This window comes from Anaerostipes butyraticus, assembly GCF_016586355.1.
In the GTDB taxonomy this organism is placed as follows: domain Bacteria; phylum Bacillota; class Clostridia; order Lachnospirales; family Lachnospiraceae; genus Anaerostipes; species Anaerostipes butyraticus.
Window position 1 is genome coordinate 1 of record NZ_BLYI01000070.1, and the last position, 56,624, is coordinate 56,624.

The 56,624-nt window shown below is 43.0% G+C and carries 61 protein-coding genes and 1 pseudogene (1 of these 62 running past the window's edge); 14 read left to right on the forward strand and 48 right to left on the reverse strand.

From position 1 onward, the window contains the following. Positions 1-267 (forward strand): annotated as a pseudogene (locus JMF81_RS15035) (IS110 family transposase); the annotation flags it as partial. A gap of 155 nt (positions 268-422) precedes the next feature. Here JMF81_RS15035 and JMF81_RS15040 read toward each other — a convergent pair. Then, complete coding sequence (locus JMF81_RS15040) at positions 423-2,042, reverse strand: aryl-sulfate sulfotransferase (RefSeq protein WP_243282707.1); 1,620 nt, start codon at positions 2,040-2,042, stop codon at positions 423-425. A 280-nt stretch (positions 2,043-2,322) separates the two neighbouring features. Between JMF81_RS15040 and JMF81_RS15045 the strand changes: the two genes are divergently transcribed. After that, positions 2,323-4,020 carry an ABC-ATPase domain-containing protein gene (locus JMF81_RS15045; protein ID WP_201312244.1) on the forward strand — a complete coding sequence of 566 codons (1,698 nt, stop codon included), beginning with the start codon at positions 2,323-2,325 and terminating at the stop codon, positions 4,018-4,020. 64 nt (positions 4,021-4,084) lie between these two features. Here JMF81_RS15045 and JMF81_RS15050 read toward each other — a convergent pair whose 3' ends face one another. After that, on the reverse strand, positions 4,085-4,948 hold the full coding sequence (locus JMF81_RS15050; protein ID WP_201312245.1) for a LysR family transcriptional regulator: 864 nt from the start codon (positions 4,946-4,948) through the stop codon (positions 4,085-4,087). Positions 4,949-5,055: 107 nt separating this feature from the next. On the opposite strand from JMF81_RS15050, the gene JMF81_RS15055 reads away from it, so the two are divergent. Then, on the forward strand, positions 5,056-5,706 hold the full coding sequence (locus JMF81_RS15055; protein ID WP_201312246.1) for a YczE/YyaS/YitT family protein: 651 nt from the start codon (positions 5,056-5,058) through the stop codon (positions 5,704-5,706). A gap of 19 nt (positions 5,707-5,725) precedes the next feature. On the opposite strand, the gene JMF81_RS15060 is transcribed toward JMF81_RS15055, so the two are convergent. Genes JMF81_RS15060 through JMF81_RS15075 form a run of 4 tightly spaced genes read right to left on the reverse strand, consistent with a single transcriptional unit; the run spans position 5,726 to position 13,461 of the window. Continuing rightward, entirely contained in the window at positions 5,726-10,150 is a 4,425-nt protein-coding gene (locus JMF81_RS15060) for a coiled-coil domain-containing protein (protein WP_201312247.1), read from the reverse strand. Between the two features lie 2 nt (positions 10,151-10,152). Beyond that, the gene (locus tag JMF81_RS15065) at positions 10,153-10,839 is read right to left on the reverse strand and encodes a DUF6063 family protein (RefSeq protein WP_201312248.1); all 687 of its coding nucleotides are present in this window, start codon (positions 10,837-10,839) and stop codon (positions 10,153-10,155) included. Beyond that, positions 10,808-12,454: a hypothetical protein gene (locus JMF81_RS15070; protein ID WP_201312249.1), complete on the reverse strand. Its 1,647-nt coding sequence runs from the start codon at positions 12,452-12,454 to the stop codon at positions 10,808-10,810. The genes JMF81_RS15065 and JMF81_RS15070 overlap by 32 nt, the downstream gene beginning before the upstream one ends. After that, positions 12,448-13,461, reverse strand: a complete 1,014-nt coding sequence (locus JMF81_RS15075) for a Wadjet anti-phage system protein JetD domain-containing protein (RefSeq protein WP_201312250.1) — start codon at positions 13,459-13,461, stop codon at positions 12,448-12,450. Before JMF81_RS15075 ends, JMF81_RS15070 begins: the two co-directional genes overlap by 7 nt. 292 nt (positions 13,462-13,753) lie before the next feature. Between JMF81_RS15075 and JMF81_RS15080 the strand changes: the two genes are divergently transcribed. Then, the gene (locus JMF81_RS15080; protein ID WP_201312251.1) at positions 13,754-15,502 is read left to right on the forward strand and encodes an ABC transporter ATP-binding protein; all 1,749 of its coding nucleotides are present in this window, start codon (positions 13,754-13,756) and stop codon (positions 15,500-15,502) included. A gap of 18 nt (positions 15,503-15,520) precedes the next feature. On the opposite strand, the gene JMF81_RS15085 is transcribed toward JMF81_RS15080, so the two are convergent. The 4 genes from JMF81_RS15085 to JMF81_RS15100 all read right to left on the reverse strand — a co-directional run bounded on the left by JMF81_RS15085 (position 15,521) and on the right by JMF81_RS15100 (position 20,513). Then, positions 15,521-17,191 carry a glycoside hydrolase family 13 protein gene (locus tag JMF81_RS15085; protein ID WP_201312252.1) on the reverse strand — a complete coding sequence of 557 codons (1,671 nt, stop codon included), beginning with the start codon at positions 17,189-17,191 and terminating at the stop codon, positions 15,521-15,523. Between the two features lie 151 nt (positions 17,192-17,342). After that, positions 17,343-18,197 (reverse strand): polysaccharide deacetylase family protein, encoded by an 855-nt coding sequence (locus tag JMF81_RS15090; protein ID WP_201312253.1) that lies wholly within the window; start codon positions 18,195-18,197, stop codon positions 17,343-17,345. A 25-nt stretch (positions 18,198-18,222) separates the two neighbouring features. Then, positions 18,223-19,875, reverse strand: coding sequence for an adenine deaminase (ade, locus tag JMF81_RS15095; protein ID WP_201312254.1), 1,653 nt, complete (start codon positions 19,873-19,875; stop codon positions 18,223-18,225). Continuing rightward, the gene (locus JMF81_RS15100; protein WP_201312255.1) at positions 19,857-20,513 is read right to left on the reverse strand and encodes a hypothetical protein; all 657 of its coding nucleotides are present in this window, start codon (positions 20,511-20,513) and stop codon (positions 19,857-19,859) included. Before JMF81_RS15100 ends, ade begins: the two co-directional genes overlap by 19 nt. A gap of 48 nt (positions 20,514-20,561) precedes the next feature. On the opposite strand from JMF81_RS15100, the gene JMF81_RS15105 reads away from it, so the two are divergent. Continuing rightward, positions 20,562-21,032, forward strand: a complete 471-nt coding sequence (locus JMF81_RS15105; protein ID WP_201312256.1) for a tryptophan-rich sensory protein — start codon at positions 20,562-20,564, stop codon at positions 21,030-21,032. Here JMF81_RS15105 and yaaA read toward each other — a convergent pair. Next, the gene (gene yaaA / locus JMF81_RS15110; RefSeq protein ID WP_201312257.1) at positions 21,029-21,766 is read right to left on the reverse strand and encodes a peroxide stress protein YaaA; all 738 of its coding nucleotides are present in this window, start codon (positions 21,764-21,766) and stop codon (positions 21,029-21,031) included. The two genes, JMF81_RS15105 and yaaA, sit on opposite strands and share 4 nt — an antisense overlap. An 81-nt stretch (positions 21,767-21,847) precedes the next feature. On the opposite strand from yaaA, the gene JMF81_RS15115 reads away from it, so the two are divergent. Continuing rightward, the gene (locus JMF81_RS15115; RefSeq protein ID WP_201312258.1) at positions 21,848-22,489 is read left to right on the forward strand and encodes a TIGR01906 family membrane protein; all 642 of its coding nucleotides are present in this window, start codon (positions 21,848-21,850) and stop codon (positions 22,487-22,489) included. Here JMF81_RS15115 and JMF81_RS15120 read toward each other — a convergent pair whose 3' ends face one another. The 4 genes from JMF81_RS15120 to JMF81_RS15135 form a co-directional block, all read right to left on the reverse strand. Next, positions 22,490-23,455 (reverse strand): D-2-hydroxyacid dehydrogenase, encoded by a 966-nt coding sequence (locus JMF81_RS15120; RefSeq protein ID WP_201312259.1) that lies wholly within the window; start codon positions 23,453-23,455, stop codon positions 22,490-22,492. Positions 23,456-23,540: 85 nt separating this feature from the next. Then, the gene (crcB, locus tag JMF81_RS15125; RefSeq protein ID WP_201312260.1) at positions 23,541-23,912 is read right to left on the reverse strand and encodes a fluoride efflux transporter CrcB; all 372 of its coding nucleotides are present in this window, start codon (positions 23,910-23,912) and stop codon (positions 23,541-23,543) included. A 63-nt stretch (positions 23,913-23,975) separates the two neighbouring features. Continuing rightward, positions 23,976-24,803, reverse strand: a complete 828-nt coding sequence (gene rhaD / locus JMF81_RS15130; protein ID WP_201312261.1) for a rhamnulose-1-phosphate aldolase — start codon at positions 24,801-24,803, stop codon at positions 23,976-23,978. Next, positions 24,794-25,831, reverse strand: a complete 1,038-nt coding sequence (locus JMF81_RS15135; protein WP_201312262.1) for a 2-hydroxyacid dehydrogenase — start codon at positions 25,829-25,831, stop codon at positions 24,794-24,796. The genes rhaD and JMF81_RS15135 overlap by 10 nt, the downstream gene beginning before the upstream one ends. A 175-nt stretch (positions 25,832-26,006) precedes the next feature. Between JMF81_RS15135 and JMF81_RS15140 the strand changes: the two genes are divergently transcribed. Further along, entirely contained in the window at positions 26,007-26,771 is a 765-nt protein-coding gene (locus JMF81_RS15140; protein ID WP_201312263.1) for a DeoR/GlpR family DNA-binding transcription regulator, read from the forward strand. A 62-nt stretch (positions 26,772-26,833) separates the two neighbouring features. Here the strand turns inward: JMF81_RS15140 and JMF81_RS15145 are convergent, their stop codons facing one another. The 7 genes from JMF81_RS15145 to JMF81_RS15175 form a co-directional block, all read right to left on the reverse strand. After that, positions 26,834-27,742 carry a LysR family transcriptional regulator gene (locus tag JMF81_RS15145; protein ID WP_201312264.1) on the reverse strand — a complete coding sequence of 303 codons (909 nt, stop codon included), beginning with the start codon at positions 27,740-27,742 and terminating at the stop codon, positions 26,834-26,836. A 138-nt stretch (positions 27,743-27,880) separates the two neighbouring features. Beyond that, on the reverse strand, positions 27,881-28,885 hold the full coding sequence (locus JMF81_RS15150; RefSeq protein WP_201312265.1) for a DnaJ C-terminal domain-containing protein: 1,005 nt from the start codon (positions 28,883-28,885) through the stop codon (positions 27,881-27,883). A gap of 75 nt (positions 28,886-28,960) precedes the next feature. After that, positions 28,961-29,395 (reverse strand): Hsp20/alpha crystallin family protein, encoded by a 435-nt coding sequence (locus tag JMF81_RS15155; RefSeq protein ID WP_201312266.1) that lies wholly within the window; start codon positions 29,393-29,395, stop codon positions 28,961-28,963. Between the two features lie 398 nt (positions 29,396-29,793). Further along, positions 29,794-30,270 carry a helix-turn-helix domain-containing protein gene (locus JMF81_RS15160; RefSeq protein WP_201312267.1) on the reverse strand — a complete coding sequence of 159 codons (477 nt, stop codon included), beginning with the start codon at positions 30,268-30,270 and terminating at the stop codon, positions 29,794-29,796. A 129-nt stretch (positions 30,271-30,399) separates the two neighbouring features. After that, on the reverse strand, positions 30,400-30,630 hold the full coding sequence (locus JMF81_RS15165) for a PF20097 family protein (RefSeq protein ID WP_201312268.1): 231 nt from the start codon (positions 30,628-30,630) through the stop codon (positions 30,400-30,402). Positions 30,631-30,692: 62 nt separating this feature from the next. Then, on the reverse strand, positions 30,693-31,127 hold the full coding sequence (locus tag JMF81_RS15170; RefSeq protein WP_201312269.1) for a helix-turn-helix domain-containing protein: 435 nt from the start codon (positions 31,125-31,127) through the stop codon (positions 30,693-30,695). 541 nt (positions 31,128-31,668) lie between these two features. Continuing rightward, positions 31,669-31,974, reverse strand: a complete 306-nt coding sequence (locus JMF81_RS15175; protein WP_308805598.1) for a helix-turn-helix domain-containing protein — start codon at positions 31,972-31,974, stop codon at positions 31,669-31,671. Positions 31,975-32,412: 438 nt separating this feature from the next. Between JMF81_RS15175 and JMF81_RS15180 the strand changes: the two genes are divergently transcribed. Then, positions 32,413-33,438 carry an Abi family protein gene (locus tag JMF81_RS15180; RefSeq protein ID WP_201312271.1) on the forward strand — a complete coding sequence of 342 codons (1,026 nt, stop codon included), beginning with the start codon at positions 32,413-32,415 and terminating at the stop codon, positions 33,436-33,438. A 570-nt stretch (positions 33,439-34,008) separates the two neighbouring features. On the opposite strand, the gene JMF81_RS15185 is transcribed toward JMF81_RS15180, so the two are convergent. The 12 genes from JMF81_RS15185 to JMF81_RS15240 all read right to left on the reverse strand — a co-directional run bounded on the left by JMF81_RS15185 (position 34,009) and on the right by JMF81_RS15240 (position 40,833). After that, positions 34,009-34,185 carry a hypothetical protein gene (locus JMF81_RS15185; RefSeq protein WP_201312272.1) on the reverse strand — a complete coding sequence of 59 codons (177 nt, stop codon included), beginning with the start codon at positions 34,183-34,185 and terminating at the stop codon, positions 34,009-34,011. A gap of 88 nt (positions 34,186-34,273) precedes the next feature. Next, positions 34,274-34,852 carry a class I SAM-dependent methyltransferase gene (locus tag JMF81_RS15190; protein WP_201312273.1) on the reverse strand — a complete coding sequence of 193 codons (579 nt, stop codon included), beginning with the start codon at positions 34,850-34,852 and terminating at the stop codon, positions 34,274-34,276. 300 nt (positions 34,853-35,152) lie between these two features. Further along, positions 35,153-35,518 (reverse strand): hypothetical protein, encoded by a 366-nt coding sequence (locus JMF81_RS15195; protein ID WP_201312274.1) that lies wholly within the window; start codon positions 35,516-35,518, stop codon positions 35,153-35,155. After that, a complete protein-coding gene (locus JMF81_RS15200; protein ID WP_201312275.1) occupies positions 35,467-35,856 on the reverse strand; it encodes a hypothetical protein in 390 nt (129 codons plus the stop codon). The genes JMF81_RS15195 and JMF81_RS15200 overlap by 52 nt, the downstream gene beginning before the upstream one ends. Before the next feature lie 153 nt (positions 35,857-36,009). Then, positions 36,010-36,171 carry a hypothetical protein gene (locus tag JMF81_RS15205; protein ID WP_201312276.1) on the reverse strand — a complete coding sequence of 54 codons (162 nt, stop codon included), beginning with the start codon at positions 36,169-36,171 and terminating at the stop codon, positions 36,010-36,012. Between the two features lie 421 nt (positions 36,172-36,592). Then, positions 36,593-36,892 (reverse strand): hypothetical protein, encoded by a 300-nt coding sequence (locus JMF81_RS15210; RefSeq protein ID WP_201312277.1) that lies wholly within the window; start codon positions 36,890-36,892, stop codon positions 36,593-36,595. Between the two features lie 13 nt (positions 36,893-36,905). Beyond that, positions 36,906-37,544, reverse strand: coding sequence for an ATP-binding protein (locus JMF81_RS15215; RefSeq protein WP_243282709.1), 639 nt, complete (start codon positions 37,542-37,544; stop codon positions 36,906-36,908). Between the two features lie 109 nt (positions 37,545-37,653). After that, positions 37,654-38,562, reverse strand: a complete 909-nt coding sequence (locus JMF81_RS15220) for an IS3 family transposase (protein ID WP_201312278.1) — start codon at positions 38,560-38,562, stop codon at positions 37,654-37,656. After that, positions 38,559-38,891, reverse strand: a complete 333-nt coding sequence (locus JMF81_RS15225) for a transposase (RefSeq protein ID WP_087179774.1) — start codon at positions 38,889-38,891, stop codon at positions 38,559-38,561. Before JMF81_RS15225 ends, JMF81_RS15220 begins: the two co-directional genes overlap by 4 nt. A gap of 55 nt (positions 38,892-38,946) precedes the next feature. Continuing rightward, on the reverse strand, positions 38,947-39,129 hold the full coding sequence (locus JMF81_RS15230) for a hypothetical protein (RefSeq protein ID WP_201312279.1): 183 nt from the start codon (positions 39,127-39,129) through the stop codon (positions 38,947-38,949). Positions 39,130-39,344: 215 nt separating this feature from the next. Further along, complete coding sequence (locus tag JMF81_RS15235) at positions 39,345-39,824, reverse strand: hypothetical protein (RefSeq protein WP_201312280.1); 480 nt, start codon at positions 39,822-39,824, stop codon at positions 39,345-39,347. Positions 39,825-39,915: 91 nt separating this feature from the next. Next, on the reverse strand, positions 39,916-40,833 hold the full coding sequence (locus JMF81_RS15240; protein ID WP_201312281.1) for a LysR family transcriptional regulator: 918 nt from the start codon (positions 40,831-40,833) through the stop codon (positions 39,916-39,918). A gap of 291 nt (positions 40,834-41,124) precedes the next feature. Between JMF81_RS15240 and JMF81_RS15245 the strand changes: the two genes are divergently transcribed. The 3 genes from JMF81_RS15245 to JMF81_RS15255 all read left to right on the forward strand — a co-directional run bounded on the left by JMF81_RS15245 (position 41,125) and on the right by JMF81_RS15255 (position 42,773). Beyond that, the gene (locus tag JMF81_RS15245) at positions 41,125-41,565 is read left to right on the forward strand and encodes an Rrf2 family transcriptional regulator (protein WP_201312282.1); all 441 of its coding nucleotides are present in this window, start codon (positions 41,125-41,127) and stop codon (positions 41,563-41,565) included. Positions 41,566-41,748: 183 nt separating this feature from the next. Further along, the gene (locus tag JMF81_RS15250) at positions 41,749-42,144 is read left to right on the forward strand and encodes a pyridoxamine 5'-phosphate oxidase family protein (RefSeq protein ID WP_201312283.1); all 396 of its coding nucleotides are present in this window, start codon (positions 41,749-41,751) and stop codon (positions 42,142-42,144) included. A gap of 23 nt (positions 42,145-42,167) precedes the next feature. Next, positions 42,168-42,773, forward strand: coding sequence for a 4Fe-4S binding protein (locus JMF81_RS15255; protein WP_201312284.1), 606 nt, complete (start codon positions 42,168-42,170; stop codon positions 42,771-42,773). A 102-nt stretch (positions 42,774-42,875) separates the two neighbouring features. On the opposite strand, the gene JMF81_RS15260 is transcribed toward JMF81_RS15255, so the two are convergent. Next, a complete protein-coding gene (locus JMF81_RS15260) occupies positions 42,876-43,031 on the reverse strand; it encodes a hypothetical protein (protein WP_201312285.1) in 156 nt (51 codons plus the stop codon). A gap of 240 nt (positions 43,032-43,271) precedes the next feature. Here JMF81_RS15260 and JMF81_RS15265 point away from each other — a divergent pair, with 240 nt between their 5' ends. Next, positions 43,272-43,889 carry a flavodoxin family protein gene (locus tag JMF81_RS15265; protein ID WP_201312286.1) on the forward strand — a complete coding sequence of 206 codons (618 nt, stop codon included), beginning with the start codon at positions 43,272-43,274 and terminating at the stop codon, positions 43,887-43,889. 117 nt (positions 43,890-44,006) lie between these two features. Here the strand turns inward: JMF81_RS15265 and JMF81_RS15270 are convergent, their stop codons facing one another. Further along, positions 44,007-45,185 (reverse strand): phosphopentomutase, encoded by a 1,179-nt coding sequence (locus JMF81_RS15270; RefSeq protein WP_201312287.1) that lies wholly within the window; start codon positions 45,183-45,185, stop codon positions 44,007-44,009. Between the two features lie 77 nt (positions 45,186-45,262). Continuing rightward, positions 45,263-45,976, reverse strand: a complete 714-nt coding sequence (locus JMF81_RS15275; protein WP_201312288.1) for a hypothetical protein — start codon at positions 45,974-45,976, stop codon at positions 45,263-45,265. A 134-nt stretch (positions 45,977-46,110) separates the two neighbouring features. On the opposite strand from JMF81_RS15275, the gene JMF81_RS15280 reads away from it, so the two are divergent. Next, positions 46,111-46,902 (forward strand): Cof-type HAD-IIB family hydrolase, encoded by a 792-nt coding sequence (locus JMF81_RS15280; protein ID WP_201312289.1) that lies wholly within the window; start codon positions 46,111-46,113, stop codon positions 46,900-46,902. A gap of 40 nt (positions 46,903-46,942) precedes the next feature. Here JMF81_RS15280 and JMF81_RS15285 read toward each other — a convergent pair whose 3' ends face one another. The 4 genes from JMF81_RS15285 to JMF81_RS15300 form a co-directional block, all read right to left on the reverse strand. Further along, the gene (locus JMF81_RS15285; protein WP_201312290.1) at positions 46,943-47,224 is read right to left on the reverse strand and encodes a hypothetical protein; all 282 of its coding nucleotides are present in this window, start codon (positions 47,222-47,224) and stop codon (positions 46,943-46,945) included. 278 nt (positions 47,225-47,502) lie between these two features. Then, positions 47,503-47,772, reverse strand: coding sequence for a helix-turn-helix domain-containing protein (locus tag JMF81_RS15290; RefSeq protein ID WP_201312291.1), 270 nt, complete (start codon positions 47,770-47,772; stop codon positions 47,503-47,505). A gap of 19 nt (positions 47,773-47,791) precedes the next feature. Beyond that, positions 47,792-48,451, reverse strand: a complete 660-nt coding sequence (locus JMF81_RS15295; protein ID WP_201312292.1) for a GOLPH3/VPS74 family protein — start codon at positions 48,449-48,451, stop codon at positions 47,792-47,794. A gap of 125 nt (positions 48,452-48,576) precedes the next feature. Continuing rightward, positions 48,577-49,524 carry a 2-hydroxyacid dehydrogenase gene (locus JMF81_RS15300; protein ID WP_201312293.1) on the reverse strand — a complete coding sequence of 316 codons (948 nt, stop codon included), beginning with the start codon at positions 49,522-49,524 and terminating at the stop codon, positions 48,577-48,579. Between the two features lie 198 nt (positions 49,525-49,722). Between JMF81_RS15300 and JMF81_RS15305 the strand changes: the two genes are divergently transcribed. Beyond that, a complete protein-coding gene (locus JMF81_RS15305) occupies positions 49,723-50,838 on the forward strand; it encodes a 5-methyltetrahydropteroyltriglutamate--homocysteine S-methyltransferase (RefSeq protein ID WP_201312294.1) in 1,116 nt (371 codons plus the stop codon). A gap of 173 nt (positions 50,839-51,011) precedes the next feature. Here JMF81_RS15305 and JMF81_RS15310 read toward each other — a convergent pair whose 3' ends face one another. From JMF81_RS15310 to JMF81_RS15340, 7 genes are all read right to left on the reverse strand, one after another. Then, entirely contained in the window at positions 51,012-52,052 is a 1,041-nt protein-coding gene (locus JMF81_RS15310; protein ID WP_201312295.1) for an aldo/keto reductase, read from the reverse strand. 15 nt (positions 52,053-52,067) lie between these two features. After that, positions 52,068-52,436: a MerR family transcriptional regulator gene (locus JMF81_RS15315; protein ID WP_201312296.1), complete on the reverse strand. Its 369-nt coding sequence runs from the start codon at positions 52,434-52,436 to the stop codon at positions 52,068-52,070. 103 nt (positions 52,437-52,539) lie between these two features. Continuing rightward, entirely contained in the window at positions 52,540-53,406 is an 867-nt protein-coding gene (locus JMF81_RS15320; protein ID WP_201312297.1) for a LysR family transcriptional regulator, read from the reverse strand. 127 nt (positions 53,407-53,533) lie between these two features. After that, the gene (locus JMF81_RS15325) at positions 53,534-53,674 is read right to left on the reverse strand and encodes a hypothetical protein (protein ID WP_201312298.1); all 141 of its coding nucleotides are present in this window, start codon (positions 53,672-53,674) and stop codon (positions 53,534-53,536) included. Between the two features lie 111 nt (positions 53,675-53,785). Continuing rightward, positions 53,786-54,277 carry a PTS sugar transporter subunit IIA gene (locus tag JMF81_RS15330; protein WP_201312299.1) on the reverse strand — a complete coding sequence of 164 codons (492 nt, stop codon included), beginning with the start codon at positions 54,275-54,277 and terminating at the stop codon, positions 53,786-53,788. Positions 54,278-54,289: 12 nt separating this feature from the next. Beyond that, positions 54,290-55,759: a family 1 glycosylhydrolase gene (locus JMF81_RS15335; RefSeq protein WP_201312300.1), complete on the reverse strand. Its 1,470-nt coding sequence runs from the start codon at positions 55,757-55,759 to the stop codon at positions 54,290-54,292. Between the two features lie 25 nt (positions 55,760-55,784). Continuing rightward, a protein-coding gene (locus JMF81_RS15340; RefSeq protein ID WP_201312301.1) for a PTS transporter subunit EIIC crosses the window boundary here: on the reverse strand, positions 55,785-56,624 show its 3' portion. Its footprint extends 513 nt past the window's final position; the window shows 840 of its 1,353 coding nt (coding positions 514-1,353); the start codon falls outside the window, past its right edge; it ends in the stop codon at positions 55,785-55,787.

Here is a 56,624-nt window from a genome sequence, read left to right on the forward strand (position 1 = left end):
GTCAGTGCACACAGTGCGGTAAAGAATAAAAGATCCTACTTCTATGCACAGTTCATGAGAATCAGCGCACATCGTGGGAAAAAGCGGGCCTATGTCGCAGTCGCTCATTCAATGCTGATCGCCATTTATCATATCCTCAAGGATGGGATGGCCTTTCAAGATCTTGGAGCTGATTACTATAATCAGTTCAATAAGGAACGTAAGATCCATGCATATCTCAAAAAGCTAAAAGCGCTTGGCTGGGAACCTCCTGTCGTTGCCTCATAAGATTTCCAGTTAAGTTTAAAAAGACATTAAAATTTATCAGGGAATAGTCTGCGCTTTTTTGGCTACCTGAAAGTTAATGTTTCACAGTAATAAAAAAACGCCCCGGAAACTTATCCTGTTTCCGAAGCGCTGCACTGTGTATTCAAGTTTTCAGCTTATGAGAAATAAAAGCCTTCAAAGTCATATTTATACACTCGATAAATAAACTTTTCAATATCCAGGCTGAAACTCTTTATTAATTTATGGGAGCTGTCATATTCTCCAAACACTCCTGCTATGCCGCTGTCCATTACCGTGTTGTCTCCAATGTCCTGAGCGCTGCTGACATAGCCGGAATATGGAACCGCAAAGGAATCTTCCAGCTGGAACGTACCTTTATTTTCATCTACAAGATACCGGTAATAGTAAGAGTTATCTCCTCCTTTTCCTGCATCATTGGTCAGTCCGATGGAAGACCATGAGAAATCAGGCTGTGATTCACTGAATCCAATATTATTGTTAAACATATACAGGTAATACTGCCCGTCTTCCAGGCTGTCATCTTCCACATAGGTGACAGAATGCTGTCCTCCCTGAAGTGTGAAGTCTCCATTCTGGGTCAGAAGCAGGGATTCATATCCGGTGCCGTCCCAGAACTCTTCTGAGCCGATCATATACTCAATGGACGGATCATCATACAAATCATCAATCTTCATAATGGTAGATGTTTCCCTGGAACTTATAATGATCTGGCCGTCTCCCAGCCACTGCAGAGTATTAATATGCATCCAGTCCAGATCTCCGTCAGAGGCGTCTTCGCAGGTCTTTTTATAATCTCCGAGAAAATCCGCCAGATCCAGGACTTTCGTCACTTTTCCGGACTCCTTGTTGATCAGGATGATCATATCTTCCACACTGCTGCTGTTTGTATCACTGGCCAGGATCAGGATATTTCCGTCATCATCAAACACATAATCATGGTGAAGATTATATTCTCCCGTATCATAAACTTTCGTCACCTGTCCCAGCCGGTTCACTCTGGCTATCTTCGTCTGGGAAATGCTGTAGTACATGCCGTCATCGTCAAATAAAAGTCTGTGGCTGCGGTACCCGATGATCGGCACCTCGCCTCTCAGCACTCCGTTGTTGTCATAGTAATACATAAAATCCAGATTCTCACTGTCGTTTCCCATCATCACATACAGGCCGTCGGCCAGCTGCTGGGAAGATGTTCCTTCTGTTGCATCCACAGTCGTATCTTCATTGCCGAGAAGGCTTCCCATGGTATATGTGGTTTCTTTCTCCGTCGTCTTTCCGTCCTTCGTTTTGATCGTAAAGGTTATGGTATTTTCCGTATCAGGAATCAGTCCCAGCACCTGAAATTCATGCTCGGTCTGATATTCTTCTCCCTGGTAAGCATCCGCTGAAAAATCATCAATTCCGTCCTCCTCTGCATGAACTGTGTAGGAAACAGATGCCGCTTCATCGGTTGTAAAGTATACATAAAGAGATTGTGTATTTGTGCCGTACAGATTATATTTTATCAGCATATTGTCTTCGGTATAATCCCCGGATTCTTTTTCCTCTTCGATCTCCTGTTCTATTTCTGACTGATTTTCTTCATTATAGGTGGCTTTGATATCTTCAAGAATTTCTTTCTGATCGGAACTGAGGATCGTTTTCCCTACATCCATATCTACGGTGGCTGTTGTCGAATCTTTTGATCCATCATCCGCCTTGCTTTCTTTATACTGCCGGTATCCGGCCGCCGCTGCTGTAATCCCTGCCGCAGCCACGATTACACATATGGCAATGATAATTTTTCAGTGCCTTTTCTTTTTCCTGAACTGAATGGTGATCTCCTCCTTCTCTTTTTCCACAACGATTTTGTATCTCATATTTTATCGAAGAAATATGTGTGTCCTATGTCCAAAATATGTTACTTTTGTGTAAAAAATATGAAGAAATTATGACATTTATACCAGATACTGCAATCTGACTTTTCTTTACAAAGAATTGATTTTGTGTTATGAAGAAGGATGAAACACATTTTATGGAAAGGAGTTCCTTAATTATATGAAACCTTCATTTGTTTTAAGAAATACACTAAGATCCGTGGATCATAAAGGATATCCGGCTTATAAAGGCCTTCGGGGGACCTATCAGTTCTCCTCTTATCTTCTGAACATTCACCATGTTCAGGGAGATCCGTTTGCTTCCCCTTCCAGCTTAAGTCTCTTTATTTCCGGCAAAGACGCCGGATTTCCTCAGGAATTATATGATACGCCATGGCGCCGGACGGCTTTTCAGGATCATCTGCTCCGCCTTTTTGGAAAGCAGCTGAACCGGCTCAGCTTTCAGGCTAAAGGCTCCGGAAAAAGCGGTCTTCTTGCAACCAGCAGCTGCGGCCAGGAAATCCTTGAACGGTCCGCTCTCCAGGTAAATCCGAAAAACGGTGATATTACTGCATGTTTTGAAGCCGGATTCCCCGCCAGAGGCCGCACCATTGACGCCAGATCCCTGGAAAAAATGCTGTTTGACCTGGTTCCAAAAGCTGCCGAAGCTTCTCTTTTTTATAAAGCAGTCTGTCAGGAAGATCTGATTCGTGACATTCATCTTTCTGATGATCAGCAGTATATCAGAGAACAGCTGCCATCTCTCGGACTTTGTGCTTTTGTGGCCAACGGATCCATCCTGCCAAGAGAAAGCGGTGTGTCCCAGAAGCCAATGAAAGATTCTGTGCCGTTTGTTTCCCCTGAAACTTATCAGATCACCTTGACCCCTCCCCACTGCGGTTCCATTACCGGAATGGGAATTCCTAAAGGCATTACCCTGATTGTCGGCGGCGGCTATCACGGAAAATCTACCCTGTTAAAGGCGCTCGAATTAGGAATATACAATCATATCGCAGGAGACGGCCGGGAATATGTGATCACTGATGACACTGCGGTAAAACTGCGGGCCGAAGATGGAAGAAGCATCCGCAGGACAGATATCTCTCTTTTCATCAATGACCTTCCAAATGGAAAAGATACCACTTCTTTTTCTACAGAAGACGCCAGCGGAAGCACCTCTCAGGCTGCTAATACGATTGAGGCCATCGAATCTGGAACATCTCTGTTTCTGATCGATGAAGATACCAGCGCCACCAATTTTATGATTCGGGATGAACTGATGCAGAGAGTTGTCAGCCGCCACCAGGAACCGATCACTCCTCTGATTGAGCGGATCCGGTATCTCTATGACTCACACGGGATTTCATCTGTACTGGTGGCCGGAAGTTCAGGATCCTTTTTTCACACGGCAGACCATATCATTCAGATGGAAAACTATCGTCCAAAAGATATTACTGAAGCCGCAAAAACTGCGGCCAAAGATTTCCCTGCGGTTTCCATTCCAAAGGAAGCGCCGCATTTTCCAGATTTTGTTCGCTGTTTCTCTCCCAATAAACGTCTCCTTGGAGACCGCCGCGTGAAGATCAAAGTCTTTGGAAAAGATTCTGTCTCCATCAACAAAGAGACCATCGATCTAAGATATGTGGAACAGCTGGCTGATTCAGAGCAGACCGCCTCTCTTGGATATGCTTTCCTCTATGCCCAGCTTCACATTATGAACGGAAAAAAAACACTGGGGCAGGTGGCAGACGAGATCATGGAACAGATCCGCCGCCATGGATTGATTTTCATTTCCGGAAGCAGCTATCCAAGAACCGGCCTCGCCATGCCAAGAAAGCAGGAAATCCTTGCCTGTATCAACCGGTATCGAAAACTTTAAAAAGCCAGGATGCTGCCCCACTGAATCACGAGTGCGGCAGCATCCTTTTGCAAATCATTGTTTTTTATAATGACCGGATATAGTTTAAAAACATTTTCTCTGCCGGATCCAAAGGCTGTTTCCTTGGGTAGATCAGGGAAATCGGCGAGCGGATATCATCCGCCAGCTGAATCATCCGGATTCCCTGACAGGACAGGGAGACTTCTTCAAACACCTTTGTGAAGTTTATCGTGATTCCCACATGTTCTTTCACAAAACTCATGATCGTGTTGGCCTGAGGAAATTCATACTGGATGTCCGGCACAAATCCCGCCTTACAGCAGCTGTCATAAAAAAACTCATAGCTTCCGCTTTCTTTCAGCGGAAAGATGAAGGTCTCCCCTTCCAGCTCCTTCAACTGGATTTCTTTTCTGTCCGCCAGCGGATGATCCTCATATACCACCGCACAGAGCCGGTCCTCATACAGGGGATGAAACCGGAATTTTTTCCTGTCCTTTATGAGCGATTCCCTTAAAATCATAAAGTCATAAGAATCCGCATCTTCAAGAATGTCTCTGCCCTTTTTCTCATCCACAATCAGCTGAATGTCCGGATGTTTTTCATGAAAGTCTGCCATGATCCGGGCGAAGTGATAAGGAGCCAGCACCGGCATGCTGCCGATGCGGATTTCCCTTTTCTTCCTGATCTGGCGGAGCATTTCTTCATACAGATCTGTTATTTCCTGGGCATATCGGTAAAATTCTTCCCCTTCCTTCGTTAGTTCAAATTTTCTTGTATTCCTTCGAATCAGAGTCACACCCAGCTCATTTTCCAGCTTTTTAATCTGCTTTGACAGCGCTCCCTGTGTCATATTGCAGACATATCCTGCTTCTGTAAAATTTTTCTGTCTGCATAATTCCATATAGTAATATAACTGCTGTATTTGCATTTTAATATATTCCTTTCTGGAATATATTATAGACAAAGTGGAATTGACTGTAAAGGCTTTTCCTCCCTATACTAAAGCCAGAAACAAATCAACGGGAGGAGCTATCTATGAAACAAAAAAATTTTTTCTATCATCGAATGATTTTTTATATATCCGGACTTTTAATTATGTCTGTAGGATCCAATCTGTTTTTAAAAGCAGCCCTTGGTGTTGCGCCAAGCTGTACGGTCGCACTGACTCTGACATACCTGTTTCCATTTCACAGTTATGCCTCTTTTAACTTTTTGATCAACACGGCATTCCTCGTGGGGGAAGTGTTTGTCCTGCGGCAGTTTCGAAAAAGTCAGATCATACAGCTGGCTCTGACCTTCCTCTATTCCGTATTTATCGAATGTACCTCATGGGGACTGTTTTTCATCCAGCCGGAAGGACTCCTGCAGAAAATTTCTCTTGCATTTCTGGCATGCGTGATCTTGTCCATCGGTGTTGCCTTTACGATCAATTCCGGATTTGCCGTTATGCCGATGGAAGGTCTTGTCAAAAGCATCGCAGACAAGACACACCACAGTTTTGGCGTAATCCGCGTCCTGCTGGAACTTTCCCTGACTGCCGGTTCTGCTGTTGTTGCATTCACCTTTCTTCACAACCTGTCACCAATCGGCATCGGCACAGTTCTGACCGCTTTCTTAAGCGGAAATATCACCAATCTTTTTTCCTTTCTTTTCGGGAAAAAAATGCAGGCCTTCCTGGGAGTCTGATCTCCAAGAAGGCCTTTTTCTAAAGCTGATCCATCCAGTCCCAGATTTCCGCCTGGCTGCCCGCTTCATAAAATTCCATATGCTCCAGCTTCTCATTCTCGGATAATCCCGGCTGGTTCACCCGCATATCCCCGATTTTTAAGACTTCTTTGTCACTGTACATTCTCTTCCGTATGCTCAGCTGATAAATCAGGCTGAACCGGTTGGTAATGGAACTCTGACTTAAGTCAGACAGACAGATCAGCTGAATGGAAAATGTATCTGCAATATCCATAACTGCCCGAAGAAGATGTTCGGATGACGTCCTGGCAAATGGATTGTCCATAATCAGAACTTTGGATTCTTCCACCGGCTCCTCACCGGCAGATCTTCTTCCCGCCGCTCTTATGTAAGTGATCAGAATTGATACCATAGTAAAGAATACGACAAACTTTTCGCCCCCTGAATTCTGAGACATGGCATCTTCCCAGCGCTTCATCCCACTGTTCTTCTCATTCAGGTCAATCTTATAGACATAAACCGGTATCTTACTGGTTCCGATCACCTGATTCAGAAGTTCCCGGCCGGAAGTCAGCGCCGCAAGACGTTCCCTGACTTTCTTTTCTTCTCTATCCTCTGCTTCTTTGTTATATTTCATAATGATTTCCAGACAGGAATCCAGATAGTCTTCCATCCGCTCCCTTGCGCCGGAATCCAGCTGTTTTGGAATGTCAATCCTCAGCATCTGCACCGGTCTGTTTTTTCCGGTCAGCCGTATCCTGGATTTCTGCACAATGAACTTAATCTCTTCATAAAGCATAACCGCATAACTCATACATTGATCGGCGACCTGCTGCTTCGTATGATAAATATTTTCCAGCTGGGTCTCATAATAATCCAGCAGTTTTTTCAGACTTTCTCTTTTTAACTGGTATTCTTCTATATATGGACGCAGTGTTTCCTGATCAAGATCTTCCGATTCAAACGCAAGATGTTCCAGCGTATCCAGAATATCTGAAATACATTTGTCTTTTCCGTAAAATTCTGAGCGGATTTCCTGATACAGCTTCCGGCAGTTCTGTCGTTTTTCCTGACTTTGTTTTCTTGCCTGCTGCATCTGACTTCGCAGTTCCCGGAACTGACGGTTCAGATCCTGCTCCAATGCAACTGCTTCTCCTTCTCCCGGAAGAATTTCCGCAAAATCTCCGATCCTCTTCATAAGATTCTCAGCATCATTTTTCTGACGTGTAATCTGAATCTGCCGTTTCCTGCATTCTTCTCTCTCTTTTTCCAGACATCCTATGCGCTGTTCATAATCCTGCAGAATTTCTTCTTTTCCCAAAGGTTCTGAAAGTCCTGTATCTTCCAGCGCTTTTTTCGCGTGAGACGCATTGGACTCTGCTTTCCCCTTTGCCTCTTTTATCTGCTCCACCTCCCGGCTGAGACGGCTGGTCTCCATTTCCAGCCGGTTCCCATCCTTTTTCAGCTGTTTGAGTTCTTCCGGATCATAGGAAAGATTCTGATAATCTTCCGGCTCCAGTCCGATTTCCTCCAGTTCAGCCGATGTCTCCCGAATCTGATGTTCCTTTTCTTCCAGCTGGCGTTTCCGGGAAGCCTCCCCTTCCGTCTGCTCTCGAACCAGGGTATCATACTCTTTCTCCATCTGCTGCAGACTGATTTCAATAAATTCCCCTTCCTGGGCAAACTCATATTTTGCCGCCTGTCTGGCAGCCTCATCCTTCTGAAGCCTGATCCCCTGAAGTTTCTGTGTCAGACTGGAGGCTGTCTCTTCCGCGGCTTCCTGATTTTCCTGAAGGCGGTCTGCCTGTTCCTGCGCCTTTTTAAGACTCTGGAGTATTTCTTCTAATTTCCGGCGCATTTCCTGATAGTTCTGATCTTCTTTCAAAAATTCCTCCAGCCGTGTTTCTCTGCCGGCAGCTTCCTGCCATGCCTTTTCCAGCTTCGGAATCCGATCCCTTAAAATTTCCAGCCGGTTTCTTATATCTTTTTGTCTTTCCTGGAAAACTTTTCTGCGCTCTTCTAACTCTGCCTTCTGCCGTTTCAGGTCTTCCATCTGTTTTTCCATGGATTCCCTGTCTCCTGCCTCATAGCCAAAAGACTGCAGAATGCTTTTTCCCTGATACAGCCGGTCCTGTTCCTGCTCCCAGTGGAGGCTCCGCTCCCGGCATTCTTCCAGCTGCCTTTTCTTTCGGCGGATATAACAGTCTCTCTGCTCCTGATCAAACAGTTCTCTTTCACAGACGGCCAGGAATCCGGGACTTTTTTCATATCGATAGACCGGTCCTCCTTCCGGCAGGCTCTCCGCCAGTTCCCGATAAGTAAAAACAGGAATCAGCTGACGCAGCATGCACCCTTTATAGGAAACTTCATTTATTTTTTTCAGTTCCTCCGTTGGAACAATGATTCCAAAGGCCAGAAGCGGGTTGCCGTCCAGTACTTTCATCCGCCGTTCCTGTTCCAGATTCTGAAGATAATCTTCGCCGGTTTCATAGGTAATGTCTGCATCTTCCAGGCGCTGCAGGACAGATTTCGGAAGATAGACATTATGATGTTCCATTCCGTCCAGCAAATCTTCCATCTGGCGTTCCTCCGCCTGTTCCCGGGCAATCCGTTTTCTCTGTTCCTGAATCTTATCCTCTATGATTTTTTGAGCGGTTTCTTTATCATACAGTAAATCCGCTTCCATATCATAAAGATCAAGCACTGCCAGACATTCTTTTTCTGCCTTTAAAAATTCTGCCATCCACTGTTCCTGCTCTGTGTGTTTATACTCCAGCGCATTGAATTCCCGGTCTGTCTCCATCCGGCCCTCTGCCTGTTCCTCTTCCTGCCGGTACAAAAGATCCTGCTCTTCCCGTGCTTCCCCGCACGCTTTCTCTGCTTCGTTCCGCTCTGTCTGCAGCCTGTTTTGAGCGTCTCTGACTTCCTCCGGTTCCAGATATCCCAGAAGATTTCTCAGCAGAGAAACGCCCGTCTTCTCAAGGATCTCCGGCTCTTCCTTCTGAAAATCCCTGATCTTTCCTTCCAGCATTCCTTTGGTCTGATGAAGATTTCGGATGTTTTCTTCCAATCTGCTTTTTTCCTGTTTATCCTGCTGCCGCCTTTCCTGAAGCGCATCCTGCTGCTCCTTATATGCTGCTTCTTTTTCCAGGGCCTCATTCAGACGTTTCCCCCAGCTTTGTTTCAGAGAATAGGCAAGATCCCGGATACGCCGTGACGTTTCATTTTCTTTCTGATCCTTTGCAATCTGTCGTTTCAGAGCATCTGCTGCTCCCTGAAGAATTTCTATTTTCTCCCAGAGCCTTGCTGCCCTCTGACATTCCTGAAGCCAGGCATTTTCCTTTTTTGACTCTTCCACACTCTTTCGTGCCATCATGGTCTGCTCCTCTTTTTCACAGATCATTTTCAGTTCTGCCTGACTGTGATACCACTGTTCAGAAGCCTGTTCCTGAAGAATATGACGCCTTTTTTGTTCCTGCTGCTCCATCTGCCGCGCTGTCTCTTCCTGCTGTTCTTCCAGCTGTTCCTGCAGCTGTTCCAACGCCCGGTACATTCCCTGGAATCTGCCTTCCGCGTGCCGGCACTGATGCAGCGTCTCCTCCAGCTGCCTTAGTGCTTCTTCCATTTTCTCATGGGAGCCTTCATACTTTTCCATCCTTTCTTTCGCCCGGATATAGTCTTCCTTGCGCATGGTCTCTTCTGCCAGGCTTTTCAGCAGATCCTGGATTCCTGTCTGGTCTGTATCCCCGGCGAGATGGACTTTTTCTATATTTTTGATAATCCACTCATTTAAAATGCTGTCAGAAGTGCTGCAGCGTTCAAAAAGTTCTGTGATTCCGCCCTCATCATTGTTCATCCGCACAATGATATTTTTCCATTCTTCCTGAGAAATTCCAAACTCCATCAGTTTTTTCCTGTATTCTCTGGCATCCTCCCTGCTGAAATAGAATGCCTCCCGGTTGGACGAAGCAATCTTTTTGACACTTTCTCTTGCTTTCTCAAAAGGCATCAGAAACTGCCGCCCTTTTTCCTGGCGGACGAACGGAAGGGACTGCAGGTCAAACGGCGATGCCTGACGGTAATAATTTCCAAAGGTAAAGTAATGAATCCTCCCGCTTTCATCAGAAGCAGACGTCCTTGGCGCAATGGCAATGCCCGTCATCAGATACTCCCGGCGGACCGGATTGTCCAGTTTCCATTCCAGGATCACATAGGTCGGACTGGTTCCTTTCTTAAAGTAATCTGCCATTTTCCTTTTCTGCATTTTCAGATCCGGAAGAATCGGCTGCATCATCAGCTGAACGAGAACGCTTTTCCCTCCGCCATTTGCCAGATTTAATAAAGCATTTTCTCCGTCATAAAAGCGAAATGTCTCATCGGTGATCTCTCTGGCATCATCGTTGTATGCAAAATTTATAATACGAATTCTGTTGATCTTCGGCATGGTCACTCTCCTTGTCCTAATATCCGGTGCAGTTCCTGCACCCTTGCCTCATCCAGGTAATGATACAAAAACAGATCATCCAGGCGCTTCGTCCTGCGGATCTGTCTTCCTTCTTCAAAAATCCGGATCAGTCTCTCCTGTTCCAGCTGATGATAGGCTCTGCTTATGGTTCCATATTTGGATTTGCGCAGATTCCAGTCTCCGATCTGCTTGCTGTCCCAGAGCCGTGCAATCTTGGCGAAATTCACATCCTCTTCTTCCTCCAGCTTTCTGGTCTTCTCTTCATCTTCCAGATAAGACCGCATTTTCTGATCCAGCTCCTCCATCAGATCCCTGGTCAGAATAAATTCTCTCTGAATCGGATTAGTGTTTTTCCCGCCATAAAACATCTGAAAAATCATCATAAAGATATAGCTTTGAAGATAAGCGTCCGCCAGCCTGGCATCCGCCGCAATGTTCAGCCGGTATTCTTTCAGAGTGTATCCAAGCACCCCATTATCCATATCAGGAATCAGATAAATGGTCCTTCCCGTATCCAGAAGTTCGAATCCCAGTTCTTCTTCGAACTCCCCAAGAATCTGGCGTACCTCCTCCTTTCGGAATTCCAGGTACAATTCTCCATCCTGTTTTGCGTCCAGCTCGCCGTCTTCCAGAAGCTTATGAAAAATTGCCAGAGCTTTTTTCAACATCTGCTTTATCCTCACTTTCTCTTTTCTGTATGGTTACTTTGATCTCATCCATGATAATGCGTTTTAACTGCTTTTCTGTCATGCCGTCCTGTTCTTTCCGGCTTTCCTCTATCTCTGTCTGGAATTTTCCTCCGTTTTTTTCGAAGGAAAGACTCTGGATTCCATAAAAATCCGGATGCTCCAGTTCCATCTGATACAGACAGTAAGACAGGTCAAATTCCCCATTTGCCTCCGGTATTTCCTTATCTTCCCTCTGTCTCCATTCTCCCAGATCTATCTTTTTATAATCATACAGCTTGAGCATCACAAGAAAAATTCGTTTCTCCTCTGTATAAATTTCCGGTTTCTCCGCATGCTGGTTTAAATATTGATAAAACTCTGAGAATGTAAAAACAGGGTGATCTTTTCCATAAGAAAACATTCGTTCCATAAGTTTTACATGAATGAAATCTCTTCTTCTCTGTTCCTGAAATCTCCTGTCTTCCTCAAATACATCCTCTTCTATGGCAGCTTCTTCCGTTTCTTCCTCATGAAGTTTTCCCTGAGGCTGATAGGGCATAGATAAAAGAAGCTGCTTTCTGGCTCTTGGCCGTCTTAGCGGAACAAACAGCTTCCAGAGGGATTCGATCTGTTCTCCTTTTACATGCTCCATTGGTTCCATGATCTCCTTCTGAAAATCATAACGCCGCACCATGGCAGTATAAAAGCTGTCACGAATGGTTTCTTCATAAATATCATTCATTTCAAACCGTTTTCCGATCAGATTTCTTTGCTGCACAGTCACCGACGTCAGATTCTGCCGGATCAGCGCAAGATTTCTTAATGCCTCCGTCACGGCTTCATCTTCCATGGTGTGATCTGCCTGCTCCTGATAAATTCTCTCCTCATCTCTCTCCACCTGTTCTTTTAATTCCAGCATTCCCTGATATTCTTCATCCAGCAGATGGTAAGTCTCATCCAGAAGCTTCTTATGCTCTCCCCGGTCAATCGTATAGATATTCTGACGGATCCGGTCGATAAACAGTTCCAGTTCCTTTTCTTTCTGGCGCAGCATATTCATCAGTTCCTGACTCTGACGCAGGGCATGCTTATAATTTTTCCGTTTCAGGAGTTCCTTGAGTTTCAGCTGTTCCAGTTTGAAATCCAGTTCTTTATCCACCTCTCTGGTCCGAAACAAAAGATTGTACCCCTGATCCGTCAGCTGATATACAATCTTCCCTCCATCGGTAATCTTATCCTGAATCAGCCGGATTCGGATCTCTTTCATCCCATGTTCATAATCCATGACATGATACGTCTTTTCTTCTCCCTTGTTCTGCAGAATATCTCTTACCATATATTCCGTCAGCCGGTAAATCTGCTCCTCCGAAAAATCTTTTTGAAAAGCCGGAAGCACTTTTTCTAAAAATGCCGCCATATTTTCCATCGTACACTGATCATTTTCATTCAGTGTCTGTTCCATGATATAAACAAGCAGTGAAAAAAAGAGATTATCCATCTCCTCTTCCTCAAACCACTCTTCAATCTCTGTGGAACGGTTTCTCCTTCCGACAATGGAATCCACCGCCGCCACGAATCCCATCCTTTCCTGGAATCCCTGCAAAAATTCTAGCATTGCTCACCTCTGTACATTTCCTTATAATCCTGATAATTTATGATTTCCTGTGGGATCATCTTCTTTTGATCCAGGATCTCCCGGATCTTCTCCCTGTCCTCTTTCGAAAACGCTTCCAGGACATCTTCGTTCCATATTATATTTTTCCTGCTGGGCGCATCGGGGAGTTCCTGCAGCGTCTTCGCTTTTTGCAGCATTTTCTTATAAAGGCCGGAAAACAGCCGGATCGTAAGCTTCGGATTTGCTCTGCACATCCCGTCAAAAATACGAATTCCTTCCCGGTCAATATCTCCGGCATAAAGGATCTCTGCCTGCGTCCATCCGGTCTCCGTTAAAAACCTGCTGAGCGCCTCCTTTTTCTCTGCTTTTTTCCCTTCTCCATAAACCAGAAGTCCGATTTTCTCTCCCAGGATTCTGGCTGTTTTTTCATGGAAAAACAAACGTCCCAGAGAATACCATGGATCTTTGTTCTCCAGTACAAGAACCGCGCCTTCTTTTTGGAATTCCTTCGAAAAAAACGGTTCCGGTGTCTCATAAACTCCCAGGTCTTCCAAAGTAATTCCATTGAATTTTAAAATCTGCCGGCCTTTGGAACTTTCCAGGAATTTCTCATCTTTCCATATCTCAAAGGACTTTTCCTTCACTGACATAGTACGGCTCCAGATCGGTTTCCCCTTCCATAAATACTCACTCAGCTGGTCAATGTCTTCCTTTGCTTCTATATATAATGAGACATTTTTTCGATATCCTTCCAGATTCATTTTCATATGAAGCCGCCGGATCTCCGAAATATAGGCGCTGACATCTTCTGCCTGCCGGATCTTACGGTACTTTTGATAGACCGGCGGATGAAAGGATGTTTTTCCCTGACGTTTTACCGGGCAGATCCTCCCTTCCGCTTCCCACTGTTCCAGCAGATCATGCAGTTCCTGATAACTCATATCCGGATCCAGTTCCAGAATATCTTTGTATCGAAATGTTGTATTAGAAATACGATCTAATAACATAACTCTCCTTTTTCTATATATAAATTCTTTTTGCCGTTATTTCATGAAAATTGTATGATTATAGTATAACATAGAAACACCCACTGTGTATTTCTTCCAGACATTTCATATTGCTTCTGCTATAAAATCTCGTCTGATATAAGCAAAAAATCCGGATTCAACCAATTACCATTTGTTTCTTTCCCCATTTTATCCTATAATATTTTCTTAGTCAGTGCTAACTGCCTGCAGAATAATGAACCAAATAATCATTCCCGCTTTAAGCGGACTTTGAAAAGATAGGAGTGAAATCATGAATACCTTTAAAAAATTTATCCGATACTATGGTCCCTACAAAAAAGTATTCTTTTTTGATTTATTCTGCGCGGCCTTCATCAGTATCGTGGATCTGGCCTTTCCCCAGATTTTAAGAACTATGACCAATACCCTGTTCCAGAGAGATGCCTCTGTGATTCTACGCACTCTGCCGTGGATCGCTGCCATCCTGCTGATCTGTTACATCCTGCAGGCGCTGTGCAAATACTATGTCAGCTGCCAGGGACATATTATGGGAGCCCGGATGGAGCGGGATATGCGAAAAGAATTATTTGAACATTATGAAAATCTTTCCTTTTCTTATTATGACAAGAATAATACAGGACAGATGATGAGCCGTCTGGTATCCGACCTGTTTGATATCTCTGAATTTGCCCATCACGGACCGGAAAACCTGTTTATCTCTGTGGTAAAGATTGTCGGTTCCTTCATCTTCCTGTTTATGATCCAATGGGAACTGGCTCTGATTCTGGCCGCTGTCGTTATTTTTATGATCATTTTCAGCGCTTATCAGAATCAGCGGATGCAGGCAACTTTTCTGGACAACCGCCGCAAAATCGGTGACATCAACGCTACCCTGCAGGATTCTCTGGAAGGCATCCGGATCGTCCAGTCTTTTGCCAACGAAGATATTGAGCGCAGAAAGTTCCATAAGGGAAATGAAAACTTCCTTCTCTCCAAGAAGGATAATTATCGTGCCATGGGAACGTTCCAGGGCGGAAATACATTTTTCCAGGGACTTATGTACCTGATCACTCTGACAGCCGGCGGCATCTTCATTGCTCTTGGCGAAATGTCTCCGGCAGATCTTGCCATGTACGCCCTGTACATCGGTATTTTTATCAGCCCGATCCAGGTGCTCGTGGAACTGACGGAAATGATCCAGAAGGGACTGTCCGGTTTCCGCCGTTTCCTGGATATTATCGAGACGGAACCGGAAATTGTCGATGAAGAAAATGCTGTTCCGATTCAGAATCCGCAGGGAGATATTTCCTACAATGATGTATCTTTCAGCTATGAAGATAACGAAATTGTCCTGAATCATATTAACTTTAAAATCGAATCCGGAAAGTCCGTTGCCCTGGTCGGTCCATCCGGAGGAGGAAAGACGACCATCTGCTCTCTTCTTCCAAGATTCTATGATATTACCGGCGGAACGATCACCATCGGAGGACAAAACATCCGGGAAATGACTCTGGAAAGCCTTCGAAATTCCATTGGAATCGTACAGCAGGATGTATATCTGTTTGGCGGAACCGTAAAAGAAAATATCGCTTACGGCAAGCCGGATGCTTCCATGGATGAGATCATTCAAGCCGCCAAAAAGGCGAATATCCATGATTTTATCATGGGGCTGCCGGACGGTTATGATACCTTCGTCGGTGAACGGGGCACCCGTCTTTCCGGCGGGCAAAAACAGCGGATTTCCATTGCCAGAGTCTTCCTGAAAAATCCGCCGATCCTGATCCTTGATGAGGCAACCAGCGCTCTGGACAACGAAAGCGAGCGCCATATCCAGAAGAGTCTGGAGGCGCTCTCTAAAAACCGTACGACTATCACCATCGCACACCGCCTCTCTACGATCAAAAACGCAGATGAAATCCTTGTTGTCTATGATCATACCATCCGGGAAAGAGGATCTCACCGGGATCTGATGAAAAAAGACGGCATCTATGCCCGCTACTACAAAATGCAGTTTGAAGGTCTGGATACTTTAGATTTCTAAATCAGAAATCCCGGTTTTTCAGACTTCCAGCACTACGACCTCGTAAGGTTTCAGCAGGAGATCTCTTCCCTGCATAGTCGTCTGTTCATAATTGACAAATACGACATTTTCATATTCTGTTTCCAGAGTTACTCTGGAAGGCTGGCCGCTGAAATTACAGATCAGGGCCAGCTTTTTTTCACCCAGTTTTCTCTCATAGGCAAAAATATGGTCCGCATCTTCATAGATTGGATCATAGCTTCCATATGTCAGAATTTCCTTGTATTCTTCTGACTTGCGGAACCGGATCAGACGCTTATAGTAATTCAAAACAGAACCATATTCCTTCTCTTCGTCTTCCACATTGATTTTCGTATAATTTTCATTGACCGGCATCCACGGCGTTCCCTCGCTGAATCCTGCATTCTTTCCATGAGTCCACTGCATCGGCGTCCGGGCATTGTCCCTGCTGTGATGACTGCAGATTTCCAGAGCTTCTTCCGGTTTCATTCCTGCATCAATAGAAATTTCATACTGGCTCAATGTTTCCAGGTCATTAAACTCTTCCAGTTTCCATTTCCGATTGCACATGCCGATTTCCTGTCCCTGATACAGAAATGGAAGTCCCCTCTGGCATACGATGATCGCAGCAAGGGCTGTCACACTGTAAAATCCGTAGTCTTCTTCCGGAATAAATAAACTGGAACCTCTTGGCTGATCATGATTTTCTATGATATTTGCCTCAAATCCGGCATCTCCCAGCATTCTCTGATTTTTCGCCGTCTCTTCTCTCCAGTCTTCAAACGGCTGCGGCCACTCATAGTCTTTGTAATTCTTTCCTTTACGGTAGGCATGGCATGGCTCAAACGCAAAAATAGAAGAAAAATATCCATTTTCCCCGATAAAGTGTTTGACTGCTTCTTCTTTTAAAAACATAGCTTCTCCTATGGCAAGTCCGTCATAAGGATCAAAACAGCGGCGGCGCATTTCCATGAGAAAATCTCCAATCCCGTCTACTTTCTGTGATACCTTATAGACATCTGCCATGCCATCCGGCCCGTCTGCAGGAAGATCCGTCCACGTAAGATCCTTTTTGATGTTCATAATGGCATCGATCCGGAAACCGCCCAGACCCTTCTCCATCCACCAGCAGATCATTTTGTAAATCTCTTCTCTCACCTGTGGATTTTCCCAGTTAAGATCCGGCTGCTCTTTGGCAAATGAATGAAAGTAAAATTTATTGTCATATCCCGGTACCTTTTCCCAGACGCTTCCTCCAAAATAAGAGCGCCAGTTACATGGAACTTCCCCGTCTTTTCCATCCACAATATAAAAATATTTTCCATAAGGACCGTCCGGATCTCTCATAGCTTCTTTGAACCATTTATGTTCACTGGAACAATGATTGACGACCAGATCCATCAGGATGGAAATCTTCCGCTTCTTCGCCTCCGCAATCAATTCCTCCATATCTTCCATGGTTCCGAACATCGGGTCAATGGCGTAATAATCTGAGATATCATAGCCGTTATCCACCATCGGCGACTGAAACATAGGAGATATCCACAAAATATCAATCCCAAGATCCTGGATATAGTCCAGCTTGCGGATTATCCCCTGGATATCTCCAATCCCATCCCCGTTGGAATCATAAAAGCTTTTTGGATAAATCTGGTATGCGGCTTTATCATGCCACCATTCTCTTTTCATAAAACACTCCTTTCGATTCTGACAGAGCTTTCCTATCACGTTTATATTTCTGATTATACCATGGATTACATTCATCTGTTTTCCGTGAAAGTAAAAAAGAAGCCACTGCTTCCGGATCTTCCATCCTTCTGCAGCAGCTTCTGTCTCTCTTCTATTTGATCTGATGGGCGCTGATCACCACATCTCCTTTTTTTACATGAATTCCTTTTGCCTCCAGCAGTTCGGAAACCGTGCACACTTCATATCCTCTGGCCTTCAGGATCGGCAGAACATGCTCGACTGCCTGAACCGTTGGTTCATGGATATCATGCATCAGTACGATATCCCCGTCCTGTGCTTTTTCCAGGATCATCTTTTCCGTTGCTTTCGCAGATTTTGTCTTCCAGTCCAGTGTATCGATATTCCATAAAACCAACGGTCCATCGATGATTTTTTTTACATTGTCATTCAAACCGCCGTACGGTGGACGGAAACTGACGGCTTTGCTTCCACATGCTTTATAAATTGCCTGATTCATCTTATCCTGCTGGTTTCGGATCTGATCATTACTGAGCTTCGTCAGCAGCGGATGGTTCCAGGAATGACCTGATACTTCATTTCCTGATTTGCAGACTTTTTCCACAACATCCGGATATCTCTGCGCGTTCTCACCCAGCATGAAAAATGTAGCTCTGAAATCTTCTTTTTCCAGTGCTTTCAGAACCCTCTCGGTTTTTCCTCTTGACGGACCATCATCAAAAGTAAACGCGATCAGCTTCTTGCTCTTATCGATTTTCCTCGGCACATATAAAGATTTCTTCATCTTCTCTCCGGTATCCTTTGACAGGATTCCTTCATTCGCCTGCACAATATATTCTCCAAGCTTCCGATTCACAGAATTATACTTCGTGCCGCCGGACCGGATCAGAAATCCTATGCCGGCTGCCATTACGGCTGCAATCAGCAGGAGAGCCGCTACTCTCCCTTTTCTCCATCTTCTTCGTCTTCTTCTTACTACTCTTCGCATCTTACCCTACCCTTTTGTTCCTTTCTTACGTTTCAATTTGTTTAAAATGAGTGACATCCACAAGCCCCAGATCTGTCAGACGCAGTTCTGGTATGACCGGAAGCGCCATGAATGACAGTGTAATAAACGGATCAATCTCTCTGGAAATTCCCATATCCCATGCTTTTTTCAGCATATCATCAATATTTTCCTGAATCTCCTGTGAAGATCCTAAACTTAAAAGGCCTGCAACCGGAAGAGGCAGTGTTCCCTTCACCTCTCCCCCTGAAACCAGCACATAACCGCCCTGCATCTTCTCCATCATCTGAACCGCTGTGAGAATATCATCATCATTATCTCCAGCCGCAATGATGTTATGAGAATCATGAGCCACAGAAGTCGCAATGGCTCCTCCTGTAATCCCGTATCCCTTTAACGGCGCAGCTTTGGCATTGCCGGTTCCTCTATGGCGTTCAAACACACAAAGCTTGGAATATTCCCGGTTCGGAACAAACCATCCTTCACAGGACGGCACTTCCTCCCTTAAAAATTTTGTTACGATCTGCCCGGAAACCATGCCGATTACCGGCACTTTTCCTCTGGCCGGCACCTGAATCTTATCTTTGGACACCCCGGATAAAACAACGGTATGGAGCATGGACTCCGCAATCGGAGCCGCCTGCCGGTCAAACATAGCATCATTTACAAGGCGCCCTTTCCGGTAAACCTGCTCAACCGATACTTCTTCCAGTGATCCCAGCACTACAATATCCGCATCTTTCCCGGTTTCCAAAGTTCCGATCTGATTCAGACCATAGGCAGAAGCCGCATGCTCTGTCGCCATAGCCACCGCATCCAGCGGATCCATTCCCAGCTGGATGCTACGCCTTACATTGTAACTAATATGTCCTTCATTTTCAATAGTATCCAGATGTTTATCATCGGTACAAAACATATAATGTTTCATATCCTGCGGTTCTTTCAACAGCCCTGGAATAATATTCTCTACATTTCGTGCCGCGCTTCCTTCTCTTACAAGGATTTTCATGCCTGCATGACATTTTTCCCTTGCTTCTTCATAAGAAGTACATTCATGTTCCGTCATGACTCCGGCTTCCACATATGCCTTCAGATCTTCTCCTGTAAGCCCCGGCGCATGTCCATCAATGATCATTCCCCTGCACAGACGGAGTTTTGCCAGTATTTCCGGATCTCCTGAAAGAACTGCCGGATAACACATTACCTCGCCTAATCCGAGAACCCTTTTATGATCTTTCCATTGTTCCATATCCTTCGCAGTAAAATCTGCCCCGTTGGTCTCAAACGGTGTAGCCGGAATGGACGAAGGCATCATCACATAGACACTCAGCGGAATATCCTCTGTAGCATCCAGAATATATTTCATCGCTTCATTTCCTTTTACATTGACCAGTTCATGGGGATCAGCAATGACCGTTGTCGTTCCATGGGGCATGACTGCCTTTGCAAACTCCAGCGGCGCTGCCATCGAGGACTCAATATGCACATGGGCATCGATAAACCCCGGACAGAGATATTTCCCCTGACAGTCCACTTCCTGCTTCCCGGAAAATGTTCCGATTCCTATGATCTTTCCATCCGACACCGCAAGATCTCCCCTGATCAGTTTTCGATTTTTCACATCAACAATCGTTCCGTTTTTTAACACCAGTTCACACATACTGAACGCTCCTCCTTCTTTTTCTCCAGGTATCTGTGAAATCGTACCATTCCTACATAATATTTGATATCAGGATCAAACAGCATATCCCAGCTGATCACTTCTCTCTCTCCGCAGTTAGACCAGATCAATTGATGATTTTCTTCATCATATCCGGTTATCGTCACCCAGTGCCAGTTATCTTCCCGCAGCTGCGCTGCCGGATGACGCAGGATCAAAAAGGCTACCGGGTCTCCGGCTTTGATCCCTCCAAGAATAAATTTTAAAGACTGTTCTTTTTTCTTCGGGAGAAACAGCTTTTCCGCTTTTAAAAGAATTCCCTTGTCTTCGGCATACCTGGAAAAATCTTTTGCAAAACGCCCGATCAGCGGATATCCCATAAAACCGGGTCTCATATATGTATACATTGTTTCCATCAGTTTCAGATACTCTTCCTGACAGCAGGCATCTGTTTTCGGCTCATACAGCGGCTTCATTGCCTCATCTGACGCAGCGTAAATGGCCGCCAAATTGCTTCCTGTAACGCTGCCGCACCCTGCCAGTCTCTGAAATTCTTTGGTGAACCATTCCTGATCTCCTCCATATCCGATGATCTTTCCATCTTTGGTAATCACAGGACATTGAAGTTCTTCCCGCATATTTCTTTCCTCCTTCTGCATATGCTGTTAAAAAATGCTGGAGTTTTTATGAACCATCTTTCCCATCATCACATTTTCAAGTTATGTCTGATTCTTCCTGTTATCGCTACCCTTTGCTCTTTCCTTCTGTCTCCCGGAATCTCAGATGCTTTTTCTGCCTTCCGGATGCCGCCCGCAGTCCCTGATCCGGCCCTTCTCCTGATTCTGATGCTCCTGTTCCCACTGGCCAACAGTTTCCCTCTCAGCTACGTATTCCACTGTCATCACCCGGAACGCAGCCAGGCTCTGAAACTGTTTCTCGCCTCTTATTTCTTTTTGTTTTTCTGGCCGATCCTTCTGTTTGAATACCAGGTAAGTTTCTTTGCCCTGGTATGGAGCATGGCACTGCTTCTGATCAACTGCTGCCTGTGTCTGCAGATTTTCCTGATCCGCCCGAAATCCGCTTTCTGGCTCCTGCCGTATCTTCTGTGGTGTACGTTTCTTTTTTATATAAGCTTTGGAATCCTGATTCTTAATTAACGAGAAACAAAGACAAACTTCTGTTCCGTTGACAAAGCTTCCTCAAACTCATATCCCTGAAATTCAAATTCTTTCAGCTCTTCCGGATCATCTGCCTGGCGTTCGGCCATAAAACGAACCATCCGTCCTCTGGCCATCTTCGCCCAGGCAGTAATGGTCCTTAATTTTCCATTTCTCCTGGTCAGAAATTCAATATCAATCCATCGGTCCGCAGGTTCCCTGTACTTTCTTATGGCTTTGGCATATTCTTCCGAAGCCAGATTGATGACCGGTTCGCCTGTTTTGAAAATTTCCTCTGCCAGATCACTTCCCCAGAACCGGTACAGATTCCTGCCGTCGATCTTCAATGGAGACGCCATTTCCAGCCGGTATGGTCTGATCCGGTCAAAAGGTTTTAAAACTCCATACAGACCGCTTAATATCCTGACATGACGATTCAGATATTCCCACTGATCCTCCGTCATATGCCCGGCATCGATATTTTTAAAGACCAGTCCATCATAAGCAAAGACCGCTCCTGCGCCGTCTCCTTTTTTCCAGTCCTGAAAATCCAGAAATGCCTGGAGTGCTATTTTATCATTGACTTTCATCAGGTTCTGGATTTCCCACGGCTGAAGCCTTTTCAGCTCTTCATAAATCCTTTCGGCCTTTTCCATCATATGCGGCTCTGACAATGAAATTTCCGGCCGCTCCTCGATCCGCATATTCATGGCCGGTGAAATAATGCCTATCATTTCTTCTCCTTATCCTATATACTTGTCTTTAGAAGACTCCATCACGACTTATAGTTGCAATTAGAAAGGACCTGATCATTTATGAAACGATTCCTGCTTCCGATTCTTATTACTCTCTTTTTGATTTCCGCTTCTGCTGTTTTCACTCTGAATTTTCGTGCTCTGTATTATCACGATATTTCGTCCCTGAACATAGAGGAGATTTCCGGTTATTCTGAACATGTCATCCGTGAAAACTACAATGCACTGATCGATTATAACAGCATTTTCCACCGGGATCCTCTGGATCTGTCTCTCCCCATGTCAAGAGAAGGCCGGATCCACTTTCAGGATGTAAAACGCATCTTCGATGTCCTGCAGATCATCTGCCTCATCACTCTGACAGCTTCCCTGATCCTGGGCATCCGTTCCTGGAAACAGGGCTGCCGTAAATTTTTAAGAAACAGCGCCATCTTATCGGTCCTGCTCCCGGCCGCCGCCGGCATCCTGATCGCCTCAAACTGGGAAAATGCTTTCATTTTGTTCCATGAAATCATGTTTTCCAATGACTACTGGATTTTTGACGAACGAACTGATCCGGTAATCCAAATCCTTCCGGATGAATTCTTCCTTCACTGCGCTCTTATGATCATCGCTCTGATCCTGGCAGCAAGTCTCTGTATGGGACTTATCTACCTGCGGCAGAAACATCAAAAGAACGATTCATCCAGACTTCACTCTTAATTATTTCCGGTAACCGGTTTCCCGATCCACCACGTTCATCAGCGGCTCTCCAGCACAGTAACGCTTCAGATTGCCAGCGGCAATATCTACAATCCGGTATAAAGTGGCCGGATGATGGAAATCTCCGGAAATATGCGGCGTGATCACCACATTTTTCATATTCCATAATTTGTGCTGGCTCGGCAGCGGCTCCGGATCCGTCACGTCCAGACCCGCGCCGTAGATTTCCCCTGCGATCAGCGCCTGACACAGATCTTCTGTATTCACAGCGCTTCCTCTTCCGGCATTCAGGAAGACAGCACTGTTTTTCATTTCCCGGAAACGTTTCGCGTTGAAAATATTCTTTGTAGCCTTTGTTTCCGGCAGAACAGAAAATATAACATCTGCTTCCGGCAGGAGTTCATCCAGATGCTCCATCGTATACAATTCATCCACTCCCTGCGGAACCTGTCCCGGACGCCGTTTGATGCCGATCACCCGGTAGCCGAAATTTCTCAAAAGTCTTGCAAAGTACAATCCGATGTCTCCCAGTCCAACGATCAGGGCACATCCGCCCCTCAGTGACATAACCTCTCCTTCATCCTGCCATTCGCACTGATTCTGATTATCCCGGTACAGATGCAGTTTCTTCTGAATGGAAAATAAAACTGCCAGCATATGCTCCGCAACACCAGGCCCATAGGCTCCGGTTGCATTGGTCAGAACCACTTCTTCCGGCAGAACGCCTTTTTTTACATATGCGTCTGCCCCGGCAGAATTCAGCTGAAGCCATTCCAGATTCTTCGCGTATTCCAGCAGATCCGGATCAATATTTCCAATAATGATGTCTGCTTCTTCTGCCATTTTCTTTGTTGCCTTTTTATAAGATGTATACGTAAAGCAGCTCTTGTCTGCGAATTCTTCCAGTCTTTCTTTTTGTCCCTCGCTGACCGGAAGGACAACTAATATTTTCTTTCCTTTGATCATATTCAAAACTCCTTCTAAACACCTGGCGTCCCTTCTGAACGAACAGGACTTCCTTATCACACACTCTTTTATTCTGAAAGTTCTTCTATCCCCGAACGATCATTTTCCCGGCGAACACTGCGCCCAGACATAAAATGACACTCAAGACCATATACGCTGCTGACATTCCGCATCTGCCCGCTTCCATAAGATCGGAGCTTTCCAGGGCAAAAGTAGAAAAGGTCGTAAATCCCCCACAGACTCCTGTCTTTAAGAACAGGATCCATCTGGAATCGGATATGCCGTACCGGACAGCCGCCTGACTGATGACGCCGATCGCAAATGCTCCCAGAATATTGATTCCCAGCGTGATTACCGGAAACTGGGTCTTATCTGATAACGGCAGGAATCCCAGAAGATAACGAAATACCGCTCCGAGAAAGCCTCCGGCTCCAACACAAAAACAATTCCATAACATAAGAAAAACCTCCTGAATGATTCTATTCTATATCACTCAGAAGGTCTTCGCAATCCATCTTATTTATTTTTCGTACAGAAATTTTTCCGGCAGGCTCACCTGAAAGGCTTCTCCCAGTTTTCGGAATCCTTCTGCCGGTATGGTCTGCCGTTTTACCGGTGTCACAGCAAGCACTTTGCATAAAATCTCCGCCGCCTTTTCCACCGTATGGGCCAGTCCGAAGGTCTGGTCAAAATCTTCCCCGGAACAGAACATTCCATGATGTGCCCAGATGATCACGTCATGATTTTTGATATATCTGGAACTTTCCACCGCGATTTCTTTCCCTCCCGGCACCATCCACGGAATGACAGCGATTCCATCCGGGAAAATCACCGGACACTCTGTCATCATCTCCCATAGTTCCCTTGTAAACACTTCTTCTTTTAATGGAAGAACAAAGGTCAGGGCAATGATATTAGCCGGATGGCAGTGGTAGATCACACGATGCTTTCCATTGGTTCTTTTTTTCTTCACTTCATGATTCATAAGATGTGACGGCAGTTCACTGGTCGGTACTCCTCCATCCCGCAGTCCCCAGCAGATCCGGTACCGGCGGCCCTGTTCATCGATCTCAATAACCGCAAGATTTCCCTCCGGATCCGCCTCTGTATTTCCAAAAAACTTTCCGGATCCTGTTACCAGGAAATATTCTCCCGCAAGATCCGGAACCTCGGTTCCGATTTCTCTCCACATATCCGTATCATTGAGATTTTCTCTGATCTGCTCTATCTCCTCCGGACGGATACGGTAGGAAAAATTGCCTCCGTTTCTTTCATGCCACCCCATCCGATGGCCGTCCATGCACATTTTAATAAATCCTTTTCCGAACTCTGTCTCCGCTATCTGCATTTCTTTTCCCCTTTTTCAAAACTTTTCAAACGATCTTCCAGCTGTGCCATCACGGCTTCCGGAGCCATAGTATAAGATTCCAGCGTATCTCCTCCCCGATGATTTCCTGCTGTTACGCAGTCCATTTTCACCAGCGGATCATCTGCCGACACCGGCTCCACCGGAAATACGTCCACTGCCGCTCCTTTTATTTTTCCTTCCTTCAAAGCCTGATACAAAGCATCCATATCAACCAGCGCTGCCCTTGCTGTGTTGATCAGATATGCATCCTCTTTCATTATCTCCAGCTCTTTTGCACCAATCAGCGGCGGCTCTCCAGGCTGGATTCTGCCGTGAAGGCTGACAATATCGGCTTCCTGAAGAAGTTTTTCCTTTGTCACAGAAATACATCCTTTCTTTTCGGCTTCTTTTGGATCCACATACGGATCATATATCAGAATCCGGCTTCCAAAACCTGTCAGCCGTTCCGCCACAAGCCTTCCAATCGTTCCAAAACCTATCAGCCCGATTGTCTGGCTCCGCATCTCCCGGATCCTGCCGGAATTCGGATACTGTTCTCGCCACTCTCCATTTTTCAGGGCTCTGTCTGCTCTTGCGATATTTCTCGTTTCGCAGAGCATCAGCCCGATGGTATATTCCGCAACCGCATACGCATTATGACTCGGACAGTTGATCACCTGGATTCCTTTCTCTTCTGCGGCTTCCATATCAATATTTTCCACGCCGCCCCGGCAGGTAAGGATATATTTCAGATGATCTGCCTTTTCAATCAATTCCCTGCCAACCGGACACAGATGGACAAACACAGCGTCTGCATCCTGGATTTCCTCAGCCAGAGCCTGATCCGGCGGATATGCCGTAGAACCTTTCGTCTCAATATTCCGTATAATTTTTCTGGCCTGGGGCCTCTGGGCGTCCTCTTTCCATGAAAGATACCGGCAGGTTTGAAACAGACTGCTTTTCTCCAGCGCTCTTCTAAAATCCTCCTCATGGATAAACATATCTCCCACTGCTACACATTTTTCCATCTGCATTCGTCCTTTCCTTGTAATTTTGTTCTATATTAACATTTAATGTTCGTTTTGTCCAGTATTTTTGTTCTTTTATGGCATTTTATTCTGTTTATATCGAACATTTCTTGTTTTTCTTTTTTGTTTTGGGTATAATGGTTGAAGAGAATTCCAAAAGAAAGGATTTGCACTTATGAACAAAACCGAACGTCATCAGGAGATCCTGAATCTTCTGATTTCCAAAGAACGGATTGAAATCAATGAGTTATGTGAGATGTTCCACATCGTTCCCATGACAGCCCGCAGGGATCTGAAAGAACTGGAAGAACAGGGAAAACTAATCCGCACCCACGGCGGGGCGGCTCTGCCTCCGGAAAAAGAAGATGTCAATCTCCCGTTTTTCCAGCGAACAAAGATTAACTCTGCCCAGAAGCTGGCCATTGCAGCCAAAGCCTGCTCGTTTCTTAAAGCCGGACAGCACATTTTTCTCGCTTCCGGTACAACCGTTCATGCCTTCGCCCAGTCTCTGAAAGAGAGTATCCCCCTGACTGTCATAACCGATGCTGTCAATATTTCCTATGAACTAAGCGCCTTCTCTAATATTCATCTTCTGTCTGTGGGAGGAGAACTGAGACCTAATTCCCTGACACTGACAGGAAAAATAGCCGAGGAAAATCTCTCTCATTTTCAAATGGATGCGGCCTTTATCGGCATCAATGGAATTGACCGGGATGGAAATATTTATGTCAGCAGCATCGTGGAGTCTTCCATTCTAAATGTCCTGTTTGACAGAGTCCCGGACATCTATATTCTGGCAGACGCCTCCAAGCTGGATCAGAAAGATTTTGTTCATGTGGGAACGCTGGACTCCCGCCATACTCTGATCACCACAAAAGAGATTCCGGAAATCTGCCTGGAAACGTATCAGTCTTTAGGCGCTCAAGTTATCCTTGCTTAAAACACCGCACAGCATAAAACCCGGCTGCAGGTTTCATCTCCTGCAGTCCGGGTTTTTCTATACTATAATATGTTCTTTTCGAACTTTCTCAGTTCGCTGATATACCGTTCTCCCAGCCGGCTTAACGGCATGCCTTTTTTCTTAATATATCCAATGTGCATTTTTTCATCTGTATGGAGAGGAACTGCTGCATATTCGTTTCCATTCAGATCATTGCATATGATTCCGGAACAAAGGGTATATCCGTTCAGCCCGATCATAAGATTCAGGATCGTTGCCCGGTCATCTGTCTTTATGATCTGTTTATAATCATATGTACTGAACACTTCTTCCGCAAAATAGAACGAATTCTCATCTCCCTGTTCAAACGACAGACACGGATAATCTTTCAGATCCTCAAATTCAATCAGCTCTTTTTGTGCCAGAGGATTTCCCTTCCAGAGGAATACATAGATTCCACAGTCAAACAGCTCAGTAAATTCCACTGCGTTTTCCTGAAAAATCTTCTCCATCACCTGCCGGTTAAAATCATTGAGATACAAAATCCCGATTTCACTTTTCTGATTTCTTACGTTCTCAATAACTTCATGAGTCTTTGTCTCATGAACCGCAAACTCAAAATCATCCATCCCAAAATCCTTTGCCATTTCAATAAAGGCCTGGACCGCAAAGGTATAATGCTGCATGGATACACTGAATTTCTGTTTTGGTTTCTTTTTCTCAATAAACTTCTCTTCCATCAGCTGATACTGCTGCAAAATCTGTCTTGCATACCCCAGAAAATCTTCCCCTTCCGGTGTTATGGTAATCCCACGATTGGATCTTGAAAATATCTTCATTCCAATTTCTTCTTCCAGATCCCGGATGGTACCCGACAGACTCGGCTGCGAAATAAATAACTTAGAGGCAGCCTTGTTCATAGACTTACACTCTGCTGTGCAGACGGCATATTTTAACTGCTGCAACGTCATATGTCTGCTCCTTTCCGTCTCCCCATTTTTTCATTTTATAGATTATAGCACAGGATCCCAAAAAACAAAATAAGCCGGATTCTCTCATGATTCACAAAATTTGTGCAAACCAGAGATCATCCGGCATATCAATCTATCTTAACCGCATGCCCGCTCGAATTCCCGCAGTTTCTGTTTGGCTCCCGGATTCAGATTCCTTGGTACCTGAATCTGGACTGTCACATACAAATCTCCGTGGACAGACGGATTTTTCATTGAAACAATTCCTTTTCCTCTTAATCGTATTTTCGTTCCGGACTGGGTTCCCGGCGCTATCTTGCAAAGAACTCTTCCATTCAGAGTCTGTACCATAGCTTCTCCGCCCAAAACAGCTGTTGTAAACGGTATATTAGCAGTGGTATAAACGTCCATGCCTTTTCTTTCAAAGCCAGGCTTGCTTCCTACATGGACTTCCAAAAGCAGATCTCCCGGTTCTCCGCCGCCGCTTCCCGGCATTCCTTTTCCCCGCAGACGAATGGTCTTGCCATCCTCGATTCCTGCAGGTATGCGCACCTGAAGAGACTGGGTCTTTCCATTGCCGCTGTTAAACCGGAATACTTTTTCACATCCATTGACTGCTTCGTCAAATGTAACATCGATTTCTGACGTCAGATCAGAGCCTTTCTGCCTTCCGGAAAATCCGCCGCCAAAGCCTCTGCTGTTAAAGCCCCGGCTGCTGCCAAATCCGCCGCCGAAACCACTGCTGCCTGTAAAGCCCTGACTGGATCTAAAACCTCCCTGATCAAATCCATGGAACATTCCGCCAAAGATATCTCCAAAAATGTCGTCCATTGATCCGTCATCATTATTAAAATGGAATTCCCGATACGTAGTGCCTCCTCCCGGATTTCCCTGCTGGAATCCAGATGCACTTCCGTCAAACGCCGCATGCCCGAACTGATCGTACATCTTACGTTTCTCCGGGTCACTCAGTACCTCATAAGCCTCTGTTGCTTCTTTAAACATCTGCTCCGCATGAGCATCCCCCGGATTCATGTCCGGATGATATTTTTTCGCAAGCTTTCGATACGCTTTTTTTAGTTCACTTTTGTCTGCATTCCGGTTTACCCCAAGAACTTCATAATAATCCCTCTTTGCTGCCAAGATCCTCACCTCCTACTATACAAAGCGTCCCCGGAACATCATTCCGGGGAACAGGACTTCACATTTTGCTTCTTATTAGCCTTCAATTGTAATGTAGCTCTTCTTGTCTTCGACTTTCTTTGCTTCTTTCTTTGGAACTGTCAGTTTCAGGATTCCATCTTCAAATTTTGCATGAATGTCTTCCTGGGTCATATCTTCTCCAACATAGAAGCTTCGGCTTACATTACCAGAAAAACGTTCTTTTCTGATATATTTGCCGTCTTCTTTCTTGTCTTCCGTGCTTACATTCTTTGCAGCGCTGATGGTCAGATATCCGTCTTTCAGTTCTGCTTTGACATCTTCTTTCTTATATCCAGGAAGTTCGATGTCTACTTCATATTCTTTGTCTTTTTCTTTTATATCTGTCTTCATGACCTGATCTGTATTCTTTCCATAATATTTTTTATCAAAATCCGGGAAAGAAAACCAATCATTAAATAAATCTTCTCCAAAAATACCAGGCATTAACATAACACATCTCTCCTTTATCATTCATATCATTATTGTCAATTGTTCAGAAGAACTTTGGATCGGTACCTTTTTTGTACCTCTTCCTTTGTTCTATATGTAATATAACACTTATTGTTAGCACTGTCAAGTACTGAGTGCTAATTTTTTTAAAAATTTTTTTAGCACATAAATTCAATGGTTTGGAAACTTCCAAGTTCAAAATCTACTTTTAAAAAACCGTCATCATAAATATTCGCTCCTCGTGAATTTCTGGATAAAATTACATACACTTTTTTCAGCAAAATCTTCATAGAAAAAGCAGTTAATCTCCAAAGGAGTAACCGCCTTTTGTGCAGGATATGAAGTTGTTAAACTGGAATTTGAATAAAATTTAAATTCTTTGCAGCAATTAAAGTATATTAAACAAAGAATTTTTTGTATTTTATCAATAACCAAATTCCATTTGTTATTAAAGTAAGTGCCAATGCCAGAAGTATTCCTTCAATCCAAAACTGAACATTGAAGGATTCCCCAATATATCCTGTATAGGATATATACAGTTTATTCAGGATAGTTACAACACCTAATATAATAGCAAGTTCAAGATATTGATGTATTGTTTTTAGCAATCGTTTTTTTTCTGATTGTGCAATTTCATTTATTACATCAATGGTACTATCAGGAATCTTCTGCTCCAATCCCAATAAGTCTGCTACTGATGTTTCTAAAACATTTGCGATTACTGGCAAAAGAGCTAAATCTGGATAATTTAACCCTCGTTCCCATTTACTAATAGCTTTATCGGTAACATGAAGTTTTTCTGCCAACTCTTTTTGTGTGAAGTTATTTTGTTTCCTTAATAAAGATATCCTGCTTCCAGTATAAGCTGCATCCAAGTATATCTCCCCCTTTCATTCTATTTCAAGTATAGCATTCATAGGAGAATACCGTCACTCGACTTAAAGTAGAATATCCAAATTTCTACGACTTTACCTTCTATTTTATGAAACAACTTCTAATTTGCGTTATTCTTTACTATCTACCCACATTAAAACCTTTTTACATTTTGGGCAGTGCCATGCTGGATATTCCAGAACAGTAGATTTAACACTGATTGTTTTCTGAGTGAAAAAACCTTTTAGTCCTGTTTTTTTCTTTTCTTCATCAGAAGTAAACTCATAGTAGTGTCCTCCGCCTTGACCAATCCCCACCACAGTTCCCTGCTCCATTTCCATTCCACAATCTAAGCATTTCATGAATTATCCTCCTGCAATTTCTTCAGTTCTATAAACTGAAATTTGTTATTGTTAAATTTTATTTAATCATGTTTTTTAATATATTGAAATACCTTTTTATCACTCTTTGATTTTTTATACCAGCCAATACCTATCATTATAATCCCAACAATAATAACTGTAGTTCTTACCATGGAATCTGGCGAAAATAAACAAGATAAAACAATTCCTGTTCCCGCACCTGTAAAAAAATCTATAATTGATTTTTCACGTTTTATTATGCCCAGCGCTCTTTCTTTATCTATAGATTGTACCATCTTTGAATCCTCCTTTAATAATGTATCAAGAGAAATTTCAAATTGGTTGCTCATGCTTACAAGAGTTTGCAGATCAGGATAACTTTTTCCGTTTTCCCAATTTGAAACAGTTTGTCGAGTAACATGAAATAATCCACCAAACTCCTCTTGCGTTAATTGCTTTTCTTTACGAATATTCAATATCTGATTTCCTATATTCACAATATCTCATCCTTTCCTTTGTTGTTATCTTATTCTCATCTTCCTTTAAACATTATTCCAAAAAATAATGTCCAAAGGAAAGCAATCAACATCTTACATTGCATGTAAAGTTACGCAAAGATTCTTTGACAGGTACCTTTCTCTATAAATTTTAATTTGTATTTTTCTTCATAGCCACATTATATCAGCTGCAATCTGGCCACTCAATGAAATTCATTCTTTGTCATTTCTTTCTCCTTTGATTTTTTCCAGCTGTTCGTCAGCCATTTTGCTGACCTTTATGGTCTGGATTTCATACCGCTTATTGTCCAGTAAGTATCATGCGTGCGAACTTTTGACAGTGTAATGGCGTTTTAAGGATGTCCTATGTTCAGCAGCAGAATAACGACCACAAACAGGAACAGAAGCGTTACACAAGGTTCTTGTCGCTGGCTCTGATGCGCTTTCCCTTGTATTTAAAAAAATGTTCATAAACACCTTTTCTGGATATGGAAAAGCGGTCAATCGTATAGACTAACCGCTTATCAATAATATAGAAATATTAAATTGTTTCGTTGAATTTATAGCCTATGTCCCAGACAATAACAATATATTTTGGATTTACAGGGTCTGGTTCAATTTTAACTCGTAGATTTCTAATCAACGAAGTCAGATTGCGTGCGTCTGTTACATCAACATATCCCCACACATACTCATAAAGCTGTTCCTTTGTAAATACCTGTCCTTTATGAGAAAATAGAAAATAAAGTAAATCAAATTCTTTCGCTGTCATAGCAATACTATTTCCATTTTCCGTAGCACAGATACGATTATAGGGATTGAGTGTAAAATCTAGCTGTTGATATATTCAGTAATGACTCTGGCAGAAAGTTCAGCATTTGTCATAATCGCTGGATGTCCACCTGTTTTGAAAATGTGCATCGTACCATTTTGTACGAGCTGGTTCATTTCTGTGTATTCCTCTACCATATTTCTACGGCACATTTCGTCTTCTAAGCTCCCCATAAAAAGAATAGGGACGCTTAAAGTTTCCAGTGGTTTGCAGAATAAAGGGCTTTATCTTCTTCGATTTTTGTCATAATTTCCTTAGCACACGGGAACCGACTATACAAGGTGTTTCCCGGTCTCATGTGCCTATCGAATTTTAATGTGTCTGTACCACTTCCGGGAAAGTGAAATACAGATATAGAAAGATTTTCCTTCTATAAAATGATACCGTTTGAAACTTTACTAATTGTATTATTCAATATATACTTAAGTTATTACAAACGAAAGGAGTGCTCATATGTCTGAACAACATCCTAAAAGTACTGACGGCCTTATGCGATATCTCCGGAACAAGAAAGGTATTGCCATTTCCGGGTCATCCCAAAAGCGAAAACTAATGAACATAGGATATTATCATGGATATAAAGGATATCGATACATTAATACACCTTCTAATAAAGTTCCCTATACTAAATTTGAAGAGTTAGTTTCTATATACGATTTTGACACACAGTTAAAATCTTTGTTTTATCCATATGTAATGTTAATTGAAACCGCTCTGAAAAATTATGTTCTTGATATTCTGGTTACCACTACAAATTCTGAGAGTTTTACTGTTATCTACAACCAACTACTTGATAATTATAAAATGTTTTCTACCACAGGAAAAACATATAAGAATGCATATGCCCGTAAAAAAGCAGAAGATAAATTTAAATATGAATTAAAACGCCGTCTAAACTTACGCAATCGAATTTATAAAATTCAAACCAACGCATATGGCAACGGAAACAAAATTGCAGATCATTATCTTAGAAAGGATATTAACCTCCCGATATGGGCTACTTTTGAACTTCTTAGTTTGGGAGAATTTGGTCATTTTGTTTCCTGCCTCAACCAAAACTGTAGAATTGCTATTTCGAAAAAACTTGGGATTCGTCCAACAGATGACACAGATGCAATGATGCCACAACGTCTTATTTACACCATAAAAGATCTCAGAAATGCAATTGCACATAATGATGTTGTCTTTGACACACGCTTTCAAACTGGAGAAATTAACAAACAAGTTGGACACGCTATTTCTAATGTAACTGGAATAAATCATCTCACCTTTAGAACTATAACAGATTACTTAATACTTGTGATTTATCAATTGAAACTTCTGCATGTATCAAAGTCAGAAATGAAACGCATTATATCTAGATTTGAATATATTGTTGAAAAATTAAGATCGAATATCCCAATAAATATCTTTCATCAAATTATCTATACAGATAATCGTTCAAAAATCATTTTGTTAAAAAAATTTGTTTCAAAGTAAAAAACTTGCATTTTATCTCTATTTCTTGTATATTATAAGTGTGAATTGTGGTACGTTTCTACGGAGCGTACTTAGGAGAATCGGATGCGTCCGGTTCTCCTTTTTATTAGTCTTTCCTTTGAATCACTAGATAGAACTTGATAACCCGTTCCATTAACCCAAAATACATCACCCGATTTTATTATACCCTTCCCAAGAAATGGCATTGGGAGACCTTCCCCTCAATAACTCACTTGCTAGTTGACGAATATATCCCGTGCGCATCATATTAATATCATTCACACTATATAGAATTTTTATCTTTAGACAGACATTAAATATGAAAGATTTGAAAACCTAACATTATAAGACTAATAATCTTTTCAACAACTTTAATCTATGTGCATCTCTTTAACTTTGTTAACAAGAATTACTACATCTTCTAAATATAAATCCGGCACAATATGTATTGCCCCACTTAGAACAACTTTCTCATTCCTCTTCGATGAACAAAAAAGCTCTTTTTCAACACGGTTACCTATGCTAATTCTGCTTCTTGTTGCTCAGCAAACTTTAATTTGCTTGTATCCCTCATATACTCCTTTTCATAATCACTGATTCCCTACCTCTCTCCAGCGTAGGCATATGAATCCCAATTTCCTTATAAATCTTTTTAATCATCTGAATCAAATCAGAGCGTTTATCTTTATAGTTAAGTAAGGCTATCGCAAAAGCCTTATAAAAATTTACCCAATCAAACTGTCCCATGACATGCCTCCTCCTTTTACTGAATCTATATCTTATTTACTTTCCCGTTTTCGACAGGATAAAACAACCTCAAACACCTGCTGTTCATTTAAACTTTTCTGAATATCACATTCATCCATCGAAATTCTTTTCTTCCTCTTACATCTTCGGTATACCACACCTGTTCTGCTTTCAGCTGTTTATTTACCTTCAAAATTTTTTCTATTAGCTGTTCGCTAAACTCCAAGAAGTAACGTCCATCTTTCGCTTTTCCTGTAGGGATTCCATTTTTCCCGGAAATATATACAATCCCATCATCCTTGAGATACCGATGAATCTTCTCAAAAAAATGCAGGATCTCTTCTTCCTGCAAATGAATCAGCGATGCACACGCCCATATTCCATCATACCGAACCATCGGATGATAATTCTGAATATCACAGCATACGATTTCCCCCGAAAAGCCTTTCCGAATTTCTTTGCAGAGATTCTTGGATGGTTCTAATGCCGTCACCTGATATCCGTACTTCTGAAAACAGCAGGCATCACGCCCGCTGCCGCTTCCCACATCCAGAATCTTTGCTCCATTTTTTAATAATGGAAGGAACCTTCGATACTGTTCTGACATATCTGCCGTAAATGTTTCTGCTGCATAACGCTCCGCATTCTTCTCATAATATTCACACATGCTCTTATCTCCTAAGAATCCAATTGGAAAATCCCATACTTTTTGCTGACTGATAAACCGGGAACATAACTTCTTCTAGGTACCCTGAAAACTCTTCTTTTGACAAACCTTCTTAATAAAGTTTATGTTTAATCTCCTGATGATTCACGTATACAGTCCGAGTCTTCAGATTCACGTCCTTCCAGGTAAGACCGATCAGCTCCGCAGCGGAGCCCGGTTCCGATCATCACCTGCAAAATCGGCAGATAGATATGGAATACCTCACAGAAATTAATCCCTACCACATATTACCTTCACTTTTTATTGCCATTCCTCATCATTCAAAGATAATTCACCTTCAGCGGTCATTCTTACAATGATAGAAAGAAATATGGTTTCTGTATCTTTAATCATTCGTATTTCGGTAGTGTTTTCTTGAACATCATAATAGATACAAAATCGATGGGATAATACATATACAAAATGAAATACAGTATCATTTTTATCAAATACTTCTGCAATCCATTCGCAAAGATGATCCTTCACATCCAAAGTTGGTATTTCATGCCGAATAACAGCAAGTCCGATTTTGTGAAATTTTGCTTTATATCGCTGAAGATTTTTAATCTTTTTTCTTATGCTTTCTTGAAAAAAACTTTTTCTCCATCTGATGTTCCTGAAGTACATATTGCAAATTTTCCTTCTTTTATAGTCAAAAAGGAATACCCCGTTGAAATAATAGCTCTTTTATGCTTTTCGTTATTCCCGTTTTTTTGCTGAAGATTAGCAAATTCACGGGAAGCTCTCATATCTCTCCACTCTACAGCAGAGGTCGCTTCGATACCTATACTGTTTTTTTTATCTTGTAAATCGGGGGCTTCTCCCGTAACCATATTTTCAAATCTGTTCGGAAACAAATAACGCAATGTCGCAAGAACTCTGTACTCCTGCGAATGCTTTTGTAATTCAGATTTGATAGGTGCCGTAAATTTTTTGTTTTTAATTTGATCTGTGTCTATTTTCATAATTACTCCGCAGGCGCAATAGGCGGTATTATAAATAAACCTTTCTGTTCATCAACTGCCCCTACTTTTGCCAATTTTTCCATACTAAACTGTTAACAATTATCTGTCTGACATTTACCAGCTGTGTTAACATAGCAATATCAAAATGTCCTACTACTTGACTTTTACTGCAATATGATATACATCCATCTTATCATACTGTTTTACATAGACTGATTTATATCCGACATAGCAGTTCCCATAGTCCCATAATTTTTTACCGACTACACCCCCAATTGCCATACTTGCCATGATAACAGTAGGATAAAATCTCATACCATCACCTAAATCAATGTTTCCTACACCGCTTGCGCTTATTCTCCTAAATACTTCATCACTAGCACCCCGGCTTGTTTTTCAACTTGGAAAACAATGACGCTAATAGATTGAGTAGTCTTATACTCCTTCTTTACCTGAATTCTAATATTTCATAATTGATATCACCATTCCATCGCATTAATTATACTCTTCCACTACACCGTTTACTACACCATTTTCTCAAAAATGACGATTTTTGACGCTCCCAGACAAAAAGTAAGAACCCGCAAAAACCTTGTAAAATAAGGCTTTACGAGCTCTGACACCACAGGACACCCCCAACGAGCCAAGAGATAGCCACTAATTTAAAATTACTCTCTGCACCGCACTAATGATTTTCTATATACATGTTAATCAACATTCCTATACTATATCATTATCAAATTTTCACATCTAAATAGCCTGCATAAAAACAACTGCCAATATTTCCGTAATTTCCATAACTTCCAATATTCCCACAGTTTCCATATGAACCATAACATATTGATTTATATGGCGAGTTATTCTTATAAAGCAATCGCTTCCCATTTACTATTTCCCCTAAATAACGTCCATGCATATCAATAAATATTCCTTTGTCAGGTAAATAATGACCAATGTTCCTACCATGAATGTCATACAATTGTCCATTCACAAAATTAGCAATATGTTTACCATGACTATCATGTAAATCAACCATTTTTCTTTCCTCCTCAAATTCTACATTGTTTACGCAATGCTTCTATTGCTTCATTGATTGCCGCATTATCTGGTTCGTTACTGTCCCATTCGTCCCAGAAATCTTTTGTTGCACTAATTGGTCTATGCGACTCTAATGGTTTATCCAATACTATTTTACTAGGTAATAGTATTGCATCTCCTACAACAAGGGCTTCCCCGACATCAAGCAATGGTAAAAATTCTATTGTACTTTTTAATGAATCTGGTAACAGATTTTTAATCACACCTTTATCCCTTTCATTTGTCAATCTTAGTACCACAAAATTATTACACTGGCTTAATATAGTTTTGCTTACATCCGCCGGTCGCTGGCTAACCGCTAAAATTGATACCCCATACTTTCTTCCTTCTTTTGCTATTCGTTCGAAATTATATAATGCTTGCTTTTGAATTGAATCAGCCTCCTCTTTTAAAGGTAAATACAAATGTGCTTCGTCACAAACAATCGTAAATGGTGTCCGCTTTTGCGGATTCATCCAAAACTGAACATCATATAATAACCTCGCCAATGTCCCTGTTACAACAGGTAAAACATCGGACGGAACTTCAGAGAAATCAATTATCTTAATTCCTTTTTGACCATCTTGATACCCCAATAGGCGACAAGTCATACTTGCCAACCAACTATACGTTTGAATCTCATCTGAAGGTTGAAACATAAATCCATAAGTTTGATATTGTCAATATTAGTTGACACATTTTTCTCAAGGATATCACTATCTATGCCGCCAATTCCAAAATCTCATAATACTGCCTGCGTTTTATCATAGGGGGAAGCCCGCCATTGGCAGAGCAGATCCTTCGGTTATTCCAGTAGCTGAGGAAGTATCTCCAAATGAGTACCTTTAATTCCTCTACAGTCATCTGCTTTGTGTCATAGCGGTCGTAAAGAAGTTCCGTCTTCATTCTGGCCCACATACTCTCACAGCGTGCATTATCATGGCAGCGTCCTCCGGCACTGTTCATGCTTTGATGGATGTGGTGCTCCCGGATGGTCTGTCGGTAGGACTCACTGGTATACTGTGTTCCACGGTCACTGTGGATTACAGCGCCTTCCAGTGCGGGATAAGCAGTCAGGGCGTTTTCCAATGTTTGGATACACAGATCTGCTTTCATATTTGTTCCCATTGCCAGACCGAGGACGCTAAGATCAAAGCAGTCAAAAATCGCAGATACATATAGTTTCCCATTGGACGCCGGAATCTCTGTGATATCTGTAATGCATTTTTCTAATGGGGCATCTGAATGAAAATCCCGCTTCAGCAGATCATCCGATTTCATGGCTTCCCGGTCTGCCTTTGTGAGCCCATTCGGCTTTCTCTTTGGCCGATGGCTCAGCCCGATCTGATCCATAACCCGGTATACGGTCCTCTCACTGGGGATATGTACTCCCTCCGGCTGCTTCAGCAACAGCGCCTGATACATCCGGATCCGTCCATAAGTATCGTTACATTCATCCTCGCTGATGATTTCTTTCATAGCATCCGCCAAATCCTGGTACTTCCAGGGACGGTCTTTGTTTGCGAGATATTTATAGAAGCCTTGCCGGCTGATACCAAGCATCCGGCAATAAAATGAAATTTTCCCGGTAATCCTGCCGTCCTCTGTTTTCAAAGCCAGAAATATCATTCTCTGGTTTTTGCTGACTTCCGACGGCTGGCGGCGAAAAAAGCGCTGGCTTCCTCTAGAAATTCGTTTTCTTCCTTCAGGCGACGGATTTCTTTATCCTGCTCCTTAACCCGCTTACGCAGCATGGTAATCTCTTCTGACAGGCTCATTGCGCTGGCAGGGGTATGGGAACCTTCCCCGATATCTAACTTACCGGCTCTTACGGCTTTCAGCCATGTATGGATGGTTCCTTCAGGGATTCCTAATTCTTTAGCAGCCTTAGCGCCGCCGATTTCTTTGGCAAGCTTTACTGCCTGTACTTTGTATTCATGGTCATATTTACGTGCCACTTTGAATACCTCCTTATTCTCTTGGTTTTATTATGAAATCCTTGAGAATAAGCTGTCAACTTTTTTTATACCACACCATTTCATATACATCCAGTGTATTGCTTCTTTCCGGATGTGTTTTATACACGGTCTCCCCCTCTTTATTCCGTTCTGTATGAGAAAATCGATGCGTGATGATAATCTTTTCGCCAAACCGGTTCGCAGAAAAAGTAATGATATCATTCTTTTGTATCTTCATACTTTTATCATAAACTTTAACCAACACCAGCGAATCGGTTCCTATCTTTGGCTCCATACTATTTGTAAGAACATTGTAAAAGCGATAAGGGATGATTCCCCTCCGGGTATCCGTAAAAAAAATTGAATAAATGATAACAGCAAGCAATCCCCCAATGCACGTTATCAAGCAAATTTTCCTTATCATTTTTGAAACTTCAAATATAGATGATATTTTTAGCTCAATGTCGCGGTTACTTTAACGGTACATGCATTCGCATTTGTTTTCATTTTTTCAAGTCCGCTTTGTGTAAAAGTAATGGTATAATTATATTCTTCGGTTCCATCTGTGACGCTGCTGTCGGTCTTTCCTGATACCCCGTCTCCTGAAAATACGATGGAGTAATCCGTCGTCTCTTCCAGTTTCTCTGATGCCTGGATGGACTCCTGCAAGGTCAGCTTTTTCGCAACGCTGTCCTCATTTGCCACATTAAACTTAACACTGCCGGATGCTATAACACTCGCTGGGTTTAAAGTGTTCGCATCTGCGGATATGTTTTGTTCCAATGTGCTGTCGGATACAGTAACCGGATTACGCATGGTCACTGTATTGCTTCTACTGTCTACCGTTACAATATCCCAGATTGCAAACGTACCAATTGACGTTGCCGTAATCATTGCAGCAGTCAAAACTGACAGAATGGTTGTTTTCTTCATGCTATAACCTCCTTATTTACGGAGTCTATCTTATCAGGCCTTCCCTCCCAGCACAAATACGTAAATCTATATGCCGGACATAACCATATGGTTATGTCTCATCGAGTCCATAACTGTTTTTAAAAAGATGGATCCATCTGGCTGCTTCGGCTGAAAAAGCTGTGCTCTGTTTTTTTAGGATCATTAAATGCACTTTATGTTTGAAAGAAGAAAATGCTGCACTTTGAATTCCCATTTTTTCCAGCTCAGAGATCTGCCACTTGTTTCCGATCATAAAAGCTGCGTTGTGTTTCACCATACTCAAGTACGTGTGATAATGATTGACCACAATACATCTTTGTGCAGTAATCTCCGGATATTCGTCTTGCAGTTTTTTCCTGCTGAATACTGTAAACTCATCCGTCTTTAGCCGAACAAACACATAGGACATCAAATGATTCATATGGATCTCATCCTGATTTGCCAGTGAATGCTTTCTATGAAAATGAATATACGGACATCCTTCATCCAGTTCGATCCATTCTAACTTTTTACGAACACAAATGCTTGTCAAAAGTGTTTTTTGAAAATCGTCTGCCACTACAATCGCAAATTCGGATACATCCTCTTCTATCTTTTTGATGCATCCGCTGATCGTAGTTTCACAAAAATCTATATCGATTTGGGCAGCATGAACCGTTGAAACATAATCTAACAAAAGACTGTCTTTTATGATGAGATTTGCAGCAGAAAAAGACAGTCTTACACTGTCGTTTTGTGCTGTCTCCTCTTTTCCCAGCTGATCCATTTGATGAATGATAGACTGGGCAAGCAGATATACTTTCTGCCCATAGGCCGTTAATTCTAATCCATTCCTGCATCGAATAAAAATCTGTTTCTTTGCCCGCGCCTCAAAATCTGAGACAACTTTACTTAAATATGGCTGAGAAACAAATAGTTTTTTTGATGCTTTCGTAATCGAACAGCTGTCTGCAATCTCTACGATATATCTTAACTGTTGAAGGTTCATGTTTCTCTCCGGCAATGAATTCGTAAACTTTAGCATTCCTATTTCTTTTGAAAAAAGAATGTAATCTTCTTTCTCTATATTTCTATTATAACCAGGAAGATCAGGGCTATGCAGCCGATTCCGACGGAAAAGTTCTAATCTGACCGTACCCTTATCCATCAGACTTCAAAAGACAAACGGTCTTCGTTTTCTGGTTGTAATTATTGACATTACATGATTGCTGGGGTAAGATATTTTTGAAGTTATGTCCTGATACAGGGACATTATGTCATAACAATAAGGAGGCATTTTATGCAGATTTCAAGCAGATTTACTTTGGCTGTCCACATCTTTGCCTGTATTGATACATTTTCCAAAGACCAGAAAGTTACCAGCCAGTTCCTGGCAGGGAGCACCAATGTAAACCCGGTTATCATCCGCCGCCTGCTGTCCCAGCTGAAAGCTGCCGGACTGGTCAATGTGGCGAGAGGCACCGGAGGCGCTACCATCGCCAAACCGCTGGATCAGATTACATTTCTGGACATCTACAGGGCAGTGGAATGTATCGATCACGGAGAACTGTTCCATTTTCATGAGAACCCTAATACCGATTGTCCGGTAGGCCGCAACATCCACAAGATTCTGGACGATAAACTGGAACGGGTGCAGAACGCCATGGAACGGGAACTGGCGTCCATCACCCTGGCAGATGTAAAAAAAGACACCGATAAATATGTTCAGGCAATCTCTTAAAACGCTTAAGGCATTTCCCAGTGCCTTAGGCGTTTTTTCTTATTTGCTTTTTCCGACACAAAACTTCCGAAGCAATTTTTTTGCGATTTTTTAATTGTAACTATTGACATTACAACGACGCCTGGTTATAATCTAATTGTAATAAAGATAATTACATCAAAAAAATATAAAGGAGATTTTATCATGGGAAAAGTAGTAGAATTCTTACAGGCAAACCCGGTACAGTATCTTGCAACCGTAGGCCGTGACGGAAAGGCAAAATGCCGTCCTTTCATGTTCTGTTTTGAAAAAGACGGAAAGTTATGGTTCTGCACCAACAATCAGAAAGAAGTTTACAAAGACATGCAGGCAAATCCTGAGATTGAAGTATCTGTTTCTTCTCCGGAATACGCATGGATCCGTCTCCACGGAAAAGCTGTATTTGAAAACAACATGGAAGTAAAAGAAGGCTGCATGGAAAATCCGATCGTGAAAGGTCAGTATGAAACTGCAGACAACCCGGGCTTCGAGGTCTTCTATCTGGAAAATCCACACGGCGTGATCGCTGATTTCTCTGGAAACCCTCCATATGAATTTTAAGGTAATAAGAAGGTGAAACTGCTATGACAGCACAGGACTATATGAAAATTCTGGTAGAGGATCTCCACTCCGCCGTTGTCTCCACCATCGGAGACGACGGACACCCGGAGACCCGTACCATTGATATGATGCTTTGGGATGACAAGGGCGTCTATTTCCTCACCGCAAAAGGGAAAAATTTTTACAAACAGCTGATGGAGCAGAAATATCTTGCCCTGACTGCCGTAAAGGACAAGAAATCCATTTCTCTGCGGGGCCGGATCCGGAACATCGGAACCGGAAAACTCAATGAAATTTTTGAAAAGAACCCATATATGAAAGAAATCTATCCGGAAGGCACCCGCAGTCCTCTGGAAGTCTTCCTCCTGTATGAAGGCAGCGGCGAATATTTTGACATCAGCCTCCCTTCCCATGTAGTCAGAGACTCCTTCGCCGTTGGCAGCGGGACCGTAAGGCGCTCCGGCTATTATGTTGGAGCTGACTGCATCGGCTGCAAACTGTGCTATTCCGTCTGTCCGCAGAAATGCATTGACATTTCAAAAAAGCCGGTGGAAATCGATCAGAATCGCTGTCTGCGCTGCGGAAAATGCGCCCAGATCTGTCCGAAGCAGATCATTGAAAAAATATAACGGCCAGATTCCTTCTTCTCTCAGAAGGATCTGGTCCTTCTTTTTATTCTTTTTTCCGGTACTTTGACGGCGCCTCCCCAAATTTCTTATGGAAAATCCTCGTCATATAATTCGGATGAACGCGAATTCTTTTGCCACATCTTTCAGGACTAATTTTTCCGCATAGTTAACATCCAGATAAAATTTCACTTCATCCGCTACAGAATTTTGTTTTCTCTGATTCTCTTCAAAAGGAATTTCTTCAAATAAATACGCCATGATCTAATTCAGCAGACTGTATCCTGATTGTTACCAATTCCGATCAGTTCCCGGATCTTACCTTTACCACAGAACGTTCCGCCGTACAAAACGAAACAGAAATCTGCTCCTTCTAAATCGGAAAAAAGAACTCTACCGGCAGCGGAGAGTTCTTTTTTCCGTCCTGGGATCCTTATTTGACTCATTTCTGATATAATGAAATCATATCATTCATAGGAAACTGAAAGGAGAATGTCTTTTATGAAAGTATTATTAGTCAATGGAAGTTCCAGGGAAAAAGGCTGCACTTACACTGCTCTGAACGAAGTGGCCCGCTCTCTGAAAGAAGAAGGAATTGAAACTGAGATTATTTTTATTGGGAACAAACCTCTGCCAGACTGTCTTGCCTGTGGAAAATGCGGGGAGACCGGCGAATGTGTATTCCACGACATTGCCAATGACCTGGTAGAAAAGGCCAAAACCGCCGATGGCTTTGTATTTGGATCTCCGGTCTACTACGCTCATCCAAGCGGCAGACTTTTAACAGTTCTGGACCGTGCATTCTATTCCGGTTCCAGATATTTCGCTCATAAACCGGGAGCTGCTGTGTTAAGCGCCAGAAGAGCCGGCACCACTGCTTCCATGGATGTCATCAACAAATATTTTACCATTGCTTCCATGCCTGTAGTTTCTTCCACCTACTGGAATCATGTATACGGCAATGAACCGGAGGAAGTAATGCAGGATAAAGAAGGCCTTATGACCATGTACAACATTGGGAAAAATATAGCATGGCTGCTGAAGTGTATCGAAGCTGGTAAGAAAAACGGAATTCCAGTTCCGGAAAACGAGAAAATCGCAACCAATTTTATTCGATAGACAAATCATAGACAGCAGGCCGCCGGAAGCGCATAATACGCTTCCGGCAGCCTGTTTTTCTCTTTTACATTATAATATTCTTTTGGTCTCTTCCTGTCTGTAAATATATATTTCCGTTTATTCCCCGATCAGAGAAAGCAGTGATGTTCCGATCATATGATCCTCCGGCTGAATGTCATAATTCTCTCCAATGGTCGCTCCGATTACCCCAAAGGTATCCTGTACCGGAAGTTCTCTCTTATTCTTCATCGATGGAGAATAACAAAGAAGCGGCACCATCTCTCTTGTATGGTCTGTTCCGGTATACGTTGGGTCATTTCCGTGATCCGCCGTAATCATCAGAAGATCATCTTCTCTCAGTCGTTCCAGAAGGATTCCAAGATTCTCATCGAACATTTCCAGTTCTTTCGCATATCCTTCAGGATCTCTCCGATGTCCCCAAAGAGCGTCAAAATCCACCAGATTCGTAAAGCATAATCCATGGAAACTGGTATCTGCCAGTTCTATCGTCTGTTCCATTCCATGCACACTGGACTGGGACCTGTGAGATTCAGTGATCCCTTCTTCCGCAAAGATATCCACAATCTTTCCGATGCTGATCACATCATATCCACGATTTTTCATAAGATTCAACATAGTGTTTTTGAAAGGTTTCACCGCATAATCATGGCGATTTGCTGTTCTCTTGAACTCCCCCTTTTTCTCTCCTACATACGGCCGTGCAATTACCCTCGCCACTTTCCAGTCCGGGCGCATGGTAATTTCTCTGGCCTTTTTGCAGCAGTCATAGAGAACATCCAGCCCTGTATACTTTTCATGTCCGCAGATCTGCAGAACAGAATCCGCGGATGTATAAAGGATCATATCTCCCGTTTCGATTTCATGCTCCCCATATTCATCCAGGATTTCCGTTCCGCTGGCCGCCTTGTTTCCCACAAATTTCTTCCCACACTTTTCTTCCAGTTCACCGATCAGTTCCTGCGGAAAGCCTGTCTCTGTAAATGTCTGAAAGGGCTCTTTGATTTCCAGTCCCATCATTTCCCAGTGACCGGTCATTGTGTCTTTCCCACGGCTTTTTTCTTTCAGCTTCATGTGGCAGCCAACGAAATCATCTGATCTGCCAAGAAGATTTCCAATTCCCAGCTTTCTTAAATTAGGAATCTTCAGGTCCTTTTTATATTCCCATATATGTCCCAGCGTATTGACTCCCTTATCACCATAGGCTTCTGCATCCGGCATCGCACCGACTCCCAGGGAGTCCAGTACGATCACAAAAATCCGTCTATACTTCTCCATAAAATCAGTCCCTTTCGATGAGTTTTTCAATGGCTCTGACTGCTACCTCTGTCTCCAGTGCAGTATCATAAAATCCTTCATTGGATAATCCTGCTTTTTCTCTTTCCTGGTTTCCTACTGCCAGAAGAATCTTTCCGCATCTCACTCCCAGATAATTCGCAACCGTAAACAATGCCGCTGATTCCATTCATATATCTCATAAACCATCTTTCCCCGCCGAAAGCCGCAAACATTGCCGTCTGGAGAGTCAGCATGGAAACACATGCGTCAATATATCCCACTTTCCTAAGGATCATAAGCACCGGCGACTTCCTGTTTCGCTCTTTGATCAGATGAGCAATGGCTGCGCCCATCTTATAGAACATATAAAGCGCCGCCGCATAAATGGTAAATCCCGGATATTGTTTCCCTCCCTGAGCGTCAACCAGCAAAATAACCATTCCCGCCAGAACAATCGTCATAAACAAAAATAAGACGCTGTTTTTGCGGTAAATCCGTATTTCATTTTTCATCCGCTCCTGCTGGTCCAGCTTCACAAACCTCCTTTCCTGCCAGACAATCCGCAGTCTCATTATACTTAAAAGAATATAATAAGCAGCCAGGCTTCCAAACCAGGCGGAGCTGCTCATTAATCCGGTTACTCCGTTTAAGACAGCAAATATCACATTTCCCGCGGTACCCGGAACCGCAGACAAAATCATCCTCATCCGATTATTTTCTTTCAGTTTTCTCAGATGCACATTTCTTTCTATTTTTTTCTTCTCCACATTTTCATCATACCATATTTTCATTTTCGTTGTCCTTTTCCACTTTTATCTTACTTCTGTTTTGTTTCCGTATTATGATTCTTTTGTTTCTAAATTATTAAAATCATGCTATAATAGTAGACAGGATTCGAAGTCCACAAACTTTACAGGAGAACACTATGAATTTGCAGAATGAGAAGGATATTAAAATTGCCTTTTTTGATATTGATGGCACTCTGATCGATATGAACCGGAAAAACATTTCAAATCAGATGCTGGATTGTCTGATCCGTCTGAAAGAAAATGATATTATTCTTTGCATTGCTACCGGAAGACCTCCGGCCAGCGTACCTCATTTCCCTGGAATCGAATTTGATGCTTTTTTAACTTTTAATGCTTCATATTGTTTCACAAAAGATAACATTATTTTGAGCAATCCGATTCCATCCTCTGATGTACAGCAGATCATCACCAATGCAAAAACAATCGGCCGTCCTGTCGCTCTGGCCGGCACCAGACAAATCGGCGCCAATGGTATAGATGATGACCTGGCCGAATATTTTGCAATTTCCAAACAGACGATCGACATTGCCGATGATTTTGAAGCACTGGCACAGGATGAGATTTATCAGATTATGGTGGGGTGCCGCGCAGCAGATCATGATCTGCTTGTAAAAAATGCACCAGGTGCAAAAGTAACAGCCTGGTGGGACCGCGCCGCAGATATCATCCCTTCCAATGGCGGTAAAGGTATGGGCGTAGAAAAAATTCTTTCTTACTATGGACTGACCAGAGATCAGGCCATTGCTTTTGGTGACGGCTCCAATGATATTGAAATGCTGGAAGCTGTGGGCACCGGCGTTGCCATGGGCAATGCCACAGAGAATGTGAAGCAGGCTGCCGATGTCGTCTGTGGTTCTGCTGCTGAGGAAGGCATTTATCATTACTGTCTGGATCATCACCTGATTTAAATCATTTTGACTCTATTCATTTTTTTCATATAGCCGGATATCATTTTTTGTGATGGTATCCGGCTTCCTTTATGTTCTTTTCTCTCTGCTCTCTGCGCTGCTCCTGTTCTTCCTTCAGTCTCATTTTTGCTTCTTCAATCGTTTCTCCGTCTTTTGTCAAAAACTGATCCACGAAGGAATCTTCGATTTCTTTATATTTTCCTACGACACTTTCCTCAATTTTCTTATATCCGCCGACTGTACTGTTTTCGATCTTTTTATATCCTCTGACTACTTTCTCTGCGATTTTCTGATTTGCTTTTACTAATTTTGATTTTGCCATATTGCCGCGCTCCTTTCCTTTCTTACTTTTTTCTGACTATATTTACAAATCCTATTCTTATTCTGTTGCTGTTTTATTCCCGATTTGTTGCTGATATGTTAATTGCACGTTTTTTCTTAAAATCTTTTAATCAGACAAGAAAGAATCCTGCTTTGCAGGATTCTCCGCCTGCGGCGGGGCGCATGAGCGGTATCTTCCGTTCCGCCGCAGTGTGATTCTCGCGGAGCGTTTTTATTTCATAGGAACGAAGTTTCCTATTAAAAAAAAAGACCCGATCTTTACAGATCAGATCCTTCTTTCAGTATCTCTTTTATTTCCGGAATGGTTTTCTTCTCACTTCTCAGCTTCATGATATAGGAAATCCGTTCTACGCTTTCCTTCCTCCTGTATCGTCTTGTCATGTTCTCCTCCTGCTGCTCAAAGGGAAGAATCCCTTCTTCCGTATAAAATTTTAAGGTGCTGTACCGTACATCCGTTAACCTTACCAGTTCTCCTATGGTAACATACTCCGCCTTTTCAATTACTTCCATGCTCCTGCGCCTGGACATAGAACTTCCTCCTTTATCCTTAGTGCGCTGCTGCTCCTGTCGCAATGATGCAGGCAATCAGCATCTCAATATGTTCTGTCATTTTCTTTGCTCTCTGCCCCCAGCTGCTCTCTCGAATCTCTTTTAATTTTCCTTTCAATTCTTTCTGTTCATATTTTGAAAAATACTCTTTCAGACAGTCTGCCTGATCCAGAAGCACGGTGAGGATTACTACATCCTCTGTAATCTCTCCTTCTTCCAGGAGTTCCGCGCGAATCTTCTCAATCACACCGGTACGTGCTTCTTTGGACGGAACCAGAATCTGCCTCTTATTCAAAAGCCCCGCTTCCGATTTTATCATCATCCCATTCTCTTCCAGAGAGTCCTTCACAGACTGGGTCAGCTGCTTCAGTGCTTTGTCCGTAAAAGTAATCATATATTCGTCAATTACTTTCTCTATCTTAACTGCCTTTTCAGGGTTCAGTTCATCATAGAGCGGTTTCAAATACGCCATTTTCTCCGGCAGTTCCGCTGTAATCTCCACCATCTTCTGATCCATGGAAATACATCCTTCCAGCTGAAGCTCCATTAATCCTGCGCCTACAAAACAGGTTGCCCGCTTCAGATCATACGCTGGAAGCTTTCCCTTTTCATTTAATGCACAAACAAGATATTCCTGTGCAATGGATAAATCTTTCATAAGATCCTCCCTTCCGCCGCATATTACTTACTACTTACGATTTAATGATACTGTGTATGTTTTGAAATGTCAACAAAAATTTTTCACTTAAAAAGAGAGCCGTTCTCCGGCTCTCCCGCTTCTATCTATATTTCCACCTTATTCAGCTGTTTGCCTTCCAGCCATGCATACAGATTTTCAAATACAATATCTGCTCTCTGTTCCATAGACTCTTCGGATGCAAAGGCAATGTGCGGTGTTACGATCGTATTTGGCGTATGAAGCAGCGGATGTTCTGCATCCAGCGGAGGCTCCGTCTCAAACACATCACAGGCAGCTCCCGCAATCCTTCCTTCTGTCAATGCCTTTGCAAGAGCCTCTGAATCTGCCACCGGACCTCTCGCCGTATTAATCAGCACCGCTGTTTTCTTCATCATCCGAAGCTGTTCTTCTCCGATCATTCCTCTGGTCTCTTCTGTTAAAGGACAATGCAGAGATACGATATCTGCCTCTTTTAACAGTTCCTCCAGCGTTACCTGACGGTCAATGGCCGGATGTTCCACTCTGCTTCTGCTGTATGCGATCACTTTACAGCCAAACGCTTTACAAAGTTCTGCTGTTCTCTTTCCAATCGCTCCGGCTCCTATGATACCAACGGTTTTGCCGCACAGCAGATTCCCGATCAATCCGTCTTTTGTTCCGCCTTCCCTGCATCTTTGCTCTGTCTGTTTTACATTGCGAAGCAGCTGGATCATGAAACTGATGCAAAGTTCTGCCACAGCCTGCGTTGCATACCCGGAAGCATTGCTGACGGCAATTCCCCTTTTTCCCGCTTCATCCATCGGAATATGATCCACACCGGTAAATGCCACATCGATATATTGAAGGTGAGAGGCTCTCTCAATAGCTTCCCTGCTCAATGGCATATTGGCAAGCATGATAATATCTGCATCTTCACACCGCTCTGCCTGCACCCTGGGATCTGTATTTTTTTCATAAACGACAAATTCATGTCCCATTTCATTTAACTTTTTCGTTTGTTTCCGGATAATTTCTTCCGAAACTCCCAAACCCTCCAGCAATACAATTTTCATTTTACGATATCCTCCTGTTCCCTTTTTTCTTTTAAGTATAGCATGAATCCAGATGGAATCTATTCTTTTTCATAAAAACCCTTCTGTTATAACATCTGCCTATAACCAGTCCTTATTATTAAATATTATACAGGACTTCCATCGTCTGATATGATACTAACCAGACAAAACAAACAACGAATTCAGGAGGCAAGATTTATGACAAAAATACACACACCTTTTCGATATGACTATGTAGGAAGTTTTTTAAGACCAGAAGCTTTGAAAGCTGCAAGAGCTGATTTTGAAGCGGGAAAAATTTCAGAAGAAGAACTTCACAAAACAGAAGACCAGTGCATTACAGACCTGGTAAACAAACAGAAAAAAGCCGGATATCATGTGATCACAGACGGAGAATTCCGCAGATCCACATGGCATCTTGATTTTATGTGGGGATTCAATGGTGTGGAACATCATAAGACAGAAAAAGGAATCGCGTTCCACGGGGAACCTGCCCTGATTGACGATACTTACCTGGTTGGAAAAATCTCCGCCGGACACCACCCATTTGTAGATCATTTTAAATTTGTAAAAGCTTTGGAAGATGAAAATACTGTGGCAAAGCAGACCATTCCGGCTCCTGCTCAGTTCCTCCTTCAGATGATCGTACCTGAAAATCTGGAATCTACCAGAAAATTTTATCCAACAGATGAAGAACTGATTGCCGATATTGCCAAAGCTTATCAGAAAGTCATCCGCGATTTCTATGACGCCGGATGCCGCAATCTCCAGTTTGACGACTGCTCCTGGGGACTGTGCATGTCAGATGAAGAAAACGGAAACAAAGAAGTGAACGATTATATCAAAGGCACCATGGAACAGCTTTTAACCGTCAATAACCTGGCGCTGGAAAATAAGCCGGAAGATCTGGTTGTGACAACCCATGTCTGCAGAGGAAATTATCACTCTACTTTCTTTAGCAGCGGCGCCTATGATCCTGTGGCGGAAACATTATTTGTCCGTGAAAATGTCGATGCCTACTATCTGGAATATGACGATGAACGTTCCGGTGGATTTGAACCATTGAAATATGTGCCTGAAAATAAAAAGGTTGTTCTTGGTCTGATCACAACCAAGTCTCCGGTTCTGGAAGATAAAAACGAAGTGATCGCAAGGATTCATGAGGCAGCAAAATACGTCCCTCTGGATCGTCTTTATTTAAGCCCTCAGTGTGGATTTGCTTCCTGTGAGATTGGAAACAAGCTGACAGAAGAAGAACAGTGGGCAAAATTAAAACTCGTAAAAGAAATCGCAGAAGAAGTCTGGGGCGCATAAATGCCCTCACATCAAACAATCCGGGAACCCGGGGAGTTATCCCTGAATTCCCGGATCTTCTTTACTAAAATAGAATCCCGGCTCGTCTCAGCCGTTGTAACTGAACGATCTGCTGTATTCTGACAGACACTTAAAACAAAAATGAGTCCTGTCAGAAGCACTGCTGCTATTTTCTATTTGATTTTCTGATCTCCCGTTGACCATACATGATCTTCTTTTGCCGCTGCCTTTGTATTCTGTGCCATAACACCTACCAGGCGGTGCGGTACATACGGCTCTTCCAGATATGCTGTTTCTTCCGGACTCAAAACCAGGTCAACTGCCTTGGCGGCACCTTCAATATGAGGCAGTTTCGTGGCTCCTACAACCGGTGATGTAACCTTTGAGATCAGCCATGCAAGAGCAACCTCCGTCATAGAAACTTCATGCCGGTCCGCAATCTCCATCACCCTGCGGATAACCGCGTCATCCTGCTGTGCCGTTGCGTCATATTTAAAATGCGCATATTCATCTTCCTGCTGCCGTTTGGATGTTTCTCCCGGGCGCTTGGACAGCTTGCCCCCTGCCAGTGAACTATATGGCGTCAGCGCAATATTTTCCTCTCTGCAGTAAGGCACCATTTCTCTTTCTTCTTCCCTGAAAATCAGATTATAATGTCCCTGAATGGAAACGAACTTAGCGAATCCTTCTTTTTCTGCCAGCGCATTTGCCTTTGCCAGCTGCCATGCAAAACAATTGGAAATTCCGATGTATCTGGTTTTTCCTGCTTCTACCATTCGGTTCAATCCATCCATAATCTCATAAATCGGCGTTTCATAATCCCACATATGGTAAATATACAGATCCACATGATCCATACCAAGATTGCTGAGGCTCTGATTCAGCATCCGCTCAATATGCTGCTGTCCGCTGATTCCTTCTTCTATTTCCTCCGGTGTTCTCGGCAGAAATTTAGTTGCTACGACTACATCATCCCGTTTGGCAAAATCTTTCAGTGCTCTGCCTAAATACTGCTCGCTGGTACCGCTCTGGTACGCAATTGCCGTATCAAAGAAATTAACGCCTAATTCCAGTCCTCTCTTGATGATCTCTCTGGAATGTTCCTCATCGATTGTCCATGTGTGCTGTCCATGCTGGGCATCTCCGAATCCCATACATCCCATGCAGATTCTGGATACATTCAAATCTGAATTCCCAAGTTTTGTATACTTCATATCTGATTCTCCCTTCTAATTATCCTGATTTTCACTGCTCATTTCTTTTCGGATTTCATGACGAAGATAATCCAGCCGTTCCAGCTGTTTTTCCTTAAAATGGATCTCATCCAGCACGGCATTTCTCTGTCTGCACAGCATCTGCATCCGCTGACCCTTTGTCTCCTGTTCATCCAGGAGCAGTCTCATATATGCTTCTACCTCCTGACTGGTAAATCCCACATCATGGAGTGTCATAATCAGGCTCAGCCATTCCAGATCTGAATCATCATACTGCCAGGCTCCCATTACTTTTTTCACCGCTTTGCACAGCCCCCATGTTTCATACTCTTTTAAAATCTTCATGGGAATCTGATACCGCTCACTGGCTTCATGGATTGTCATTGCTCCGTCCTTTCCTTATCTTTGTCCTTATGTTCTTTCTGTGATTATTGTACCCCCTTAGGCCGGATCATGTCTAATACCCTGTCAGAATCTTTGAAAATGCCTAAAAAGAATGTTTAATAAAATCAATAAATCTGGATGATGTCTCGGAGAATGTCTGGTTTTTCTTCCATGCAAGAACTGCTCCTGTCTCAAGTTTCGGTTCCAGCGGTACAAACCGAAGTCCGTCATACTGATTGTCCAGCCTGAAACAAAGTGCCGCTCCAACACCATTTCGAACCATGTTGGAAGCATTCAGAATCAGATTATAGGTAGCGGCAATCTCAATTTTATCATAAGCATCCCCAAACCAGTTGGCCAGTTCATTCTGTACGATTTCCCGTTTGGCATTTAAGATCGGCTGTCCGATCAGATCTTCCGGAGATACTGCTTCCAGAGATGCCAGCGGCGAATCTTCCCGGACGAGAACTCCCCACTGCTCTTTCTCCGGCATACGCACGAATTCGTATTTCGCAATATCCACTGGTTCCATCAAAAGTGCCAGATCCAAAATTCCTTTTTCCATCCGTTCTTTGATATCATCTGCAATCGCACTGTACACATCATAACGGATCAGTGGATGTTCCTGCCGAAACTGTGCCATTTTTTGAGAAAGAAATGTCATATTCCTCGTCTCCCCGCATCCTATGGCAATCTCTCCGGCAAGTTCGGCTTCCTCTTTTGAAAATTCCCTTTTCGTTTTCTCCTCCAGTTCGATCATTTCCTGAGCGCGCCGCCGAAGCAGCATTCCTTCCTCCGTCAGGACAATGTGATATTTCCCCCGGTGAAACAGCTTCACGCCCAGTTCTTCCTCCAGCTGCATCAGCTGTCTGGAAAGAGTCGGCTGTGTAATGTGCAGAAGTTTTGCCGCTTTGGTAATATTTTCTTCTCTTGCTGCCATCAAAAAATATCTTAAAACTCTTAACTCCATAGATTCACTCCTTCTATTTGATGATACCATTTTCAAAGGATTTTGTATAATAAAAGAAAAAACAACGGTCCATCTGCCGGGTTTTGCCCTGCATCCTGACCGTTGTTTCCTGTCTTTCTATTTTTTTCTACGCTGAGATTACCGCCTGCAAATGTTTTCTGTATGCCTTCCGGCATTTTGCATTGGTTTCCACTTCAATCCAGTTCAAAAGATTGATCTGTACCGCCTGAAAATAAATATTATAAACTTTCGCTGCCCATTGTTTCATAGTGAACATCCTTTCTGTCTGTTTCCTGTTACAATTTAAATGGTAACAGGCTGCCCTATGGTTTTCAGCGTCAAATCTTAAATATCAGTATGGTAAATTCTCAGATATTCTCTATTCCAGCTCCATTAATGAATCTTCCTCCTGTACTTCCGTGTTCTCCGGAATGCGGTTTTTAATAGAATTTCCACTGGTTACGATTAAAATCGCTTCTGAAGGATATCCGCCTTCCTTTATCACATCCAGATCCACGGTCACCAGCTTGTCCCCGACGGATACTTTCTGCCCCTGTTTTACATGAGGGCGGAATCCTTTTCCATTGAGTTCTACCGTATCAATGCCGATATGCAGCAGCACCTCTTTGCCGTCATCTGTCAGAAAACCATATGCATGACCTGTCGGAAATGCAGCTTTCACAGTTCCTGCTACAGGAGATTTAAAATTACCATCAGATGGAACTACAACAATCCCATCTCCCATTATTTTCTCAGAAAACATCCCATCTTCCAAAGATTCCAGGGATGCAGTCTTCCCATTGACCGGCGCATACACGCAGTTTTCATTAAAAACCTTTTTTTCTTTTTTCTTTCTTCCAAATAATCTCATGCTTTTCCTCCATTATTCCAAATTTTCTCCATTGGATGCAATTACCTTCTGATACCATGCAAAACTGTCTTTTTTGCTTCTTTTCAGAGAGCCGTTTCCTTCATCGTCTTTATCTACATACACAAATCCATATCGTTTCCGCATCTCTCCTGTGCCGGCTGATACAATATCAATCGGCGCCCATGTCGTGTATCCCATAACGTCGACTCCATCGATATCCACCGCGTCTTTCATTGCCTGAATATGGCTCCGGAAGAAATCCACTCTGTAAGGATCATGGATCTGTCCGTCTTCTGCCACTTCATCCGCCGCGCCAATTCCATTTTCCACGATCATCACCGGAAGCTGATAACGGTCATAAAGATTGTGCAGGGTAATGCGGAATCCCATAGGATCGATCGCAATTCCCCATTCGGTTGCTTCCAGATACGGATTGATCACTCCCAGAAGCAGCGGATCGCTTCCCTCCTGTTTCGGAGCTGCCGTAATCATAGACCGGTAGTAGCTGATTGCTATATAATCTACTGTTCCCTCTTTCAGGATTTCATCATCTCCGGACTCTTTCTGGATATGGATCCCATTTCTCTCGAAATATTTCAGCTGATAAGACGGATAGTATCCTCTGCACTGTACATCCGCAAAGAAGTACTGACGGCTTGCCTGTTCCCAGGCTTTCTGCACATCCGCCGGATTACAGGTCTCCGGATATACTGTGCAGCGAGAGGCTGCCAGCATACATCCGATCTTAAAATCCGGATTGATCTCATGCCCGATCTTCACTGCCATGGCGCTGGCTACAAACTGATGATGGGCTGCCTGCATTACCGTCTGAAGATCATCTCCCGGAACTCCGGATGATAAAAATCCAAAGTAAATGTTATTGATTTCATTAAATGTCATCCAGTATTTTACTTTGTTTTTATAACGTTCAAATACCGTCCTGCAAAATCTGATAAAACAGTCAATCGTACGCCGGTCTGCCCATGACCCCCACTGATTTGTTAATTCCAGCGGCACCTCAAAATGATGCAGCGTTACCATAGGCTCGATTCCATATTTCAGCAATTCATCGAACACATTGTCATAAAATTTCAGTCCTTCTTCATTAGGTTCTTTTTCCATTCCGGTCGGAAAAATCCTTGGCCAGGAAATGGACATCCGATATGTCTTGAATCCAAGTTCCGCAAACAGTGCGATATCCTCTTTATAGTGATGATAGAAATCCACGGCATCATGGCAGGGATATTCGTATCCGTCCAAAACCTCAAATCTGGCTCCTTCCGGGAGATCCTTTACTGCCACGCCTTTGGTCAGATGTCTGCTTCCATCCGGAAGCGTATAGGTTGCGCCTCTTGCCTGATCCTTAGAACCTTTCGTCATCACATCCGTGTTCGCCGGACCTCTTCCTCCTTCGTTCCATCCGCCTTCATACTGATTGGCTGCCGTTGCGCCGCCCCATAAAAAATCACTTCTAAAACCCATTTTAACCTCCTGTTATCCTTCCTTCTTAATCTTCTTTGAATCCTAACAGCCACGTGAATGCAAATCCAAGAACAAATGCCAGTGCCGCACATCCACATGCCATGTAAAAGTTTGTCATTGTATCTCCGCCAATGGTAAAGCTTAATGTAAATAAGTTAAAAGATCCCATAGAATATGCATGGATTCCAAGCAGTCCGATGACAGCTCCTGCTACTCCTGCCGCTCCGCATGCAGCGATCAACGGCCGTTTCAGCGGAAGCAGGACACCATACAGTGCCGGTTCTGTCGCTGCCAGCAGCGCTGTAACTCCGGCTGAAAATCCAACTGATTTTGTAGATACTTTTTTGGCTTTTACTCCAACCGCAACTGCTGCTCCGGCCATCGCAAAGTTAGCAGCCAGCGCACGGCATAATACATGGGTCATTCCACTGGTTGTCAGCTCGTTGACCAGGATTGGCGTAAACAGAGAATGCATTCCAAAAATAACAGTGATCGGATGCAGTGCTGCCAAAATTGCCATGGAAATCGGGCCAACCTTCATCAATGCGATACATGCGTCTACAAGCAGAGTTCCTACAAATGCTCCAATCGGACCAAAAACAAACAATACCAGCGGAAGCATAACAGCCGCGCAGATCAAAGGTTTAAACATATAAACCAGATTTTTATGCAGATGATTTGTCAGAAATTTATCCAAAACCGCAAGCACCGGAACCATCAGCAAAACAGGAACGATCGCTCCGGAATAATTTACTTCTGGGATTGAAATTCCAAAAACGGACATATTTTTTGCGCTGCTAAACAAGGTAATCGTTGCTGCCGTAATAAAAGCTGCCACATATCCATCCGTTTTCAAATATTTTGC

Excerpts from the sequence above, each read along its gene's own strand:
- JMF81_RS15045 (WP_201312244.1), top strand. The coding sequence starts at position 2,323 with ATGAAACCTTCATTTGTTTTAAGAAATACACTAAGATCCGTGGATCAT.
- JMF81_RS15050 (WP_201312245.1), bottom strand. The coding sequence starts at position 4,948 with ATGCAAATACAGCAGTTATATTACTATATGGAATTATGCAGACAGAAA.
- JMF81_RS15055 (WP_201312246.1), top strand. The coding sequence starts at position 5,056 with ATGAAACAAAAAAATTTTTTCTATCATCGAATGATTTTTTATATATCC.
- JMF81_RS15060 (WP_201312247.1), bottom strand. The coding sequence starts at position 10,150 with ATGCCGAAGATCAACAGAATTCGTATTATAAATTTTGCATACAACGAT.
- JMF81_RS15065 (WP_201312248.1), bottom strand. The coding sequence starts at position 10,839 with ATGTTGAAAAAAGCTCTGGCAATTTTTCATAAGCTTCTGGAAGACGGC.
- JMF81_RS15070 (WP_201312249.1), bottom strand. The coding sequence starts at position 12,454 with ATGCTAGAATTTTTGCAGGGATTCCAGGAAAGGATGGGATTCGTGGCG.
- JMF81_RS15075 (WP_201312250.1), bottom strand. The coding sequence starts at position 13,461 with ATGTTATTAGATCGTATTTCTAATACAACATTTCGATACAAAGATATT.
- JMF81_RS15080 (WP_201312251.1), top strand. The coding sequence starts at position 13,754 with ATGAATACCTTTAAAAAATTTATCCGATACTATGGTCCCTACAAAAAA.
- JMF81_RS15085 (WP_201312252.1), bottom strand. The coding sequence starts at position 17,191 with ATGAAAAGAGAATGGTGGCATGATAAAGCCGCATACCAGATTTATCCA.
- JMF81_RS15090 (WP_201312253.1), bottom strand. The coding sequence starts at position 18,197 with ATGCGAAGAGTAGTAAGAAGAAGACGAAGAAGATGGAGAAAAGGGAGA.
- ade (WP_201312254.1), bottom strand. The coding sequence starts at position 19,875 with ATGTGTGAACTGGTGTTAAAAAACGGAACGATTGTTGATGTGAAAAAT.
- JMF81_RS15100 (WP_201312255.1), bottom strand. The coding sequence starts at position 20,513 with ATGCGGGAAGAACTTCAATGTCCTGTGATTACCAAAGATGGAAAGATC.
- JMF81_RS15105 (WP_201312256.1), top strand. The coding sequence starts at position 20,562 with ATGAACCATCTTTCCCATCATCACATTTTCAAGTTATGTCTGATTCTT.
- yaaA (WP_201312257.1), bottom strand. The coding sequence starts at position 21,766 with ATGATAGGCATTATTTCACCGGCCATGAATATGCGGATCGAGGAGCGG.
- JMF81_RS15115 (WP_201312258.1), top strand. The coding sequence starts at position 21,848 with ATGAAACGATTCCTGCTTCCGATTCTTATTACTCTCTTTTTGATTTCC.
- JMF81_RS15120 (WP_201312259.1), bottom strand. The coding sequence starts at position 23,455 with ATGATCAAAGGAAAGAAAATATTAGTTGTCCTTCCGGTCAGCGAGGGA.
- crcB (WP_201312260.1), bottom strand. The coding sequence starts at position 23,912 with ATGTTATGGAATTGTTTTTGTGTTGGAGCCGGAGGCTTTCTCGGAGCG.
- rhaD (WP_201312261.1), bottom strand. The coding sequence starts at position 24,803 with ATGCAGATAGCGGAGACAGAGTTCGGAAAAGGATTTATTAAAATGTGC.
- JMF81_RS15135 (WP_201312262.1), bottom strand. The coding sequence starts at position 25,831 with ATGGAAAAATGTGTAGCAGTGGGAGATATGTTTATCCATGAGGAGGAT.
- JMF81_RS15140 (WP_201312263.1), top strand. The coding sequence starts at position 26,007 with ATGAACAAAACCGAACGTCATCAGGAGATCCTGAATCTTCTGATTTCC.
- JMF81_RS15145 (WP_201312264.1), bottom strand. The coding sequence starts at position 27,742 with ATGACGTTGCAGCAGTTAAAATATGCCGTCTGCACAGCAGAGTGTAAG.
- JMF81_RS15155 (WP_201312266.1), bottom strand. The coding sequence starts at position 29,395 with ATGTTAATGCCTGGTATTTTTGGAGAAGATTTATTTAATGATTGGTTT.
- JMF81_RS15165 (WP_201312268.1), bottom strand. The coding sequence starts at position 30,630 with ATGAAATGCTTAGATTGTGGAATGGAAATGGAGCAGGGAACTGTGGTG.
- JMF81_RS15180 (WP_201312271.1), top strand. The coding sequence starts at position 32,413 with ATGTCTGAACAACATCCTAAAAGTACTGACGGCCTTATGCGATATCTC.
- JMF81_RS15185 (WP_201312272.1), bottom strand. The coding sequence starts at position 34,185 with ATGGGACAGTTTGATTGGGTAAATTTTTATAAGGCTTTTGCGATAGCC.
- JMF81_RS15190 (WP_201312273.1), bottom strand. The coding sequence starts at position 34,852 with ATGTGTGAATATTATGAGAAGAATGCGGAGCGTTATGCAGCAGAAACA.
- JMF81_RS15195 (WP_201312274.1), bottom strand. The coding sequence starts at position 35,518 with ATGTACTTCAGGAACATCAGATGGAGAAAAAGTTTTTTTCAAGAAAGC.
- JMF81_RS15200 (WP_201312275.1), bottom strand. The coding sequence starts at position 35,856 with ATGAAAATAGACACAGATCAAATTAAAAACAAAAAATTTACGGCACCT.
- JMF81_RS15205 (WP_201312276.1), bottom strand. The coding sequence starts at position 36,171 with ATGAGATTTTATCCTACTGTTATCATGGCAAGTATGGCAATTGGGGGT.
- JMF81_RS15210 (WP_201312277.1), bottom strand. The coding sequence starts at position 36,892 with ATGGTTGATTTACATGATAGTCATGGTAAACATATTGCTAATTTTGTG.
- JMF81_RS15215 (WP_243282709.1), bottom strand. The coding sequence starts at position 37,544 with ATGACTTGTCGCCTATTGGGGTATCAAGATGGTCAAAAAGGAATTAAG.
- JMF81_RS15220 (WP_201312278.1), bottom strand. The coding sequence starts at position 38,562 with ATGATATTTCTGGCTTTGAAAACAGAGGACGGCAGGATTACCGGGAAA.
- JMF81_RS15230 (WP_201312279.1), bottom strand. The coding sequence starts at position 39,129 with ATGAAGATACAAAAGAATGATATCATTACTTTTTCTGCGAACCGGTTT.
- JMF81_RS15235 (WP_201312280.1), bottom strand. The coding sequence starts at position 39,824 with ATGAAGAAAACAACCATTCTGTCAGTTTTGACTGCTGCAATGATTACG.
- JMF81_RS15240 (WP_201312281.1), bottom strand. The coding sequence starts at position 40,833 with ATGAACCTTCAACAGTTAAGATATATCGTAGAGATTGCAGACAGCTGT.
- JMF81_RS15245 (WP_201312282.1), top strand. The coding sequence starts at position 41,125 with ATGCAGATTTCAAGCAGATTTACTTTGGCTGTCCACATCTTTGCCTGT.
- JMF81_RS15250 (WP_201312283.1), top strand. The coding sequence starts at position 41,749 with ATGGGAAAAGTAGTAGAATTCTTACAGGCAAACCCGGTACAGTATCTT.
- JMF81_RS15255 (WP_201312284.1), top strand. The coding sequence starts at position 42,168 with ATGACAGCACAGGACTATATGAAAATTCTGGTAGAGGATCTCCACTCC.
- JMF81_RS15260 (WP_201312285.1), bottom strand. The coding sequence starts at position 43,031 with ATGGCGTATTTATTTGAAGAAATTCCTTTTGAAGAGAATCAGAGAAAA.
- JMF81_RS15265 (WP_201312286.1), top strand. The coding sequence starts at position 43,272 with ATGAAAGTATTATTAGTCAATGGAAGTTCCAGGGAAAAAGGCTGCACT.
- JMF81_RS15270 (WP_201312287.1), bottom strand. The coding sequence starts at position 45,185 with ATGGAGAAGTATAGACGGATTTTTGTGATCGTACTGGACTCCCTGGGA.
- JMF81_RS15275 (WP_201312288.1), bottom strand. The coding sequence starts at position 45,976 with ATGAAAATATGGTATGATGAAAATGTGGAGAAGAAAAAAATAGAAAGA.
- JMF81_RS15280 (WP_201312289.1), top strand. The coding sequence starts at position 46,111 with ATGAATTTGCAGAATGAGAAGGATATTAAAATTGCCTTTTTTGATATT.
- JMF81_RS15285 (WP_201312290.1), bottom strand. The coding sequence starts at position 47,224 with ATGGCAAAATCAAAATTAGTAAAAGCAAATCAGAAAATCGCAGAGAAA.
- JMF81_RS15290 (WP_201312291.1), bottom strand. The coding sequence starts at position 47,772 with ATGTCCAGGCGCAGGAGCATGGAAGTAATTGAAAAGGCGGAGTATGTT.
- JMF81_RS15295 (WP_201312292.1), bottom strand. The coding sequence starts at position 48,451 with ATGAAAGATTTATCCATTGCACAGGAATATCTTGTTTGTGCATTAAAT.
- JMF81_RS15300 (WP_201312293.1), bottom strand. The coding sequence starts at position 49,524 with ATGAAAATTGTATTGCTGGAGGGTTTGGGAGTTTCGGAAGAAATTATC.
- JMF81_RS15305 (WP_201312294.1), top strand. The coding sequence starts at position 49,723 with ATGACAAAAATACACACACCTTTTCGATATGACTATGTAGGAAGTTTT.
- JMF81_RS15310 (WP_201312295.1), bottom strand. The coding sequence starts at position 52,052 with ATGAAGTATACAAAACTTGGGAATTCAGATTTGAATGTATCCAGAATC.
- JMF81_RS15315 (WP_201312296.1), bottom strand. The coding sequence starts at position 52,436 with ATGACAATCCATGAAGCCAGTGAGCGGTATCAGATTCCCATGAAGATT.
- JMF81_RS15320 (WP_201312297.1), bottom strand. The coding sequence starts at position 53,406 with ATGGAGTTAAGAGTTTTAAGATATTTTTTGATGGCAGCAAGAGAAGAA.
- JMF81_RS15325 (WP_201312298.1), bottom strand. The coding sequence starts at position 53,674 with ATGAAACAATGGGCAGCGAAAGTTTATAATATTTATTTTCAGGCGGTA.
- JMF81_RS15330 (WP_201312299.1), bottom strand. The coding sequence starts at position 54,277 with ATGAGATTATTTGGAAGAAAGAAAAAAGAAAAAAAGGTTTTTAATGAA.
- JMF81_RS15335 (WP_201312300.1), bottom strand. The coding sequence starts at position 55,759 with ATGGGTTTTAGAAGTGATTTTTTATGGGGCGGCGCAACGGCAGCCAAT.